The organism is Pedobacter sp. Bi27 (assembly GCF_918698255.1).
Classification (GTDB): domain Bacteria; phylum Bacteroidota; class Bacteroidia; order Sphingobacteriales; family Sphingobacteriaceae; genus Pedobacter.
Window position 1 is genome coordinate 1 of sequence record NZ_CAKKMW010000011.1, and the last position, 57671, is coordinate 57671.

Genomic DNA, 57671 nt, shown 5'->3' on the forward strand with positions numbered 1-57671 from the left:
AAAATCACATGTTTTTTTTAGGAGAAACGATATGTTTCTCCTTGGAAATATTGCTGGAAATTAAACTCATGTATCTTTTTTGATTGTATATAAATATACTAAAAAAAACTATCTCAAAATCCAAAAACCCTTAACTTAATAGCATTGGAGACGCTAAGACCAGATAAAGACATCAAGACCAGAACCAGCATTGATCTGTGTTCATCCTTTTTATCTGTGGTTCATAAAAGCAAAAAAAGTCGTGGCAAAATGCCACGACCTTATTTATGTACTATTGAGTGGAAAAGCCTTACAACCTTCCACCTTTCCTTATCCCAGTTTTTCCAGTTCTGTTTTTACAAAACTTGCCAGTTCTTTTACATATTCTGCACTGAAATCAAATTTAATTCCTGCGGTTTCATATATTTCGTTCATTGGTTTGGTGTAACCTAATGAAAGTGCTGCCAAATATTGCTCCAAAGCCTTTTCTGGATTTTCTTTGTAATTTTTCCAAACAGCAATGGCACCTAACTGGGCAATTGCATACTCAATATAGTAAAACGGAACTTCGAATAAATGCAGTTGTTTTTGCCAGCCATTTCCAAATTGTTGTTCTAAATCTGTCCAATCGGCAAAACCAGCGCCAAAACGGTTAAAAATCTGCTTAAAAGTTTCTTCACGGTCAGCTGCAGTATGGTCCGGGTTGGTGTAAATCCAGTGCTGAAACTGATCAATTACAGCAACCCATGGTAAAGTTTTCAAAACATCGGCCAACTGTTCTTTTTTAGCGCGGTTTAAATCTTCTTCGTTGTCGAAATAAACATCCCAGTTATCCATAGAGATAAGTTCCATACTCATAGATGCGAGTTCAGCAACTTCAGAAGGACAATGTTTAAAATCGTTTAATTCTAAATCTGCGGTTAAAAAAGTATGTACCGCATGGCCTCCTTCGTGAACCATTGTGGTTAAATCGCGTAACGAATTTGCCGAATTCATGAAGATAAACGGGGCTCCGGTTTCAGCCAATGGGTAATTGTAACCACCTGGCGCTTTACCCTTTCTGCTCTCTACATCAAAAAGGTTATTGGCTTTCATGGTTGCCAATTTTGAGCCTAACTTTTCATCAATGGCATTAAAGCAGGCAATACTTTTATCAATCAGTTCTTCGCCGTTGTTAAAAGGTTTCAAAGCTGGTTTGCCACCAATGCTTACTTCTAAATCCCAAGGCTTTAATACTTCTAGTCCTAAAGCATCCCGGCGTTTTTCGGCCTGCTCTTTTAAAATCGGTACGATTTCTTTTTCAATAGCATTGGCAAAATCGTAACAGTCTTGTGGGGTATAATCGAAACGGCCTAAAGCCTGGAACATGTAATCGCGGTAGTTTTCAAAACCTGCATTTAAGGCAACCTGATTACGCAGTTTAATCAGTTCATCAAACAACACGTTTAAATCATCTTTATCAATCAAGCGGCGTTGTTGAATCGTTTTCCATGCATTTTCGCGTACCTCGTGGTTTAAATCTTTGATAAAGATCGAGGCTTGCTCCAAAGTATATTCCTTGCCATTTAGCTCAACACTCATGGCGCCTGTAATGCTTTGATATTTTTGTTGTTTCACCTGCAATTCGGTAAACAGCTCAATATTCTCGTCGCGGTAAAGCTCTAATGCTTTTTTAATCGCACGGCTGTAAACAAAATATTTTTCTTTGTCCAGGTCATTCATAAAAGGACTTTCAACAAATTTTTTGTTCAATTCGTTGGCAAATGGAGAAATTTTCGGTTCTATTTCAGTCGCAAAATATTGAAAGTTTTTAACCAGTTCTTCATTTGCGGTATCGCAACTCATTTTAATATACCTCCAGGCAAAATCTTCTTCTAAAGCGGCTTCAAGCTCCGAGCGGTCTTTTAACCAGTGCTCTAACTCAGCGGTGTTGGTTATTTCGCGGTTTTGCAGTTCGGTAAAAAGTGGTTCTAAATTTTCCCAGGTAATGTTTAGTTCCTGTGGAATATATGTTCTAGGTTTCTTTGTTATCATAATAGTTAATTATTGAATATTTGAATGATTGAAGGGGTGAATGGTTTAAGGCGTAATGCTATATTCTCTCATTCAAAATTCAATCATTCTCTCATTCGGCCTTTACTCATTTTATTTAAGTTATTGAATGTTGGAAGGATTGAATTAGAGAATGGAATTAGTGAATGTTAAACATTCTATCATTCTCTCATTCGGCCTTCACTCATTTTATTTATGTCTCAAATACGCATCTATTAAAAAGCATATTGCAAATACTACCGATGCATAACCATTTAAGGTTTGAAACGCCCTGTTTACTTTGCTGATATCATTTGGTTTTACCAATAAGTGCTGATAAATCAACATCGAACAGAAAAACACAATACCTACATAATAAACCCAGCTAAAGGAAGTAAAAAACACAGGCAAAATAACACAGGTAGCCGAGAGTATATGCAACAGCACCGAAACATTCAAAGCATTTTTAATGCCAAGTGCCGATGGGATGGAATGTAATTTTTCTTCCCGGTCAAATTCTTCATCCTGTAATGCGTATATAATATCAAATCCACTTACCCAGAACAATACGGTTAAGGAGTAAAGCACAGGAACCAAGGCGAAATGTCCGGTTACGGCAATGTAAGCGCCGATAGGAGCAAGCGCCAGGCCTAAGCCCAATACTAAATGGCATAGCGCCGTAAATCTTTTGGTGTAGCTATAAAACAAAACTACAAACAAAGCTACTGGCGACAGATAGAAACAAAGTGGATTGATAAAGTAGGTGGTAATGGCGAAAAGTACACAATTGGCAATTACGAAAATCAGCGCTTCGTTTGCCGAAACTTTACCTGCAGGGATATCGCGCATTTTGGTGCGTGGATTTTTCGCATCAATATTTCTGTCCAGGTAACGGTTAAAAGCCATGGCCGAGTTTCTGGCAAAAACCATACAAAGCAAAACTAAAATCAGTTTATACCAGGAAAATGGGTTTTCTGTTGTGGTTACGCCCAAAAAGAAACCAATCATGGCAAATGGCAGCGCAAAAACAGAGTGGGCGAATAATACGAGTGAAAAGTATTTTTTCATTTATTGGAAAGGGTTAACTGCATAAATCGGTTAACTGGTTAATTTGTTATTTTGGTTAATGGTGTGATGGCTCATGGTTGATAGCAAATTCAACTATCGACTATGGACTATTGACCAATGAACTAATGGCCAATGAACCAATAAGCCGGTTAAAACTTTTTATAATCTGTTGGCACAACAAAATCTTTATTCACCTCATAAATGAAATTCAGCACCTCATCTTTTCCGGTTCCTTTTTCGGCAGAGGAAATAAAGGTGGCAGGGATCTCTTCGAAAAACTCACCTAATTTTTTCTTAAAGGCAGCTACATTTTTCTGGGTGGTTGTCATGCCCTGTTTGTCAGCTTTGGTAAAAATCAACGAAAAAGGTATCTGTTTTTCACCTAACCAATAGCAAAATTCTATATCAATTCCCTGTGGCTCTAAACGGCTGTCTATCAAAACAAAAACGCATTGTAAACTTTCTCTTTTGGTTATATAGGCGCGGATAAATTTCTCCCATTTCTCTCTGCTGGTTTTAGAAACCTTGGCATAGCCATACCCCGGTAAATCGACAATGTACCAGGCTTCGTTAATCAGAAAGTGATTAATTAACTGTGTTTTTCCCGGGCGTTGAGAGGTTTTGGCTAATCCATGTTGATTAACCAACATATTGATTAATGAAGATTTACCCACGTTAGAGCGGCCAATAAATGCATATTCGGGCATAGTTGGTGCCGGTAGGGCCGAAATCTGGGTGTTGCTGCAAACAAATGTTGCCGTTTTGATAATCATAGTGCAAAGGTAACAATTAGTTTTGAGTTGGGCGTTTGGAGTGTGGAGTCAAAAACCTACCGTCGTCAGCAATTCGTAAAGTTTAAGGGAATCGCTAAACTCCCAACTGCAAACTCCCAACTGCAAACTCTTTTATCTATCTTTGCCCCATATCATGAATCAGAATATTACCCCATACCAAGTAGAAGATGCAACTAAAAAGGAGCAGGTTGCAACCATGTTTAATAACATTTCGGGCACTTACGATTTTTTAAACCACTTTCTTTCTTTAGGAATAGATGTATTATGGCGTAAGAAAGCCATTAAAGAACTGGTTTCCATCCACCCGAGAACTTTGCTTGATGTGGCTACAGGAACTGGCGATTTTGCCTTTGAAGCCATTAAAAAGCTTCATCCCGAAAAGGTAATTGGTGTTGATATTTCGGAAGGTATGTTAGAAGTAGCCAAGAAGAAAATTAACGAGCGTAGTTTAAACGAAGTTTTTACCGTTCAGGTAGGCGATTCTGAAGGTCTGCATTTCGAAAATGATACTTTTGATGCGATTACCTGCGCTTATGGTGTGCGTAATTTCGAAAATCTTGAAAAAGGATTAACCGATATGTACAGGGTATTAAAGCCCAACGGAAAAATGGTGATACTGGAATTTTCGAAACCAAAGGTTTTTCCGGTAAAACAATTGTACAGTTTTTATTTTAAACAGGTAACGCCTTTCTTTGGAAAACTATTTTCTAAAGACCACAGAGCTTATACCTATCTGCCAGAATCGGTAGCAGCTTTTCCCGACGGAGAAGATTTTACCAACCTGATGGAAAAAGTTGGCTTTAAAAGTACCAAACAAAGAATTTTAACGTTTGGAATAAGTTCGATATATGTAGGAACCAAATGATCAGAAAATTAAGCCTCATCCTTTCACTTTTTATGATTTCTACAACCGCCTTTGCTCAAAATTGGGGTGGTGGAATAGATGATGAAGATTGGAGTTTTGGTTTTAATTTCCAGTATATCTCAGCCGAATACAAAATTCTTAAAAAGCAAAATTGGCGATCGCCCTTTTATGAGGTGCTAAATTCACTGGATCCTTCTTACGATCCAAATTCGGGCACTCCGGTTACCTCAACATTAAATTCTATTTCTAGCCCTCCATCTCAAGGTTTTGGTTTGGGTTTTGTAATGAACAGAATGATCTCTGATAACTTCGATATCAGGGCAACGCCCTCCCTTATTTTTAGCGACAGGATAGTAACTTACGAGTACGAACCTATGGCGCCGATCAACGTAGGTAATGGGCAAACGAAAAACTTTCAAACCGTGGTTGAAAGAAAAGTTCAGGCAACCATGTTCGAATTTCCATTAGGCCTGAAGGTGAAGTCGAACCGGATGAACAATTTTAGGGTATATTGGTTAGGTGGCGCTAAATATTCGATAGATATAGCTTCGAAAAAGAAAACCTTCGATGAAGGCGAAACGCCGGTAAATAAGTTTTTAAAAAATCAAAGAAATTACCTGTCGTACGAAACAGGGATTGGTTTCGATATTTATTTCGAGTATTTTAAAATGTCGCCCGAAATAAAACTCTCCTATTCGACCAACGATTTGCTTCAGCACGACAATACGGTTTATGCCAATCCAATAGATAAGTTGAAATTACGTCAATTAACATTCAGTTTGATTTTTCAATAGTCCTGCAATCCAAAAAAACTTACCTTTGTTGGTGTAGGTAAATCAAAGATGTTATCTTAAAGCATTACCGAGACTTAAAATTCATAAAAATGTCTAAAATCGCATTAATTACAGGCGCAACTTCTGGTATTGGCGAAGCTTGTGCGCATACATTTGCCCAACAAGGTTACAATCTGGTATTATTGGCCCGCAGAGAAGACCGGTTGGCAAAAATTGCCCATCATTTAGAAGACAAGTATGCCATTACCATCAAACAGGTTTTTGCCGATGTTCGGGATAAAGAAAGTCTTACCGCTGCTTTAGAAGTTTTGCCGGCCGAATGGAAAAAGATTGATGTTTTGATTAACAATGCAGGTTTAAGCCAGGGTTTAGATCCGATTGATAAAGGTGATACCAACGATTGGGACACCATGATTGATACGAATGTAAAGGGTTTGCTTTATGTAACCAAAATCGTTTCCAACTGGATGATACCAAATCAATCCGGCCATATTATTAACATTGGTTCTATCGCCGGCAAAGAAGTTTATCCAAATGGAAACGTATATTGTGCCAGCAAACATGCTGTTGATGCTTTGAGTAAAGGTATGCGCATTGATTTATTGCCCCATGGCATAAAGGTTACCGAAATTAATCCGGGCATGGTAGAAACCGAATTTTCGGTGGTGCGCTTTAAAGGTGATGAAGACCGGGCGAAAAAAGTATATGAAAACCTGGAGCCGTTAATTGCCGACGATATCGCAGATGCCATTTGGTATGTAGTAAGCAGGCCAAAACATGTTAACATTAACGACATGCTGATTATGCCTACTGCACAGGCTACAGCAACAATTATAAATAGAGTATAAAGTTTCAGTTGGCAATTTGCAGTTAACAATTTAGCAATCCTGCAATTAAACAATTAACTTAACAGTTAACCAATTTAAACGATTAACCAATTAAAGAAATGATATCAAACACAATAGATCAGGAAATAAAAAAAGCCATGTTGGCTAAAAACAATGCACAGTTAAGAGGTTTAAGAGCAATAAAGGCAGCTTTACTTTTAGCTAAAACAGAGAAAGGATCTTCAGAAGAAATTACGGAAGAAACTGAACTTAAAATTCTTCAGAAACTGATTAAACAACGCCGCGAATCTGCTGATATTTACAAGCAGCAAAATCGCGAAGATTTGTATCAGGTAGAAGAAGAAGAAATTGAAGTGATTAGTCAGTTTTTGCCAAAACAGTTAGATAGGGCAGAGGTTGCTGCAATTATTGAAGCTGTAATCAAACAATCTGGTGCTACGTCGGTTAAGGATATGGGGAAGGTAATGGGCATAGCAAATAAGGAACTTGCAGGTAAAGCCGATGGTAAATTAATTGCTGAGATTGTTAAAGAAAAACTAGCTTAATTTTAAAGCTAAAAGCATAAAGACTAAAGCTAAAAGCGCATTTATTGCTAGTCGCTAGTCGCTTAACGCTTTACAAAGGGCGTTTTTATACCGTTTTCGATTTTATTTCAGAAAAATGGCATAGAAATGCATAAATTTAATTTTACTCTACTAACTTAGTAGCACAATACCATCTAGAATATATATGACCTACCCGATAATAGAAGAAGACGGATTTAAATACATCGAAGCTGGAACAGGCGAAACATTGGTATTGCTACATGGCCTAATGGGCGAACTAAGCAATTGGGAACTGGTTCTAGAACAGTTTAAAGATCGCTATCGTGTAATTATTCCAATTTTACCAATTTACGATTTGCCTATTTTAACATTGGGCGTTAAAGCATTGTCGAGATATCTTCATCGCTTTTTAAAATATAAAAATTTAAACCAGGTAGTACTTGTTGGTAATTCGCTTGGTGGCCATGTGGGTTTGGTATTTACGGTTGCCCATCAGGAGTTTGTTAAAGCCTTGGTACTAACAGGTAGCTCTGGTTTATACGAAAATGCTTTTGGAGGTTCTTTCCCGCGTAGAGAGAGCTACGATTACATTAAGGAAAAAGTAGAGTTTACTTTTTACGATCCTGCAACCGCAACCAAAGAACTGGTTGATGATGTTTTTAAAACAGTTAACGATAGATCGAGGGTTATTAGGATTTTAACCATGGCAAAATCGGCTATACGCCATAACATGGCTAAAGAACTATCGAAAATTACCATACCGGTTTCTTTAATCTGGGGTAAAAATGATAAGGTTACGCCACCAGAAGTGGCAGAAGAATTTCACGAATTGTTGCCGAATTCGGAATTAAACTGGGTTGATAAATGTGGGCATGCGCCTATGATGGAACATCCGGAAATATTTAATGCATTTTTAGAGAAATTTTTAGATAGGATATTGTTAAAATAAATGTTTGCAGCAGAAATCATATCAGATGCAATTCCATCACTAAGGGTCGATGACACGGTGCAGAAAGCTTTAGATCGTATGAACGATTTTAAACTAAAGCATTTGCCGGTTGTTAACGAGGTAACTTTATTGGGCTTGGTTTCTGAAGATGATTTACTAAATATTGATAATCACGATACACTATTAAGCGATAGTGCGGTAAACATCCTTAATGTTTTCGTGTTGAGTAACGTACATACTTATGATGTAATCAGGTTATTAAGTCAGTTAAAATTGACAGCTGTTCCGGTTTTAGATCAACAGAAAAACTATCTGGGTTTAATTTCGATCAATAACATGGTAAATGCCGTGGCCGAACAGTATGCGGTAAACGAACCTGGAGGAATTATCGTTTTGGAGATCAGTAACCGCGATAATTCTCTGGCACATATTGCACAGATTGTTGAAGCAGACAATGCACAGGTGCTCTCTTCTTACGTAAATTCTTTCGAAAATTCTACACGTTTAGAAGTAACGCTCAAAGTAAATAAAACAGAAATTACTTCATTGGTAGCTTCTTTCGAAAGATATGATTATCTGGTTAAAGAGGTATACAATAACACGCAGATTGATGATGGGTCGCAGGAGCGTTACGATTCTTTCATGAACTATTTAAATGTATAAACCTACTTTATGAGGATTGCAATTTACGGGAGAGATTTTAATGATACGGTTTTGCCCTATGTTCAAGAGGTTTTTAATCATTTAGCCGAGCATCATATTCAGCCGGTTTTATATTCAAAATTTAAAACATCACTTCATGGCAAAATTAAGTTGCCGGCCAATACAGTTATTTTTCATAACCATAGCGAACTAAAAGAACTTGCCGATGTATTGTTGAGCTTAGGAGGCGATGGTACCTTACTGGATACCTTATCGTTAATCCGCAATTCGGGCATACCCGTAATCGGGATCAATTTTGGCCGGTTGGGTTTTCTGGCCAGCATCAACAAAAATGAAATAGGATCAGCGCTAAAAGCCTTGATTAACGGAGAATATACCTTAGATTCCCGTTCTCTTTTAACTTTAGAATCGGATAATGGCCTGTTTGGAGAAGAGAATTTTGCACTGAACGATATTACCATTCACCGCCGCGATAATTCTGCCATGATGATTATCCATGCCTCAATGAACAATGAGTTTATTAATTCTTATTGGGCCGATGGATTGATTATTGCAACCCCGACGGGATCAACCGCTTACTCATTAAGCTGCGGTGGCCCGATAATTTATCCCGATTCTGAAAATTTTGTAATTACGCCTATTGCACCGCATAACTTAAATGTAAGGCCGGTGGTTGTACCTGATGATAATAAACTCTCTTTTGAGGTAGAAGCACGCGAATCAAAATTTCTGGTTTCTTGCGATAGCCGAACTGTCACCGTAGAACGTTCAGTAAAAATTAGCATAAAAAAGGCAGATTTTTGTGTAAATCTTATCCGCCTTAACAATGAAACCTACTTAAACACGTTAAGAAATAAATTATTATGGGGCATTGATACCCGTAACTACTAAGTATGACGCCAACCAAACCGCTCTTAATTCTCCTATTTTTTATCTTTAGCGCACAAGTTCTTCGTGCGCAAGAAGGCACCTGGGAAGTTGGGCTAATGGGTGGAGGAGCAGGTTACATGGGCGATCTCAATCAAAATAATCCATTGCAGATTAGCGGACTCTCTGGCGGTGCTTATGTAAAACGTAATTTTAACCAATATTTGGGCGTTCGCTTAAATTATACTTACGGGCAGGTTAAGGCAGATGATGCCAACTCTAGTAACGAACAGTTCCGTGAAAGAAACCTCCGTTTTAAAACATCAATGCACGAGTTTAGCGGGCTCATCGATTTTAATTTTTTTAACTTCAGTATAGGTGGCGGAACCAGACAATTCACTCCTTACCTTTTTACAGGTGTTGGTTTAGTTGTTTTTAAACCTACTGTAAAAATTGATGGAGAAAGATACCGGTTAGATCGGCTCAGAACCGAAGGTCAGGAAAATGGTTACAACAATGCTGTTTTAACTATCCCATATGGATTAGGGCTAAGGTATAATTATAAAAATACCTGGAGTGTTTTTACTGAATTAGGTTACCGGACACCACTAACCGATTATATTGACGATGTAAGCGGCCGCTATCCGGTTAATCCTGTAATCGTTGGAAATGGCCAAAATCAGGTCAATTTATCCGATCCTTCACGCTACCAAATCGGACAAGCGGGTACCCAAAGAGGCGATTTTCGAAAAAGGGACACTTATCTATTTGTTAGTGTTGGCATATCTTTTACCTTTGTATCCTCAAAATGCTATTCCTTTTAAGCTGATTTTGACATAATTAATGGGATTTAAAGAACAAATAGACTATAGCCGCCTGCCAAAGCACATTGCCGTAATCATGGATGGTAATGGAAGATGGGCAAAAGGCCAGGGTAAAGTGCGGGTTTTCGGACATGAACAAGGTGTACTTTCTGTAAAAGACATTGTAGAAGGTTGTGTTGAAGTAGGTATCGAGTACCTCACTTTGTATGCTTTTTCTACAGAAAACTGGAACAGGCCTAAAGAAGAGGTAGATGCATTGATGCAGATTCTGATTTCTACCATTAACAAAGAAACCGAAACACTTAATAAAAACAATATTAAGCTGAATGCCATTGGTAATATTGCATCTTTACCTCAAGAATGTATAGATGATTTAAAAGAAGCCATGGAAAAGACTGCTCATAACGAAAAATGTACTTTAACATTAGCGTTGAGCTACAGTGCAAAGTGGGAGATTTTGGAGGCTGCCAAAAAAATCGCATCGGCAGTGAAAGACAATGTCATTTCTTTGGATGATATAAACGAAGACCTGTTTTCATCAAAACTAACAACCGTAAATATACCCGATCCTGAACTCATGATCAGGACCAGTGGCGAGCACCGTATCAGCAATTATCTGCTTTGGCAAATGGCTTATACCGAGTTTTATTTTACTGATGTTTTATGGCCGGATTTCAGACGGGAAGATCTTTTCGAGGCCATTGTAGACTATCAAAAACGCGAACGCCGTTTTGGTAAAATTAGCGAACAATTAAACTAATTTTTCTTTTAACACTTTTTAACAAGCGTTTAAACTAACTTAGCACCACTTTTATACGATAAATGAAACCATAATAAGGGAACAACGTAAAGAAATTTTGCTTTATAAAATATCGTTACCTTTTGGCCATTACTGAACAATTAATTTTAATGAAAAGAATATTTCAAGTTTTAATCCTACTAGTTTTAGCCGCTCCGGCCTTCGCTCAAGTACGTCCACAAGGTCAGGCACCGGTAACCCCTTCTTTAAAGGTTGGTGGCTTAGATCTCGATTATTTTAGTCCAAAAGAATATATCATTGGTGGTACCACGGTAACCGGAACCCAATATTTAGATAAAGAAGTATTAATTACCTTATCTAAACTAACCAAAGGCGATAAAATCGTGCTTCCTGGCGAGGCAACTTCTGATGCGATTAAAACGCTTTGGGCGCAGGGATTGTTTGATGATGTTAAACTTAACATCGAAAAATTTGTACAGGATTCGGTTTATTTTGAAATTGAAGTAGTGGAGCGCCCGCGTTTAAGTTCTATCGATTTAAAAGGTATCCGTAAATCTGAAAAAACGGCCATTCAGGAAAAGCTAAACGATAAAACAGGTAAAATCGTAAACGATAACTTATACAATACTACTTCGGCCATCGTTAAAAAGTATTTGTTAGATAAGGGGTTCTTCTTCACACAGATCGATTATAAAACACGTAAAGATCCGAATGCAGAAAACAGCGTGGTATTAGAAGCAAATATCGATAAAGGTCACCGTGTTAAAGTACAGCATATTGATTTTACCGGAAACAAAGATTTTAAATCAGCAAAACTTAGAAAATACCTTAAAACCCCTAAACAATTTGCCTGGTGGCGCTTTTGGGGCTCTGGAAAATTCGCGAAAGAGAAATACGAAGAGAACAAGGTAAAAATGATTGCCAAAATGCACGAGAAAGGTTATCGTGATGCCGAATTATTAAAAGATACCATTTACCAGCACAACAAGAAAAAGGTTAACATCAGGATGGACCTTTACGAAGGAAAAAAATATTACTTCGGTAATATTACCTGGGCAGGTAATGCCATTTATCCGGATAGTATTTTGCAAAAAGTATTAACCATCGAAAAAGGTGATGTTTTTAGCGAAGAAAAATTAAATAAAAAATTAAACGGCGGTGGCGAAAACGGTGGCGACATTAACAGTATGTATACCGATAATGGATATTTAACTTTTAATATCGATCCGGTACAGACCAAAATTTATGGCGATACTGTTGATGTGGAATTACGCATGTACGAAGGACCACAGTATACCAACAACCGCATTACTTTAAAAGGTAATACCATCACAAACGATAAAGTTGTTTTACGTGAGATCCGTACCAAACCCGGACAGAAATTTAACAAAAGTGATTTAATCCGTACCATCCGCGAAATTGGTCAATTGGGTAACTTCGACGAGTCTAAAACTGTACCCACACCTCGTCCTAACCCGGCAGATGGCACTGTAGATATTGAATATGCTGTAGAAGAGAAACCTTCAGATCAGATTGAGCTATCAGGTGGTTTTGGTGGTGGCCGTATCATTGGTACATTAGGTTTAACTTTCAATAACTTTTCATTACGTAACTTATTTAATTTAAAAGCTTACAAACCATTGCCAAAAGGTGATGGGCAGAAATTAAGCTTACGTGGACAAACCAACGGTAAATATTACCAATCATATAGTTTCTCTTTCTCTCAACCTTGGTTTGGTGGCGAGAAACCGGTAAGTTTCGGTGTGAGTGCATTTACTTCATTACAATCTAATGGATTAAGTTCAGATAATGCGCAGTTTCAAAAAATACGTTTAAATGGTGTAACGGTTAGTTTGGGTAGAAGATTAAACTGGCCAGATAACTATTTCCAGTTAAGCCATGCGGTTAGTGTGCAACAGTACATCTTAAATAACTATTCAGGATATTTATTCAATACAGGAACATCTTACAACATCAGTTTATCACAGGAGATTAGCCGCGATTCAAGAGATTCGCCGATCTTCCCTAAATCTGGATCATTCTTACGTTTCACCGTTCAGGCAACCCCTCCATTTTCATTGTTAAATAAAACAAATTATGCAACGGCATCAGATAGGGAGAAATATCGCTTTACGGAATATCATAAATGGAAATTCGATTCACAATGGTATCAACGTGTAGCCGGAAACCTGGTAATCAAAGCGCAGGCCCAGTTTGGTTTCTTGGGGCAATATAACAAAGCAGTTGGCCAATCAGCATTCGAGCGTTTTAAACTCGGTGGTGATGGTATGCAGGGATTCGATTTCTTGCAGGGATCTGAGCTGATCGCGATGCGTGGTTATGCTAACAATGCTGTTATCCCGAATGGATCCGATCCGGCTGTAGCGCAACAATCAGGTAGCCCAATTTATACCAAATATGTATTAGAGGCACGTTATCCTGTTATTGCAAGCCAACAAGCCACAGCCTTCGTTTTGGCCTTTGCAGAAGCTGGTAACACCTGGAACAGATTTGGTGATTTTAATCCTTTTAACGTTAGAAGATCAGTGGGTGTAGGTGCAAGGATCTTCCTTCCTATATTTGGTTTGTTGGGTATCGATTATGGACATGCGTTTGATACCATACCTGGACTATCAGATGGAGGAAAGCAAAATTTTACATTTAGTATCGCACAACAATTAGGTGGATTTTAATTGATAAAGAACAAAAATTTAACTAATTATGCAATAAATCATTGCAATAGGAGTTTAAAGAAAGCTTAGGTTATTAACTATATCATTAACACACACACACAAATGAAGAAGTATCTTTTTATCGCATTCCTGCTTTGCACTTCTTTTGGTGCCTTTGCACAGAAGTTTGCTTATGTAGACACGGAGTATATTTTGAAACATTTACCAGAATATAAATCGGCACTAAGTCAATTAGATGTTGCCTCTAAACAATGGCAGCAACAGGTAGATCAGAATTTTTCTGAAATAGACAGGATGTACAAGGCTTATCAGGCCGATCAGGTTTTGTTAACCGATGATATGCGCAAGCGCCGTGAAAACGAGATTATAGAAAAAGAAAAACAGGCTAAAGAATTCCAACGTTCTAAGTTTGGGCCAGATGGGGATCTTTTTCAAAGCAGGGTAAAATTAATTAAACCCATTCAGGATAAAGTAGCCGAGGCTATTAAACAGATTGCAAAATCTAAATATTTAGACTTCATTTTCGACAAGAGCAGTGAAGCAACAATGATGATTTATGCAAGCAGCAGTTACGATGTTAGTAATGACGTAATTGTAAAATTAGGTTATAAACCAGGGACTGTAAATAATTAGTATATTCGCCCCTGATTTTTGAAGAAAAACAATTAGAAAAAAATAAAAAAGTAAAATAAAACGATGAGAAAGTTAATTAACGTATTCTTTGTAGCAGCAGGGTTATTGTTTACAGCGAATATGGCAAGTGCACAACAAAAATTGGGTCACATTAATTCTGAAGAGGTATTTGCAAATTTACCAGAGGCTAAATCAGCTCAAACTACTTTAGAAACCTTAGGTAAGCAAAAGCAAGCCGATATTGATGCAATGATCAAAGAATATCAAAGTAAAATGGCTGCAGCAGAAGCTAAGCAAAAAACTTTGAGTGAGGCTAACAAAGAAACAGTGGGTAAAGAATTACAGGCTGCGGGTCAAGAATTACAGGATTTAGAAAAACGCATTACTGATGCGCGTACTAAAGCGTCGCAAGATATAGGTACTAAACAAGGTGAATTATTCCAACCTATCCAGGCTAAAGTTGCAACTGCAATTTCTGCTGTTGCTAAAGAAAAAGGTTTAGCTTACGTTTTCGATATCGCAAACGGACAAGGTGGTAACAATTTAGTATTCTGGGATGGTGGTGATGATATTACTGCTTCAGTAAAAACTAAATTAGGAATCACTGCAACTGCTGCAAAACCAGCGGCACCTAAAAAGTAGTTCTGAAGCGGAAGTTCGGAGTTCAAAATCTCCTTACCAATTCAAAATATAAGGCGGAATTAAGTTTAACTTAGTTCCGCTTTTTGTTTTTGAAGGATTTCAAATCACCGATTTATCTAGATTGTCGTCATCTCGACTGGAGCAACGCGGAATGGAGAGATCTATACTTGATAGATTTAGCTTCGCTGAGCCTCCGGGTTCTCGACTACGTTGCACTCCGCTCGAAATGACGATTTTCTTGTTGGAATTTTTTGTTCAAAGGTGCTAAAGATTTGAACTTTACAACATTCTAACCAATACTAAAACATTTCAACTTTACAACAAACATTCTAACTTTACACCTTTCTAACTTTCAAACAGCACAGATGCAAAACGCTTCGCCAATAGGTATTTTCGATTCAGGTTACGGTGGTTTAACAGTTTTCCGTTCTATTGCTGATAAATTGCCCGATTACAATTATATCTATTTGGGCGATAATGCCCGTTCGCCCTATGGCGACCATTCTTTCGAGACCATTTATAAATATACTTTAGAATGCGTAGAATGGCTTTTTGCTAAAGGATGCCATTTGGTTATTCTTGCCTGTAATACGGCGTCAGCTAAAGCGCTTAGAACGATCCAGCAAATAGATCTTCCTGCTAAGTATCCTGATAGAAGAGTGCTAGGTGTGATCAGGCCCACGGCTGAAGTAATTGATGGTTATACGAGCACCAAATCGGTAGGTGTAATGGGAACGAGAGGTACGGTTAATTCTCAATCTTATCTCTTAGAGATCAATAAATTTTTTCCTGAAATTAAGGTTTACCAACAAAGCTGCCCAATGTGGGTGCCACTGATCGAAAATAACGAACACTTACAATCTGGTGCAGACTTTTTTATAAATGAGTATTGCGATCAATTACTTAACCAATCGGCAGCTATTGATTGTGTGTTATTGGCTTGTACACACTACCCTTTATTAATGCCTAAACTGAAGAAGGTATTCCCTGGCCATATAAGCGTTTTAACGCAAGGCGAGATTGTATCCAACAGTTTAGCTGATTATTTAAAGCGACATCCTGAGATCGAAGAAAAACTAGCTAAACAGGGCGAACGACATTTCTATACCAGCGGTGATCCTGCAGCTTTTGATGAACACGCCTCTATTTTTTTTGGGGAACCGTTGAAATCGGATAAGATGTGATGGATATGAATTGTGTTGAATCGCCTGATTGTTTGATTGTTGACGGCCAATCAATAGCTGGAATCGGTTAACTGTCAAATGCAAATTATAACTGTTCACTAAGATGAAATGTTAACGGATCAAATCTATGCTCTTTTAAAACAGGTAGGAATATATTTTAAGACCATTTTTGATCGGGTGCGCTTCGTACTTGCTGGCGGACAGCATCGACCCTGACTCACCCAAGAAAGTCCCAAAGCAGCGCCTGGCTCTACCTTTTAGGTAACCAGAAGGTAAAGAAAAGGTAACTAAGGGGTTAACTTGGGGTTATCTTGGTATAGAGAAAGGGTAAACAACAGGTATAGGAAGGGTAAGCAATTTTGTGGCCTATACTGAATGTCGTTTAATTGCCTCCAAAGGCCCAACTCACACTCCAATCTAAATTACTGTGGCAATTGCGCTACCCTGGTAAGCACCGTAGGAGAAGATAATGCTTCTAAAAAGGCAACAACTGCATCTTTTTCTGCAACACTCAATTTTAACCCTTTTAATAACTTATCGTTTTTAGGTAGTAAAGGATCATTTACCTGTTCCGGTTTCACGCGTTGTACCGGCATGCCCACATTATACATGTTCATTACGCCATCCATATCTGGGAATAAACCATTATGAAACCAGGGAGCCGTTTTCATAACGTTTCTCAGTCCGGGGGTTTTGAACTTGCCTACGTCTTCTGGTTTCTTGGTTACATTGTATAAGCCTAAGTCTTCATATTTGCGGCCATAATAGGTTAGGCCATCGTTATGGAATTCGTTATCGGTAAAAAATGGTCCGTTATGGCAATTAATGCAGCGTGCTTTGGTGCGGAACAAATGTAAGCCCACTAATTGTTGATCAGTCAACGCTTTTTTATCTTTCGCCAGGAAACGGTCGAAAGGAGTTCTTCTGCTTACAATGCTACGCTGAAAAGTAGCCAGACTTTCGAAAATCCTTTTATTGGTAATTTCTTTTGAGCCAAATGCAGCCGTGAAAAAAGGTTGATAACCTTTAATTTTACTGAGCTTTTTTGGTAAAACTTTCATGTCCTGGTGCATCTCGTTATGTGCCGCCACCGGGCTGCCAGCCTGCTCTTCTAAACTGTTTGCCCTGCCATCCCAAAACAGGCGTTTGTAAAACCAAACATTCTCCAGTGATGGTGCATTTCTGATATTGGTTAAATGATCGTGACCAACAGAAACCTGACGCCCATCTGTCCAATGTAAATCTGGTGCATGGCAACTCGAACACGAAATCTGATTCGAACCCGACAGCCGTGGATCAAAAAATAAAATTTTACCCAGCTCTACTACATTTTTTATCGAATCGTTTTTTAAATCAACCGGAGAGGATGGGAGTTCGCCTAATTCCTGAAAAACAGCATCTTTATCAACCGTAGGCTTTGGCCATTGATCAGTAGGTTTCGAATATACTTTGCGCAGGCTATCAATACTCAGTTCATCCTCATCGTTAAAATCGGCCGATTGAAAAGAAAATAGGATTAATCCGTTAAGGGCTAAAGCAAGAAGGGCAAGAATTTTATTCATGGGTTAAAAATAGAGGTTTAAGCTGATATTGGAAGAAAAACGGTCTTTGCCGGGGGTATTAAATGTTGTTCTTTGAAGATCAATATAGTTGCCTACCCTCTGGATATAGTTTCCTGAAACCTTGATTGAGGTTTGTATTCCTTTGTAAGTTGGAAAAAAATAATCAGCCGTTAATCCAATTCCATAATTATTTGAGGTGTTGAACTGATAATCGGGGTACATTACATAATTGTAGAATATATTTTCGGTTTCAATTGGTGCATAAAAATTTGATGAAGTTTTTAGACTATAACTTGCTGATAATGCAGCGCCAAAGCTATGTTCCTTATCCAATTGTTTATTTATTCCCCAGCCTGCATTAAAATTAATTCTGCTATAAGAAATATCAACAGCATAATTTCCATCGCGCTTAATATCTTCAGAATGTTGAATCCCAAAATTTAAATTATTGATTAATCCATTTTTGCCTTTTAGCGTGTAGAATAATTTTAGACCGTAATACTCTTGATCGTTTATGTAATTTACACCCGCAAGTCCATAATCATAGCCGGCACCTGCATCGTAGCTGTAGTTTAGCGAAAAATTAATTTCATTTTTGTCCGTATTTTTATGCCAGATCAAATCTGCAGACGAATGTTTGATTTCATAATTCAAAAACTCGTCAAAGCCAACATTGTCAGTTAAATTACGTTTAAAAAGCTGGACTTCCTTTCCTTTCTTTAATGCCAAGATTAAATTGTCATTTTGTGTGGCAGCGTAATTAACAAATACTTTCACATATTGACGATTTTGATCGTTATCGTATCTTAATAAATTTTTAACTTGAACTATTTGTGCCCCCCCATACCCACTCATTAAATAATTGGTGAAAATTTCGCCCACTGTATTTTCGATGTAGGAACTGTTTTTATATCCAACACCAATTTGTTCACGTCCGTATCCGTATTGATAGCCAACTCCAATTAAAAGGGGCTTCGAAATATGATATCCAATAGCAGGGTTAATATTAAATTGAAAGTCTTTTACATCACCACGGGGATCGTTATTGCTAAAATGATTTCCAATTCTATAATCTAATCCTAAAGAAAGTGGTAAGTTATTGCCGATCATTGTTCTGCTTACCGCAGCATTAATTTTATAAACCGAACGTTCGTAGTGGTTGTTCTTTATCGAGCCAAAATAATATGGAGAACTATTGCTAAATCTTGATTGGTGGGCCCATCGTGTACTGTCTTCAGTACTTCTTTGGTAATTAAATGCTCCATAAAGATGAAACTTTTCTAAGGTTGTTTTACCCTCACTAAACAACGTTAGTGCTTGTAGTTTAGAAGCACCCTGAACCGGTATATAATGACCCTTGTTTAGATCATATTTAATGGTAAGGGTATTGAATTTATTTTGCATCATCTTTCCCATAAACAATGGATTTTCTTTCGAAAATTGATACAGTTGTATTAATGCCGAATCTACCGAATAGCTTTTGCTTATTAATGATTGGGCTTTTGAAGTCTCGTCGTTAGTTTGTGCAAAAAGCAGAGAAGCGGGCATTAATATAATTATTGATATGATGATGAGTTTTTTCATGTAAATCGAAATGATGCGTTTGGTGTATTTTATTTAAAAGCCCTAGGTAAAGCGACATCTAGAAAGTCGAAATCTTCTGTGGAGTTATTGGTGTCCTTTAGTATTACTCTTCCATTTTCTATCTTTTCCGTTTTACGGATAACAGATTGAGATGTATATGCACCTTTAGGAACAAACGCAAATCCGGCGTCAAGGTCGGCTCCTAATTTCTTTGGCAATCTGGATGAAGCCACATTTGGCTGGATTTCCATCGCATCAATTATATATTTTGAAGGTATCTGATAATACTTACGTGCCGTTGATGATGGGGTAGTTTTACTCGGTTCATTATACATTGGCCAGTTTTTAACATCCTGTGTTTTATCTACTTTAAAAATGGCAATGCCTGTTCTACCGGTATTGTCCAAAATCATATCCGTACCTGTATAAGAGAGCACATCAACATTAGGAACAAGTGGGTTATCAATATCCGAATCTAATGGCCTTGGGACAAAAGAACCATAGTAAGCTTCGAAATCTGCCTTGCTCAGATCGACAGTTAACTCAGGGGTGCGGACTGAGATGGTTACGCCATCAGTTCCGGTAAAAGGCGATTTATGATTTAATGCAGTTTGGGCCAAAACAATACTTTGCCCTGGTTTTACAGGATATGTTGTGCCATTTCCAGGGATCATACAAAGCGTTTTCGCATAAATGAAGTCTGTATTGGGATCCCCATTGGCAAATGTCATGTTTAGCGATTTAGTCCAATCATATTGCCCATTGGCTTGTAAATTATAAGTTGTATTAGTTGTACTTTGCCTACCCCAAATTTCAGAAATATATAAGCTATCGGCATACATTGTTTCATTTGTATTGTTATAGATTTCAATAAACTGATCTCGGTAAAGTGCGCCTAAAGTTCTGTCAGAACCTGCGTAATATACCTGTTTCACTAACCAGTTACCAATAGCTCCGGTTTTAAGATTAAGTGTTAGTAGTGCGTTATTATCTTTATTAACCAGCTTATTTTTTTCTGCTGCATTAAATACCACTGGTTTTGTTGTAATGATTCCAGTTATGGATGTATAATCTGCAGCTGATATCGCATAGGTCACATCTACATCATATCTTCCTGCGGGCAGATCATTAAAAGTTCCTAAACCCTTATCGTTTGTTGTAAGCGAGAGGTATCTTCCAGAGGTTAAACTTTTAATTCTAACAGTAATATTTAGAACAGGGAATGTATAACCGCTGTTGGCAAGGTCAAAAGCAACCTTTACATTAAGGTCAGTTGGAAGAACATCGGGCTGGTGTGTTTTTTTGCAGGAAAACAATAACCCAATAACTATAATTAATAATATCTTTTTCATGATGATTAAAGTTTCAAGGATAATTCTATACCAAATGTTGGTGCCCCGTTGGGTGATGTGACTGTGTTGCTGCCTGGTTTTTGGTACCTGGGCTGGTAGTTCAAGAAATTATAGGCATTAAAAGCAAACCTAAACCTCTTCTTAATCTCTTTAGCGAGACTTAAGTGGTAATTCGAATAAATCCGGTATTGATTATCTGATACAAGTTCATTTTCAGGTATAAATAAGTGCCCATAAACTGTGCTATTTGGATCAGGATTTGTGATTTCAATGTATCTTACATCACGTGTAAAATATCCTTTTGGTACACCATCGTTAGCATTAACAAGTGTTTTATTTAAGAAACTAAATTCCGCTGTCAACTGCACAATTAGGCTAATTGCAGGAATGTGTGTTGATGAAGTTACCCTGCCAGAGCTAAAGTATGTGGTTCGTTTTCTAGGAGCATAAACACCTGTAACCGGATAATCAGGTATAGTGTTGTTATCAGAAATCGTATTGCCAATTCGATCTGAAGTTTCTTGATAATTCGAGCGGTATATTCCCCCGCTTATGTTAAACGAAGTAGATATTGCCTCATACTTTGGGGTGCTTAGTATTAAATCGAAACCCTGGTTATCTGTTTTAAGGTCATTATTAAATTCATTATGGTTAATCAGAAACCTCTTTACGCCATTTTGGGTGAGGATAGGTTTTGAGCCCGGTACAAAAACGGCAGTATATTGAGGCAGAGATAAAATATCATATTGGGTAACTGTATTGTATCCCTGTGTATTTAATTTATTGAATAATGAAAAAGATAACTGGTAATCTTTTATTTTATATAATCCGGTAAGTTCGAAAGTCTGTCCTTTTGATGGTTTTAATTTGCTGCCATCAGGATCAAAACGCTGGACATAAAAAATACTTGCACTTTCGTTAGCATTTCCATTATAGGCATTAATCAGTGGAACATCAACAAAGGTCGGCCCAGGATATCTTTGAGCTAAACCAGGCGATTTTACCGAAAGACCATAGGCAAAGCCCAGTCTAAAATCATCGCTGATCTGATAGTTTATGTTTGTTCGTGGAGAAAGAGTTATAAAACCATTTTGACCATCTAAACGCAACCCGCCTCTAAAATTTAAATCGCGGTTGTTGATTTTTAAAGTAAATACATCTTCGGTGTATAAGCTAAAATCTTTTTGTGCATACGCAAGAGAAAAGTCATAATATCGCTCACTTGGACCGCTTGATAAGCTGTTTCCGGTAGTATTGTAACCAGGCCTTGCCCGGCTTGGGTCTGAAAGCCTCCCGAGTCCATTATTGGCTGCATAAGAAAAATTACCGCCAAAGTTTAAGTTATGTCTTATTTCTCCAGTTCTAAATTCTCCATTTAAGTCTAATTGTGCTGAGGCAGTTACTGGCCTTCCATCTACATCACTTACTGCAGTATAAACGCCTTTATCATAAATTCCGTTGGTAAAGCCCGTTTCGGACGCATTATTATATAAAATATATGGGCTATTTACAAGTTGTTCTGTATAAGTGCGTTGGTGTGAATTACTATAACGAAGGTTTAAACTTATATTTTTAATAAAATCACCCCCAATACTATAACTTGTACGGTTGCTTAAGCTCAAATTCCAACTATTGAAATTTAATATTTTGCTTGTGGGATCGTCGTCATCTTTTTTAATGCCATCCAAATTTCTGCCATAATCAAAACTCAAGGTATTCTTTAACCTTTTTTCTTTTCCAAAGCTATTAGTCCACATTGCATTGGTATTGATACGCTTATAAGCTTTAATCTTATCTCTGTTATCTGCGTAAGAATTAACATAGTTTACGCCTACATTAAAACTTCCCAATTTAGGACTGAGTACAAATCCTTTAGAAAAATTATAAGATGTTGCATTATCCCGAACCTGCATACGTACATAGGCCGGCGATTTACCTGCCTGCCTTTCAATTATAACGGCTCCATCAGATAGATCGCCATATTTTACGGAGGGTACTCCTGCAATAACTTCGATACTCTCAATATTATCTGCTGGAATTTGCCTTAAATCGGTACCACCATAAGCAAAATCTCCACTGTAAGAACTTGTAGATGTTGTACCTGTTAACCCAAATGAATTGCTACTAACGCTTGTACTGCCAAGCCCTCTTAAACCGGGATTGTAACCCTGCATATTGGCATTATTAGAAATGTTATTTCCATCTATTATTATAGCAACACCGAATGAGTTATTCAGCGTAAAGGGATCTCTTCCCGATGTAGTAGGCTCAAAAACAGATCGAAGGGTTAAATTCTGAATATTCTGTAACGATGGTGGCTGAATTTTTCTATTCGGAATTTGATTCAGCAAATCGTTAACACTCAATGCAGGCGTCTGTTCAATCAAATCTCTGGTAATAATCAACGAGGAGTTTGTAGAACCCGAGTAATTCCTTTTAGCATTGATCTCGATATTTTCGAGACTTAAATCCAAAACCTTTAAAGTAATGTTGCCCAGATTGGTTACACCCGCTTTGATTGTTATAGGCAATCTTAACTTCTGGTAACCGATGTACGAAAATTCCAACGTTAAAATGTTGTTGGTTTCTGTTCCATTTATCCTGAATAAACCATTCTTATCAGTTATTGCGTACTGGTTGGTTTCTACAATTTTGATGTTAACAAGTTCTAAAGGCTTGTTCTGAGGGTCGACCACTTTTCCGGTAACCACATTTCTTACTTGCGCCAGCGCAGTGAAGCAAATAAAAAAGAATAATAAGGATGTGTATAGCTTCTTCAATTTAGACTAAATCTTAATAATGAGGCAAAAGTGTGAAATTTACACTAACCATGCAAATTATTTAGAAAGATTCTAATTAATAATACAGAATTTTTAATGAGAAATGCATGTTACCATACATTTGGAACATCTGTCAGCTAAAAACTCATCATCTTAAAAGAAAACATTTTTCTTTAGGTTGTAACAAGTTAAAAGGATAACTTTGCGGCTTCAAACCCACACAATGAGTGATCAGATAAAACACGAATGCGGAATCGCTTTTATTCGCCTGTTAAAACCACTTTCTTACTACCAGCAAAAGTACGGTACAGCACTTTACGGCCTTAACAAATTATACCTTTTAATGGAAAAACAGCATAACCGGGGCCAGGATGGCGCAGGTATTGCCACCATTAAACTGGATATGAAACCGGGCAGTAGGTACATTAGCCGATATCGGAGCATGGCATCTAATGCGGTAGCAGATATCTTCGAATATGTACAGAACAAATTTGTCGATATCCAGGAAAACACCCCTGAATTAATGCAGGATACAGAATGGCTCAAAAACAACGTAAGCTTTATCGGCGAGGTGTTAATGGGCCATTTGCGTTATGGTACACATGGTAAAAACAGCATCGAAAATTGCCACCCTTTTTTAAGGCAAAACAACTGGATGACACGTAACCTGGTAATTGCAGGTAATTTCAACATGACGAATGTTGATGAGTTATTGGAGCAATTGTACGAGTTAGGTCAGCATCCAAAAGAAAAAGCAGATACCGTAACGGTATTGGAAAAAATCGGTCACTTTTTAGATGATGAAAACCAGGAGCTTTTCGATCAATACAAAAAAGAAGGACATGATAACGTTGCGATTACACACAAAATATCTGATAATTTAGATATCGCGAATATTCTTCGCCGCTCAGCCAAAACATGGGATGGAGGTTATTCAATCTGTGGTATGGTGGGTAATGGCGATTCGTTCATTATGCGCGATCCGGCAGGTATCCGTCCGGCGTATTACTATTATGATGACGAGATCGTTGTAGCGGCATCTGAAAGGCCTGCTTTACAAACTGCATTTAATATCCAGTTCAAAGATGTTAAAGAGATTGATCCTGGTCATGCTTTAATCATCAAGAAAAACGGCGAGGTAAGCATGGAGCAGTTCCGCGAGCCTACCGAAAGATTATCGTGCTCGTTCGAGCGCATCTATTTCTCAAAAGGAAGTGATGTAGAAATTTACCGCGAGCGCAAGCAGTTAGGTCGTTTATTAAGCGATAAAATTCTTCAGGCCGTTAATTACGATTTAAAAAATACAGTATTCTCATTTATTCCAAATACGGCAGAAGTAGCCTTTTTTGGAATGGTTGATGGTGTTCAGCAATATGTACGCAGGCACCAGAAAGATATACTTTTACATAAAAAAGAAACATTAACAGATCAGCAGCTTGAAGACCTGTTATCTTTAGCACCCCGTGTAGAAAAGCTTGCGGTTAAAGATGTAAAACTGAGAACTTTTATTACACAGGATGCAGACCGGAGCGAAATGGTGGCACACGTTTACGATACTACCTATGGGATTATCAATAACCACCAGGATACTTTAGTAGCGCTTGATGATTCGATTGTACGTGGTACAACCTTAAAACAGAGTATCATTAAAATCGTTGACCGTTTACACCCTAAGAAAATTATTATTGTTTCTTCTGCACCTCAGATCCGTTACCCTGATTGTTATGGTATCGATATGAGTAGAATGGGACAGTTCGTGGCTTTCGATGCGGCCATTCAGTTGTTAACGGAGCGTGGTATGTGGCAGGTGATCGAAGACGTTTACACCAAATGTAAAGCTTCGTTACTTTTACCTAAAGAAGAAATTGTAAATCACGTTAAGGAAATTTATAAACCGTTTACGCCTGAAGAAATTTCGGCTAAAATTGCACAAATTATTACGCCAAAAGGTACTGTTGCTGAGGTTGAAGTAATTTATCAAAGTTTAGAGAACTTGCACGAAGCTTGTCCGAAAAACAAAGGTGACTGGTATTTCTCAGGAAATTATCCTACCCCAGGTGGTAACAAAGTGGTAAATAAAGCTTTCGTTAACTGGAAAGAAGGAAATAACCAAAGGGCTTATTAGACCCCTAAACCTCCTAAAGAGGACTTGAATAACAAATAGCTCATATTTTATATGGGCTATTTTTTTGTTTTTTTACCACCTGAGAACAACGAGTTTGCACAGAGAAAAGAAGAGTTCCGAGCCCCTGTTTAGCACTGAGCACGAAGACACAAATTGTAGCTTCCTATGCAGAGAAGAGTCCTTCGACTCCGCTCAAGGTGACCATCAAAAAAGGTAACAATCTTTTCCTACCTAAACCTGACATTCGCGAAAAGCCCGGAGGCAAATTCTTCATTTGCCGAGGACTTGCAGCATTGGCAGGACTAACAGTAATAGTAGCACTGAGCCTAGTTTTCAAAACTTTTAACCAACCAAGACACAAAGGCACAACTTAATTAACTTCGTGAAGGTTCAATTGTTTCCCAACAGTGTGTCATCCTGATCCGATAGCTATCGGATTTATTTCAGGATCTGTTTTAGTGTTATTACTGATATTGGAGAACAGAAGTTAATGATTTTAGCGGTTCGTGGGGATACGAACTACGGCGGAAGAAGCATTGCACCTGTTTTTCAAAAAATAAAAAACTGTTTAGTAATTTTTGTCGGCCCCTCGACTCGGCTCAGGATGACAAAACGTGAGAAATTCCGTGTGTTCTGTGTTTCCGTGGCTAACGATAAGATGTGTATTGCGTTTTCTTTATAGTCTTTGTGGTGAAAACCTATACGTAGAACTTCAGGTAAGTTTTAACGATCAGCCAAATGGCAAAAAAGATGATGACCACCCCTGCGATTTTATTCAGCTTTTTAAGCGCATCTTCTTTTATTTTATAACGGAGTTTACTCGAGTAGAAACTCTTTGCACCATCTATACTCAATTGGGTAGCCATGGCAATAAAAAAGCAGACTAGCTTTTCGTTCAGCATGTTATTCAATTTAACCGAGATAATCCCGCTTACAATGATCCAGAACATTAAGGTAGAGGGGGTAAGGATGCACATTAAAAATCCTTTTATTACATAACCACGTTTACTTACTTTTTGAAGGGTTGAACTATTATAGTGCACTGTTATTTTAGAAACCAGGTAATATATGCCTACGGCTAACAAGAATAGGCCCCCAATGGTGCCTACATATTTATCAAACTCTGCTTGATAATCCAAAAACTGGCTGCCAAAAAGAACCAGGCCAATTAAGACCACATCACTAATAATTACGCCAACAGCTAAAGAAAACCCAGCTTTGAAACCCCTCTCAATGCTGGTTTTGATCATTGCAAAAAATACCGGCCCTGTTAAAAACGACGAAATAATCCCTGCTCCTATACCTAGTAATATGGCTTCAAACATGCATTGTATTGTTTATAATATGCGAATATGCAACTTTATACCTAAACATTTAACATTTATTTTTGTTGCATAGGTTGCATAAAATTTACTGGTTTTCATTTTTTTTTATTTATGTTTAGAGCCACTAAAACTAGATTTAAAAAATGAGTTCAGAACAAACACAAACCAAGTGGGGGCAGTTTATTCCTTTGGTTACGGTATTCTTTTTCTGGGGCTTTGTAGCCGCCAGTAATGACATTTTAATACCAGTATTTAAAAAAGCTTTTGATTTATCGCAAGCCGAAAGTCAATTGGTTTCATTGGCATTTTATATTGCTTATACAGTGGGTGCTTTAATTTATAACGGTATTTCTGTTATAATAGGACAAGATATTGTAAACAAACTGGGTTATAAAAATTCGCTTGCGCTTGGTCTGGTTATTTCGGCACTTGGAACCTTATTGTTTTATCCTGCAGCAAACATGCATTCATTTCCTTTAATGCTTTCAGGCTTATTTATTGTAGCATTAGGTTTCTCCTTACAGCAAACTGTTGCAAATCCATTAGCTATTGCATTAGGGCCAATTAAAACAGGTTCGCAACGTTTAACGCTTGCCGGTGGTATTAATAACTTTGGTACAACCATTGGACCACTTATTGTAAGTTTCGCTATTTTTGGTTCTGCGGCAAATGCAACTACAAATATTAGTATAGAAAGCGTTAAAATTCCATATCTAATTTTGGGTGTTGCTTTTATTGCCGTTGCTGTTTTCTTAAAAATGTCGTCTTTGCCTGATAGACCTGCTTTGGTTGAAGCTGTGGTTGAGGATACTAAATCGATTAAGGGATCAGCTTTGCAATATCCGCAATTGGTTTTGGGTATGATTGCCATATTTGTTTATGTGGGTGTTGAGGTATCTACCGCAAGTAATCTACCAGCTTATATGGAGAAAGATTTAGGCTTTGCCATTAAAGATATTGCCCCTTATATCTCTTTATATTGGGCAAGTATGATGATCGGTCGTTGGACAGGTGCTGTTGAAGCTTTTACTGATAATATCGGCACACAAAAAGTATTACGTTTTATTGCGCCATATTTAGCTTTTGGTATTTTCTTAGCTGTAAATGCTATAGCAAAACATGATCTTGCTCCATTTTATGTATACGGTTTGATTATCTTAGTATTAATTGCTGCTGATATGGCGAGTAAAGGTAACCCGGCCCGTATGTTGCTAATCTTTTCGGCAATAGGTATTACTGCGTTATTAATCGGAATGTTTACTAAGGGGATGGTAAGTGTTTATGCCATTACCAGTGTAGGTTTATTCTGTAGCACTTTATGGCCTTGTATTTTTACCTTGGCAGTAAGCGGTTTAGGCAAACACACCAGTCAGGGAAGTAGCTTCTTAATTATGATGATTATGGGCGGTGGTATTATTAGCTGGGCACAAGGTGCGGTATCAGAATTTACAGGTATTCAATACAGTTATATTGTAGGGATTATCTGTTTTGCTTACTTGGCATTCTATGCCTGGAAAGTGGCTGGAATATTAAGATCACAAGGAATAAACTTTGATCAAAAAATTTCTGGCGGACATTAATTTTTAATAAAGTAATTTTGCAGCCACAGAGATTTAGTTCTTTGTGGCTTTTTTGATTTTTATAATGGCAGATAAACCAAGTTTCGATTCGATATTTATGAACCTTGCCACCGATTTGGCAGCCCGTTCGCATTGCGTGCGTGCCCATGTAGGTGCAGTGTTAACAAAAGATACCCGTATTATTTCTATCGGCTACAATGGCCCGCCAGCTGGTACGCACAATTGCGATGAGGAATGGCCAGAGCATGGCTGTGCGCGTGATAGTAAGGGCAGTTGTTCTTTAGCCTTACACGCTGAGGAGAATGCAATCCTGTATGCTTCTAAAAACGGTTCGAAAATTGAAGGTTGTACTTTGTATACCACCTTATCGCCTTGTATTGCTTGCGCAAGGTTGATTTTATCTTCAGGAATTAAATTGGTTTATTATTCTAAATCGTATGCGGCTTACAAAGGTTTGCCTAGCGACGAAGGAGTAGACTTTTTGCGGAAATTTGGAGTTGAGGTGGTTTTGATGGAATCGTAAAGGTTCATTGGTTCATTTGTCAGTAGTTTATTGGTAACGGCAAGTAGTTTACTGGTTAATTGTTAATCAGTTAATCGACTTTGGACTTCTAACTACCGACTTTTAGTTATGCTGGTTAATCGGTTAACTGTTTGAAGCGGTTAATTGACTCCAAACTGACTTCGGACTCCTGACTGCCGACTCCGGACTTTTTTAAGCTAAAAATCTCAAATCTCCGGCTTCAAATCTCATATCTAATTGGTACCTTTGCGGATGCAAGAAAAAATCATTATCGTCGATTTTGGTTCGCAATTTACACAACTCATCGCTCGTAGGGTTCGCGAACTAAATATTTACTGTGAAATATATCCATACAACAATCTTCCTGAGGTTACGCCTGATGTAAAAGGGGTTATTTTTTCGGGTAGTCCATTCTCTGTTCGTCAGGAAGATGCACCTCAGATCGATTTATCGAAATACCATTTAAAATTTCCTTTATTGGCTGTTTGTTATGGTGCACAATATATTGCCCAACATTCTGGCGGTGCAGTTCAGCCATCTTCAACACGGGAATATGGTCGTGCTAACCTGAATTTTGTAAACCAGGAGAATAAATTATTTAAAGGCATTAACATCGGTTCACAAGTTTGGATGAGTCATGGCGATACCATTACCGATATTCCAGAAAATTTTGAACTGATTGCCAGTACCGATAGCGTAAAAGTGGCAGCTTACCATATTAAAGATTCAGATACTTATGCCATCCAGTTTCACCCTGAGGTAACGCACAGTATTGATGGGAAAATCCTGTTAGAAAACTTCTTGGTTGATATTTGCGGATGCAGCCAGGACTGGACTTCTGCTGCTTTTGTTGAAACCACAATTGCTGATATTAAAGCTACTGTAGGTAACGATAAAGTTGTTTTGGCACTTTCAGGTGGCGTTGACAGTAGTGTTGCTGCGGTACTTTTACATAAAGCCATCGGTACAAACCTACACTGTATATTTGTTGATAATGGTTTATTGCGTAAAAACGAATATGAAAGTGTTTTAGAGCAGTATAAAGATTTTGGCTTAAATATTAAAGGCGTTGATGCTAAAGACAAATTCTTGGGCCAGTTGGCCGGAGTTGAAGATCCGGAAACAAAACGTAAAATTATTGGCCGTGTATTTATCGAAGTTTTCGACGAAGAATCTCACCTGATCCAAGATGTAAAGTGGTTGGCCCAAGGTACAATCTATCCTGATATTATTGAATCGGTTTCGGTTAAAGGGCCGTCGGCAACCATAAAATCGCACCATAATGTAGGTGGTTTGCCAGATTTTATGAAACTTAAAGTAGTTGAGCCACTTAAAACTTTGTTTAAAGATGAAGTAAGAAGAGTAGGCACCACTTTAGGATTAGAATCGTTTATTTTAGGCCGTCACCCGTTTCCAGGCCCGGGCTTAGGTATCCGCATTATCGGAGAAGTTACTCCAGAAAAAGTGGCCATTTTACAAGATGCCGATAAAATTTATATCGACAATTTAAAAGAAGCAGGCCTTTACGATAAAGTATGGCAGGCAGGCGCAATCTTCTTACCGGTAAGATCTGTTGGGGTGATGGGCGATGAGCGTACTTACGAAAATGTAATTGCATTAAGAGCAGTTGAATCGCTTGATGGGATGACTGCAGATTGGTGCCATTTACCTTATCCGGTATTGGCTAAAATCTCAAACGAGATTATCAATAAAGTTAAAGGGATCAATAGAGTGGTATACGATATCAGCTCTAAACCACCTGCAACTATCGAGTGGGAATAATTCAGTTATGAGTTTTCAGTTTGGAGTTTTCAGTCCAAACTGCATAAAATAAATGTTATGCTAGCAAGGTGGAATAAACTTTGCTAGCATATTTTGTTAAAAACAACAGGTATGATTTATAAAAAGGTTTACTGGTTACCAGTTTTGTTTATGTTGATTTTGGGTGCTTGTTCGCCAAAAGTGAGAACACCTAAACCAGAGACGAGTAAACCCGTTGAAAAAGAAAAACCAGCAGATAAAAAGCCTATCAAAAAGTTTTCGCAGGCAAGTGTTTCCTTGCTTGTTCCCTTTAAACTGGATGAGCTGAATTTAAAAACAGCAACAAAAGCCGATATCGAAAAATATGCTATGCCTATCGATTTTTATCAGGGCTTTAAATTGGGATTGGATTCTGCCGCGGCGCAGGGTTTAAATTTTAAACTCAATGTTTTCGATACGCAGGATGATAACACACATATATCGGTTTTGTACAAAAATGAGCGTTTTAAACAAAGCAATTTAATTATTGGTCCTGTTTTTCCTGATGGGTTAAAGTTTATCTCCAATTATGCCAAAGAAAACAATGCAATCATCGTATCTCCTTTGGCTGCTTCCGAACCTGCAGAATTTAATAATCCAAATCTGGTGTCCATTGTAAATAATATTGGTTTACATGGAAAAAAGATAGCCACATACATTGCTAAAAATTATAATCCTGCCAATACGATAGTGGTACTGATTAACCCTAAGAAAACAGAAGACGAACAGTTTGCAGCACCAATAAGGAACTATTTTCAAACCAGTACCAAGTTTGTGGTACAAGAGTATGCTTCGGCCTATGCTTTTGAAACAAAAATGATCAAAGGTAAAGAGTATGCCGTGGTGCTTACCTCATCTGACAGGGCTTTTGTATTACCGACAGTAGAAAAACTGTATAAATTAAAGCATCTAGCCACAGGTGGTTATAATATTAATCTATTTGGTCATCCTAATTGGGTAAAACAGAATTATCCTACTGATAAATTACAAGATCTAAATACGATTATCAGCTCGTCTTATAAAATAGATTACAAAAATAGCGCAGTTGTTGCCTTTATTAAAAAATATCGCTACAGGTATGGATTTGAGCCTGGAGAATATGCCTTTAAAGGTTTCGATGTTGGCTATTATTTCGGTAAACTGTTAACTACATATGGAGAGGATTATAGAGATTACCTGGTAAAAGATAAATATAAAGGCCTCCATAATAACTTTTCATTTATCCATGATGAAAAATTAGGCTATATTAACACCAGTTTAATGTTACTGAAGTTTAAAAACTTTGCATTAAACCTAGTTGAGTAATTCTATAATTTTTCTTCCATTTTAATTATTGCATGAGAGCAGATCACCAGTTAAGAGCCTTTGAACAGATTTTGAGTAATTATGATGGAAGTTTGCCATTGCATCGTTTTCTACCAACCTATTTTAAGCAGCATAAGCAAATGGGTTCATCCGATAGGAGATGGGCCGCACGACATATATATAGCTTTTTTAGATTAGGTAAGGCTTTATCGGGACTTCCACAGGAAGAGCGTTTAAGTATTGCCGATTTCTTGTGCCATGATACACTTAGCCTTATTGTAGAGAAAAATCTGCCGGAATTAAAGGAAAGTATTATACTGCCGCTGGGAGAAAAAATATCCATCATTAAAACCAGGTATCCGGATTTTGATTTGCAGGAGGTATATCCGTTCCACGCAAATCTATCTGATGGATTAGACCGGGAAGCGTTTTGTACCTCATTCTTCAAACAGCCAGATCTGTTTATCAGGGTAGTAGGAGAAGAATCTGCCGCTATTATTGCAAAATTAGAAGATGAAAACATTGCGGTTAAAGCGATTTCTGATACTGCGCTGGCTTTGCCTAATGGAACCAAGTTAGAAGCCATTTTAAAAGAAGGTAGTTATCAGGTTCAGGATTTATCTTCTCAGCATACGGGCAATTATTTTAAACCGAACAAATGGGATAAATGGTGGGATTGCTGCGCGGCATCTGGTGGGAAAACGCTGCTGCTGCATAGTTTGGAGCCTGTGATCGAGCTGTTGGTTTCTGATCTGAGAGAAAGTGTACTTTTAAATTTAGATGAACGTTTCCGCTTAGCCGGGATCAAAAAGTACCATAAAAAGGAACTGGATCTTTTACAGAACAACGATCAGGTTTTACACCACTATCAATTTGACGGGATCATTTTGGATGCGCCCTGCACTGGTTCTGGAACATGGGGCAGAACACCCGAAATGCTTACATTTTTCGAGGAACGGAAAATTAATCAATTTGCCAGCATCCAGAAGGGGATTGTCCAAAATATTGTAAAGTATTTAAAGCCGGGTAAGCCCTTAATTTACATTACCTGCTCTGCCTTTGCCGAAGAAAATGAAGCCATTGTTCGGTATATGATTGATCAGTTGCCATTAGAACTTGAAAAAATGGAATTGATAAAAGGTTATGAAAACAATGCCGATACGATGTTTGTGGCGAGGTTGATTAAGAAGAGCCAGGATTAACAGGATTGTAGGATTTTAAGATCAGGGTGCTTTTTTAGCTCTTAACCGTCATTCCCGCGCAGGCGGGAATCCTAATGCTTTAAGATTTCCAATCAAGTTGGAAATGACGGATCTATTTAAAAAAATAGAAATCGATTCAATACATACTAAGTATGTTCAAACCAGGATTTGAAATTCTTTTTAAAGTATTTTACCGCTTCGATTAAAACGGCTATTGCTCCAATAATTAAGGTATATTCTTCAAAGCTGTTCATGATGTAAGCTTTATGTTTAGATGAATATACGCAATTATTGTTACAGCTTGATTGGTGGATTGTCATTTAATAGCGTGTCGTCATTGCTAGGCACGAAGCAATCCTACAGCTATAGGAGGTAACGATCGCTTTAAGATTGCTTCGTCGTTCCTCCTCACAATGACTACCTGGCGTTATAAAATGAAGCTACGCCTTCAAATCCTTAAAGCCCAGTATTATTCCTGAACAATTTAATCGCTATAGCCAATAAAATTACCCCAAAGGCTTTACGTAAGATGTTCAAGCCCGATTTTCCGAAAAGTTTTTCCAGTCTGTTGGTATTTTTCAATACAAAGTATACAAACAACATATTGAGTATAATGCCCACCAATATATTCTGGGTATGGTATTCTGTTTTTAGCGAAAGTAGGGTAGTCATTGTTCCTGCTCCGGCAATTAAAGGAAAAGCCAACGGAACGATGGAGACTGTTTCTGGTGCTTCTTCTTTAAAAATCGTTAATCCCAATACCATTTCCATGGCGATAAAAAAGATCACGAAAGAACCCGCAATGGCAAAAGATTCTACATCTAATCCGATTACTTTTAATAACGATTCGCCAACAAATAAAAAGAGGATCATTAAGCCTGTAGCAACTAAAGATGCTTTTTCTGATTCGATATGGCCAGCTTTTCTACGTAATTCGATTACAACGGGAATGGCGCCCAAAATATCGATAATAGCGAAGAGCACCATCGTTGTGGATAGGATCTGGCTTAAGTTGAACGTCATAAAATCGAATTTCATAGCGGCGCAATTTTAAGCAAAGGTAGCGGAATTTGTCTCAATTCCTCAATTGTACTTTATTTATTAGAAATAGAACTGTGTTCTTAACGTAAGCACATTGTCTTTTCTGTCTGCTGTATAGCCTTGAATTTGGGTTGATTCGTTTTTAATGATATCATAATAAAGCACCGCTTTAAAATGTGGATTAAAATGATGTAAAAAACCAAATCCAAAAGTATCAAAACGAACATCCGCCGGAGAAAGCCCCTGGGCGCTTGAAATATCAAGTCCTTTTACCTTTGAATTTGGATCATACCAATCGTATTTTAAAATAAGCTGATTGTCGGTGCTATTCAAAGTTTGTACAAAGGTAAAGTAAGCACCGTTGAAGGTTCGGGTATAATAAGGCAAGGCTACCGATTTACTATCAACAGGATAAGATCCAGGAGTGGTTGAGGTAGTTGAGGTACCTGTTTGTAGGCCTGATACCACTTCTGCCCTTAACTCAGATTTCCAGCTCTTGGTTTTTGTAGCCAGCTGAATATCGGCACCGTAATATCTCCTTGGAGCAACCTTATTGATGGTATTGGCCGATGAATCCTTCACCATTCGCCATTGCTCATTGATTCTATCCATCTTATAACTTACTGGCAAACGATGGTTTAAGCCACCTTGTAGTGTACTTATACCGCCCGCAATGGTAAATTTATTAAATGCATAGGTTTTGTGGCTTAACCTGAAGATAAAATCCTTACTGTTGTCAAATTCTCCGGCACCAGCTAAGCCTTGTCCGTTATAAATACCAAAATCGAATACAAAGTTTTTCAACCGGGCATCTTTCCATCGTGGGTTTAGGGTAAACGTAACCCCCAGATCTCGTTCTGTTTTCATTAGAATCTGCGACATCCGGCCACGCTCCGGCGCTTCCCTTACTGAAGAAGATAACTGCAGTTCGTTCCCAAACGGACGGCCTGAAAGCCCTAAAGTAACCGCCAGTATTTTCCATTTATTTTCGTAATAACGTCCCCAAAAATCACGGATGGCAACACCTTGTTCAGTACCGTCAAACTGAAGTACAAAATAGGTAGAAGGACTGCCATCATCTGTTAGCATCATATAATCTGCCCTTAAACGACCTCTTCTTAACCTAAACCGGTTATTGGTAAACTCGCCGAAGTTTCCGCCTTGATACTCTGCCTGTGCACCATTTGCCTGCGCAACCTGGAATTGAGGCTGCAGGTATCCGCTAAAAGATAATGAGCCGTATTTCTTAGAGATAATGAGCAAATGGTTAACCGTGGTAGAGTCCATTACATCGTTAATTGTTCTCTGCGCATATCCTGCAGCGGAAATGAGTAGCAAAACAATCGTTAAGAAGAAATAAGTGATCTTAAATTTGGCAAAATAGCGGTACATGTTATCGATTTTTTGCAAAGGTAGTTTTATTAACAATTATTTAACATAAAAAAGCCCCGACTTTTCGGTCGAGGCTTTAATTTTTTTATGATTTAGCTATTATAACTCGGGTTTTGGTGGATCTACTGCGCCAACCACTTTTCCTTTGTTTCTTAATACTGAATTTCCTTTGCCATAAAAGAAATAAATCGCTATACCCAGCGCCATCCAAATGGCTAACCTGATCCATGCTTCAAAAGGTAATGATGACATTAAATAAACGCAAACGATCACACCCATAATTGGAACGAAAGGCACCAATGGTGTTTTGAATGGACGAGGCCTGTCAGGATCTGTTTTGCGCAGTAACATCACACCGATACATACTAGCGAGAAAGCGAACAACGTACCGATAGAAACCATATGGCCTAGATCGGTTACAGGAACAAAACCTGCAAATACGCTTACAAAAAGCATAAAGAAGATATTAGTTTTGAAAGGCGTTCTAAACTTAGAGTGGATAGTGCTGAAAAACTTAGGTAATAATCCATCTTTTGACATGGTATAAAATACCCTCGACTGGCCCATTAACATTACTAATATTACCGAGGTGTAACCAGCTAAAATGGCAATAATTAAACCCATTTGTAACCAACCGTATCCTGTAACTTTAAAAGCGGTAGCTGCAGGAGAGGCATCACCTTTAAAAATAGTATAAGGTACCAAGCCAGTCATTACATGCGCAAATAAAACATATAATATCGTACAAACTACTAAAGAGCCCAATATACCAATTGGCATACCTTTTTGTGGGTTTTTAGCTTCCTGAGCTGCAGTAGAAACAGCATCGAAACCGATAAATGCAAAGAATACCAATGCTGCACCAGCTGCGATTCCCGAAATACCAAATTCTCCCTTAACACCAGTGTTTGCAGGAATATAAGGTGTATGATTAGCTGGGTTGATAAATTTCCATCCCAATGCAATGAAAATGATTACTACAGCTACTTTTACAATTACTAAAACGTTGTTAAGGCTTGCAGATTCTTTTGTACCGCGGATTAACATCAATGAAAGTAGAGAAACAATTACCACAGCAGGTAGATTGATTCCACCACCATCTACTTCTGCAAATGATTTGGTTAAGTAGAGCGGCATTTCGAGGCCAAACTCGTGCAATAGTTTATTGAAATATCCAGACCATGAAACGCCAACGGTTGCGGCCCCTAAAGCATATTCCAGAACAAGATCCCAGCCAATAACCCATGCCATGAACTCACCCATGGTAGCATAAGAATAGGTGTAGGCACTTCCTGCAACAGGAATCATAGATGCAAATTCTGCATAACATAATCCTGCAAAAGCACAGCCTACAGCTGCCAATACAAATGATAAGGTTACAGCAGGTCCAGCGTGGTCGGCTGCAGCAATACCGGTTAAAGAGAATAAGCCTGCACCAATAATAGCTCCAATGCCCAATGCAACAAGGCTTGTACTACTCAGTGTCCGTTTCAGCGTGCCTTCACCACTTTCAGCAGATTCTGCTATAAGCACATCAATAGGCTTTTTTAGATTCATAAGTTGTTTAGTCTTTTATGTTTGTTGATTTTATGATAATAAGCGGTAAACCTAAATAAAAATTACCAAAAAGAAAAAGGGATTCTGTTAAAATCCCCCTTTCAGTTGTATTATATCTGTGATTTTAGAACTAACGCCTTAAAGTGTCGGTAGTATTTGTTAAAGTATCCGTAATTGTGTTACCTAAACTATCGGTTTTTTGCTCAATTCTGATTTCTTTTCGAACTTCTTGCTTATGTTCGCTGGCAATTGCCTTAACTGCGATGTATGGCGCAATAACGAGTGAAACAATAGACATTAATTTGATTAAAATGTTCATTGAAGGACCCGAAGTATCTTTAAAAGGATCACCTACAGTATCTCCGGTTACCGAAGCCTTATGTGGTTCTGATTTTTTGTAGTGCATTTCTCCATTGATCATTACACCTTGTTCGAAAGATTTTTTGGCGTTATCCCATGCGCCGCCTGCATTGCTTTGAAAAATCCCCATCAATACACCGGTAACGGTTACACCGGCCAATAATCCACCTAAAACTTCAGGACCAAAAGTAAAACCAATAATTATCGGCGTGATTAAGGCGATAGCACCAGGCATCATCATTTCACGGATAGATGCTTTGGTTGAAATGGCTACACATTTTTCGTACTCTGGTTTGGCTTTGTACTCCATAATGCCAGGAATTTCCCTAAACTGGCGACGAACTTCCTGAACCATATCCATTGCCGCTTTACCCACCGCCTGGATGCAAAGGGCCGAGAAAATGAAAGGAATCATCCCGCCAACAAATAATCCTGCTAATACTGGCGCTTTATATATATCTATCGCCGTAATACCTGCAATGCCTACAAAAGCTGCAAATAATGCTAAAGAGGTTAAGGCTGCAGATGCAATGGCAAATCCTTTACCGGTAGCTGCAGTGGTATTTCCAACAGCGTCTAAATTATCGGTACGTTCGCGTACTTCTGGAGGTAACTGACTCATTTCTGCAATACCGCCCGCATTATCAGCAATTGGTCCGAAAGCATCAATGGCCAATTGCATAGCCGTAGTGGCCATCATACCCGCTGCTGCAATGGCTACACCATATAAACCAGCGAAGTGGTACGATAACATAATCCCGCCTGCTAAAACCAAAATTGGAATAACAGTCGATTTCATTCCAACCGCTAAACCTGCAATAATATTGGTGGCATGTCCGGTTGATGATTGTTGGATAATAGAATTTACAGGGCCTTTGCCCATCGCGGTAAAATATTCGGTAACGATACTCATAATCGTACCCACTACTAAACCAACAATAATGGCGTAAAACACATTAATACTGGAGAACTCATAACCACGTAAGTTTAATGTTTCGGGCAACATCCATTTTACGATAAAGAATGAAGCTACTGCTGTAATCAAAATTGATGACCAGTTGCCTAGATTTAAAGCCGTCTGAACATTTGATTTATCATCTTTAATGGTTACAAACCAGGTGCCTACAATTGAAAATAAAATACCCAATCCGCAGATTACCATTGGCAAAAGGATGGGAGACATGCCGCCAAATTTATCTGTTACGGTAATTTCTTGTCCTAAAACCATGGTTGCCAATATGGTTGCTACATAAGAGCCGAATAAATCGGCACCCATGCCTGCAACATCACCCACGTTATCACCTACATTATCGGCAATGGTTGCAGGGTTACGCACATCATCTTCCGGAATTCCAGCCTCAACTTTACCCACTAAATCGGCACCAACATCGGCAGCCTTAGTATATATACCGCCACCAACACGGGCAAATAAAGCAATAGATTCCGCTCCTAAAGAGAAACCGGTTAAAACCTCAATGGCGGTTCTCATTTCTACACTATTGGCACTGGTTACATGAAATACCTGTAAAAAAACAATAAATAAACCGCCTAAACCTAAAACAGCAAGACCAGCTACGCCTAAGCCCATTACGGTACCGCCAGTAAAAGAAACTTTTAATGCTTGTTTTAAACTTGTTCTGGCAGCCTGTGTGGTTCTAACATTTGCTTTTGTGGCCGATTTCATTCCGATATAACCCGCAGTTGCAGAAAATACCGCTCCTATAATAAAAGAAATAGAGATGATCCAACTCGAATGCATAGGTACTCCTTTAATTTCGGTAATTGTACCCGAGTAGGCCAGGAGCGCGGCTGTAAAAACAGCGAAAATGCTCAATACTCTCCATTCGGCTTTTAAAAAGGCCATTGCACCATCGGCGATATAGCCCGCAAGTTCCTGCATGTTTTTATCACCTGCATCTTGCTTGTTCACCCAGGCGCTTTTAATCATCATAACTATAATCCCGACAAGGCCCAGCGCCGGAATACAGTAAATTAAATTGTTTTGTAAAAAATCCATAGTTAATAATTGGTTTTATATTTGGTTAGTTGTTTATGTTGTTGTGTAATTGGTTAACTGTTTAAATTGGTCAATTGTTTAATCTATTTCAAACGTTCAGCGCCAAATGCTTCTCTCCGAACTGCGTACTTATATCTAGCAAGATAATAAAATATTTTTCTTGTGATTAAATTTTTCATTGTCAAGTAGAATAAAATTTCGCTCAATTAAAATAATACAAGCGAAGTACTCCTATTTTCTTTTTTTTAAATAAATTAGCCACAAACTAAACCAAACTAAAAATGAATATTGAAAAAGAAGATGGACCTTCTAAAAGAAAATTAAGCCTTTTTGATGCCACCATGCTGGTAATGGGTTCGATGATCGGAAGCGGTATCTTTATTGTTAGTGCCGACATCATGCGGAATCTCGGTTCTGGTTATTGGTTGATTGTGGTTTGGTTGATCACTGGGGTAATGACAGTTGCCGCCGCAATTTCTTATGGAGAACTTTCTTCCATGTTTCCCAAAGCTGGTGGGCAATACACTTACCTGAAAGAGATTTTTGGTAAAATGATGGGATTTCTGTATGGTTGGGGCTTATTTACCGTAATTCAAACAGGCACTATTGCAGCTGTTGCTGTTGCTTTTGGTAAATTTACGGCCTATCTAATACCAGCTTTAAACGATGCTGCTCCAATTTTTCAAAGTGGCGGCTATAAAATTACCTGGATACAGATTTTAGCCATCGGTGTGATTCTGCTTTTAACCTATATTAATACAAAAGGTGTTGAAGGCGGTAAAATTTTGCAGAACATTTTTACTGGTTCTAAAATTGTCGCTTTAATCGGCTTAATTATCTTGGGCTTTCTTTTGGTGAAAAACAGTTTCTGGGCCGGAAATATGAGCTTTGGCTGGGATGCTTTCAATAATCTTAAAACAGATCCAAGCGGCAATTTTCTGAAATCGGGATGGGAATCCATTTCCGGAATGGCAATAATGGGGGGGATTGCAGCGGCCATGGTTGGTTCGGTATTTTCGAGTGTGGCCTGGGAGAATGTAACTTTTGTTTCGGGAGAAATCGAAAACCCTAAAAAAAATGTTGTACGTTCTATGGTTTTAGGTACTTCAGCAGTGATGATTCTTTATTTATTGGTCAATTTTATCTATCTCAATACCCTAAACAGAGAAAGTATTGCATTTGCCCTCAATGATCGGGTTGCTGTTGCAGCCTCAGAACAGATTTTCGGTAGTGGAATCGGTACAATTGTAATTGCATTGTTGGTAATGATTTCTACTTTCGGTTGTGTTAATGGAATCGTATTGGCAGGTGCCCGGGTTTTTCAAACCATGGCAAAAGATGGAATGTTTTTTAAAGCGGCATTAAAAAACAATAAAAATGGAGTTCCTGAAAGATCACTTTGGATGCAGGGCATTTGGGCATCTGCTCTATGTTTAAGTGGGCAATATGGTAATCTTTTAGATATGATATCATTTGTTATTGTGCTCTTTTATATGATTACTGTTTTTGGCGTTATTTATTTAAGGATAAAACAGCCAGGCCTTGAAAGGCCTTACAAAACCTGGTTATATCCAGTTACACCAATTATTTACTTATTGATAGGAGCGGCATTTTGTATTTTGCTGCTTATTTATAAACAGCAGTATACCTGGCCGGGGCTTGTGATTGTTTTGCTGGGGGTGCCTGTTTACTTTTTTATTAATAAAAAAGAGCAGCAAGATTAGGCGATTCAGGTATCTCTGAGATCGTCCTGCTGAATTTATTTCAGCATCTTAATGGCAGAATAGATCCTGAAACAAGTTCAGGATGACGGTTCGAGAAGAGAATTAACAACGGAACCTCGCAGATTTAAAAAACTGCGAGGTTTTTGCTTCTTGAAAAGCAGGGTTCTGTTTCAATCGGTTCATGAAGACCCGTTATTTGCTTTACTTCTCCCGATAAAAAAAATCGGGATCGTGTTCGCTGCTACCGGGGTTGTGTAGTAAACTCAGTTTTCTAAACCCGACACGGCGGATACCGGCCCTGTGCCTAAGGCCTGCAGGCGTATGAGCATGTGGCGGGACTAACATTGCGAAGAACCACAGGTTTTGCTTTTCAAAAAAAAGAACTAAATTTTTAAATCCTGATGAGTAGCAGCGTGTTTTTCCTAAACCCTAAACCCTAAACCTTATATATATGCTAAATCTTACCGCTCCAAATCCCATTTTCACATTTTGAAAAGCAGGGTTCTGTTTCAATCGGTTCCGAAAGTCCCGTTATCCGCTTTACTTCTCCCGATAGAAAAAATCGGGATCGTGTTCGCTGCTACCGGGTTTAGGTAAGTTAAACCTGTGCTTAAACTCAGTTTTCTAAACCCGACACGGCGGATACCGGCCCTGCGCCCAAGGCCTGCAGGCGTATGAGCATGTGGCGGGACTGGCACTGCGAAGAACCACAGGCTTTGCTTTTCTAAAAAAAAGAACTAAATTTTTAAATCCTGATGAGTAGCAGCGTGTTTTTCCTAAACCCTAAACCCTAAACCCTAATTGTACGCCAAATCTCACATCTCTTGTCTAATATCTCAAATCTTACCTCCCTAATCACTCGTCTCGAACAAAAAGCGTATTTTTGCAAATAATGGGAACACTAGTAGATTCAGGGATAAAGGGTTATAAAAATTACGGCACGCATTTGCGCGAAAAGTATAAAGGGCAGCGTGTATTTAAAGTAATTGTAGATGGTGGTTTTACCTGCCCCAACCGCGATGGGAGCAAAGGTTACGGTGGTTGTACGTATTGTAATGTTGATTCTTTTACGCCGGAGCCTTCGCGTAAAAATCCAAATATTAAAGATCAGCTTGCCGAAGGCATGTTAAGGGCTAAAACTTCTTATAAAGCTGATAAGTATATTGTTTATTTTCAGCCTAATACCAATACCTATGCGCCAGTACATTATTTAAAGATGATGTATGATGAAGCGCTATCGATTAATACCGAAGATATTGTTGGTTTTGCTGTAGGTACACGTCCTGATTGTATCGATGCAGAAAAGGTAGCTTTGTTAGAAAGTTATACCGACCGCTTCGATGTGGATTTAGAAATGGGCATGGAATCGATTTATGATGAAACGCTCGATCAGATCAACAGGGGCTGCAATCATGGCGAATTTGTTGCTGCGGTAGAACTTTTAAAAGATAGTAAGCTCGATCTGTGCGTGCATACCATTTTTGGTTTCCCATGGGAAACCCGTGAGCAGATGCACGGTTACATTCATGAAATTAACCGTTTCCCACAAATCAAGTTTGTAAAGTTCCATCACCTCCATGTTGTAGAAGGATCTATAATGGGCGCTAAGTATAAAAAGGAGCCCTTTAAATTGTTTTCTCTCGAAGAATATACCGACTTACTTTGTGAATTAATCCCTTTATTACGACCGGATATTGTTATTCAGCGGCTTTTTGGTATTTCGGATTGGGATTTATTGATTGCGCCTAACTGGGGGCTTAACAAATCGGCAATTCAAACCTATATGGATAAAGAAATCGAAAAAAGAGGAGTGATTCAAGGATCTGCTTATTTTTCATAAAAAGTTAAATTTTTTAACGATTTTTTTAAAAACCCATGAAATTTCATGGGTTTTTTCTGTTATTTATGTTTTTTTGAGTCGATTTTTTATAAATTTTAGGTAAAATCATATAAATGATGGTTAATATGTGATTTTGTTTTTATTAAAAACTTGTATTAAAATCACCTGTATTTTTTGGTATTTTTATTTTTAAGGTTAATTTTTGTTTTGTTTTATAAAAATCACTCATTTTTATTAAAATATTTTAATTTAATGGTGTAAAAACTGCAATATGTCGTATTTTTAGAAAAATAAATCAAGCATATTTCAATTATTTAAACAATACAAACAAATTAAACTAAAAACTATGAGTAAATTCTCCTTTAAACAGTACGCGCCTTTTGCGATATTGATGATTGTCGCAATTTTCGCTCTATTTATTCCACTTCTTCCTAATTTTGACGAAGGCAAGTATAGTGGGCCTGACATTGCATTCATATTAATCGCTTCTGCGCTTGTATTTTTAATGACTCCAGGCCTTGCATTCTTTTATGGTGGAATGGTTCATCGTAAAAATGTACTATCTACCATGATTAAAAGTGTGGTAGCCGCAGGAGTAATTACAGTTTTATGGACGGTAGTAGGTTTTAGTTTAGCCTTCGGAGATACCATTGGTGGCTTTATTGGAAATCCATCAACGTTTTTGTTCTTTAAAGGTGTAAATTCTGGAGCGCCACACCTTCAGGGGGGAGCAGACTTAACTATTCCGCTATCTTTATTTGCTGTGTTTCAATTAATGTTTGCCATTATTACCCCGGGTTTAGTGGTAGGTGCCGTAGCAGAACGTATCCGTTTTACCTCATACATCTTATTTATTGTTTTATTCGCAATATTCGTTTATTCTCCGTTAGCCCACTGGACATGGCATCCACAAGGTTTCTTGTTTAAAATGGGTGTATTGGATTTTGCTGGAGGTACCGTAGTTCACATTTCTGCTGGTATGGCTGCATTAGCTGGTGCATTGGTTTTAAAACGTAGAAAATCTCACTTAGAGCATAAAGAAGTTCCACCTGCGAATATCCCTTACGTACTAATTGGTACAGGTTTATTATGGTTCGGTTGGTTCGGTTTTAATGCAGGTTCTGCATTGAGCGCAGGTAGTTTAGCTGTTTCTGCATTCTTAACTACAAATACCGCTGCAGGTGCTGCAGGTTTATCGTGGATGTTCTTTGATGTTGCAAGAGGTAAAAAACCTTCGGTTTTAGGTTTTTGTATCGGTGCAGTAGTTGGTTTGGTAGCCATTACACCAGGTGCAGGTTTTGTAAGTATCTCAGCAAGTATATTTATTGGTGCTATTGCCGCAGTTATCTCAAACCTTGTGGTTTCTTGGAAACAAAAAACCAGTTTAGATGATACGTTAGATGTTTTCCCTTGTCATGGTGTGGGTGGTATTGTTGGTATGTTGTTAACAGGTGTTTTTGCTACTAAAACAGTAAATGCTGCTGGTGCCGATGGTTTGTTTTATGGCAACCCGGCGTTCTTTGTAACACAATTAAAAGGTGCTGTAATTGTAATCATATTCAGTTTCGTTGTATCATTCATCATTTTCAAACTGGTAAATCTTATTAACCCAATCAGGGTGTCAGATGAAGAAGAAGAAATGGGGCTTGATGCATCTCAACATGACGAGAAATACTCTCAAGGTACCTTGCTAGTTGAAGAAAGAGCGATCTATATCGAAAGAAACAGTCCATTAACAGAACCAATTTCTTAAGAATTTTATAATATCTAAACCCAAATAAGCTCAAACATGAAGAAACTTTTAACCGCTATTTTTGCAATGGCCAGCACTACGTGTGCCCTGGCTCAAGAGACCGCTACATCACCACTTGAAATTTCAGGGTCGGTAGATACGTATTTTAAATATGATTTTGCTAAAAATCCATTAAACGGAAAAACATCTTTTGTAACTGATCACAACTCGGTATCGTTAGGTATGATCGATATCGCCTTGAAGAAAAAAACAGGTAAAGCGTCATTTGTTGGGGAGCTTTCTTTTGGCCCTAGAGGACAATCGCAATCTATTCCTGATGCTGCAGCCGGAGGTTCGTCTTTTAATATTCAAAACTTATATGTTAACTACGATTTTACTGATCAGTTTAGTATGACAGCAGGTTACATGGGTACATTCATTGGGTATGAGGTAATCTCACCGGTTGGAAACTTTAACTATTCTACTTCATACCTGTTTACCAATGGCCCCTTCCAAAATGCTGGAATTAAAGCCACTTATAAATTCAGCGATAAAGTAAGTTTAATGGCTGGTTTATTTAACGATTGGAACGTTTATTCCGCTTCGAGAGGTGTTTCGGCTATCGGTGGCCAGTTAATGGTTGCTCCTGTTGAAGGTTGGACTGCTTACATCAATGCTTTATCTGGTGCTGGTTTTGGCGGGTACGGAACCATTATCGATTTAACCACTTCATATCAAATTACAGAGAAATTTAAATTGGGTTTAAATGCAGCCAATTATGATATCAAAGACAGTTCGGTACCGGGAAGTTACGCAGGTGCAGCGTTATACCCTCAATTTGCTGTATTGGATGCAGTAACTTTAGGTTTAAGAGGTGAGTACTTTAAATTTAAAGCCGCGGGTGCAGTTCCGGCTACTGCTTTTACTGCAGTAACACTTACCGCAAATATTAAATCTGGTGGTTTAACATTTATCCCAGAAGTAAGATTAGACCATAACAGTGATAAACCTTTCTTTAAAGAAGGTGGCGCTGCGGCACCAAATGGTGGCCAGTTCTCTTTGGCAGCAGTTTACGCTTTTTAAGGAAATAAAATTGTTAATATTAAGCCGTCCCGATGTAAATAGGGACGGCTTTTTCATACCTTTAAATCATTACATTTGCCTGTTAACCGATTTCAAATGAAACATCTTCTTTTTATTATTCTTGTTCTTTTTTCAATTCAATTATCTGCGCAGCAAAAACAGTTTTCGAAAGATGATAATGGTAAATTCATTTATTATCAGGTGGTAGATTCGCAAATGATAAGTAAAGATACCTTGTTGCAAAGGGCTAAATCTTTTGTTAATGTGGCTTATAAAAAATCGATGAGGCAAGAAAGTGCTACCGATTCTTCTGTTTTGGCTAAAGGAACTTTGATAATTGATAAAACAATCTTGGTAGCTGGCCATCCAAGCGGGGAAGTAAGTTATAATTTCGTTTTTGAGGCGCGTAATGGCAAATATAGGTTTTGGTTAACCGATATGCTGTTTATCCCATACCAGAGAGACCGCTATGGGAATTTTGTAGCGACTACTAAAATTGGCGTACCATTAGAGCGTACACCTGGCAAATTGAGTGCGGGCGCATGGAAAGACATTTTAAATAGCGCTTATAATAAGATAGAAAAATTCGGCGATGATTTTAAGAAATATTTAGCAACCAATAGGGTTGAAAAAGCCAAAAAGAAAGCTGAAACCATTTCAACGAAAAAGTGGTAATTAGCGCATGGAAAATAATTCCTCAACCTTTTGGTAACGGAACTTAAAAATTTCGTTGATTTTGTTGTTCACTACCATGGTATTTACAATAATACCGATTGGTCCCCAGCCAATGGCATAGTGTAAAGTATCGTGCATTAATACACCGCCATCTATTTTTTCGAAATGGTGCTGGTGGTGCCAGAAAGCAAATGGACCAAACCGTTGCTCGTCGATAAAATACTCCTTATCCATAACATGTGTTATCTCCGTTACCCAGTTTAACTTAATGCCAAACAATGGGGCAACCTTATAGGTGATAATCAGGCCAGGGTACATTTTAGTATTGACGATGTTTGGTGAGGTTACATCAAAGGTCATATTCTTTGGGGTGATTTCGGCCAGGTTTATTGGCGAAGAAAAAAAGTCCCAGGCGATATCCAGATCAACAGGGAGTTTTTGGGTAAATTCTAATCTATACGTTTTCAAGTTTTTGTTTTAAAGCACAACAACAAAGATGGGGTTTTGTTGGAGATATTTAGGTTTAACCGCAAAGTTCGCAGAATGAAGGCGCAGAGATCGCAGAGTTGGGTGTGCTAATCCATTTTACATCTTTTTTACCACAAAGTTCACGAAGAGAAGGCACGGCGATCATAGCTTTGGGGCGCAACGAATTCTGTCATCCCGAATGAAACACAATGGAAGGGATCCATTAAGAATATTGATCATCAACATGACTTACAGATTTGGCTTCGCTGAGCACTTCGTGGTTCTCGGCTGTGCTACCATTGATGTTATTTTACAAGGTATTATTAATCAACCTCTTAACAGATTTTGTATTTCCGCCCAACTAGGCCGCAGCACTTTATCCCCGTTCTGCTTAAACCGGCCTAGCAAATTTTTCGGGCCGTACTCCTCAAGCCAACCCACTAGCTTCGAAAGAAAAATTTTCAGCCGGCATTTTTTGTTTCTTTTTGATGCCAAAAAGAAAGAGCCCTTCGGCGGCGGTGAGCCGAGGCGAGACCGTGGTGTATGGCAAAGAAATTAATTATACGTCACTCATGTTGATTTTAAACAATTAATTAACCCTCGAAATGACGGTAACCGGCTTCGGACCTCTCGCTCCAGACTTTCCGACAGACTACCTAATGCACCATTTTATCGGCACAGGTAGAACTGGCAAATGCTTCCGGTTTAGCCTTAAAAATAAAGCCCATGCTTAAAATATATCCCATGGCATCGTTAAGTGCTTTGTTCGATTTAAACGACGGACTGGTGTTGATATCGGCATGTACTTCTAAAGCCACGTCGTAAATATCAAGTAAATCACAAATAGAATAGGCAGTTTCGATTGATTTTTGCACTTCCATTAACATTCTTTCTTTAATGCTTACCTGTTGTGTGCTTTTTTCCTGATGGATGTACATAAAACCGCCATGATGTTCTCTTAACAGCACAATTACGGTTGCAAAATCGGTTACTGCGCCTTTTACCTGCGAATCGGTACCGATGCAAACTTTAAGCTTAAAGCCGTTTTGGCTTTCTCTGATAATCGCGTTTTCTACTTCTTCGAGGATTGAAGATTGAATAATTTCACCACTAAATTTTTTCCACGTCATACATTTGTATTTTTTGAGGTTAATTCCAAAGGAATCCCTTTGGGACGAATGGTAATCAGGTTTTTATAAAAATAAGTGCTAAAAATTAAATATGTGTTAAGGTTAGGTTGTTTATTTGCTAACAAAAAGTTAGTTATCAACAAGTTAGTGATAATAGTTTAGATGAACTTATTATTTGTTGAAACAAATTATTATTCGGTCCGTTAATATTTGTACATTCATTAAAAATTCTTAATTATGAGAGCAGAATTAATTCAAGAGCTCCAGTTATTGCAAAATAGCAGAGCGAATAAATTTGCAGATGAACTGACAGACAAGATCTTATCTTCGGTTGATGCCGTTAACGAAAAAGTGCTATCATCAATGTCTAAACGTGGTAACATGTTAATGTTGCTCGAGAAAAGATTAAATTTTTCTACGCTGCGGAAACTGAGGGAAAGATTTTTCAAACCGTAACTAAGGCTGTAGTTCTGGGCGTAAAGAGAAATGATTACCTTTATAGCGGAATGATAGAAAATGCCTTAAAAAAATTAAATATTACTGCACTTAATGAGATGCAGGAGTCTTCTGTAAAAGCAGCCAAGACTGGTAAAGATGTAATATTGATTGCGCCAACGGGTTCGGGGAAAACGCTAGCCTTTTTATTGCCATTACTTTCTAATCTAAAAACCGGAGTAAAAGGGGTGCAGGCCTTGGTTTTAGTTCCTTCGAGAGAGCTCGCCTTACAGATAGAGCAGGTTTTTAAACAAATGGGTACTTCATTCAAAGTAAACTGCTGTTACGGTGGTCATGCCGTACGGATAGAAAAGAATAATCTTGCACATCCACCTGCCGTCCTGATCGGAACACCTGGTAGGATAGCTTACCATCTAGAGCATCAAAACTTTGACGAATCTTTTATCGAAACCTTAGTTTTAGATGAATTTGATAAAGCACTGGAGTTTGGCTTTGAGCAAGACATGTCTTATATCATTGGCTCACTGCTTTCGTTAAAACAGCGTATACTTACTTCTGCTACCAAAATGGAAGAAGTTCCGGCTTTTGTAAAGTTAAATGTGCCGGTTGAAGTCGATTTTTCAAAAAATATCGAAGCAAAACCAGATCTAAAGCTCAAAAAAATAACAGCACCTGCTGCCGATAAGTTAGATTACCTCTTCAGATTACTGAGTAAAATAGGCAGTAAAAATACATTGGTTTTCTGTAACCACAGGGAAACGGTAGATCGGATAAGTGATTTACTTTTCGAAAATGGTCTAGGTCATGATGTTTTTCATGGTGGGATGGAGCAGTTCGATCGTGAAAAGGCATTACTTAAATTTAGAAATGGTAGCCATCGGATTTTAATCACAACAGATCTGGCTGCCCGTGGTCTGGATATTCCTGAGGTGGAACATATTGTACATTATCAATTGCCTTATACCGAAGATGCCTATATCCATCGCAATGGCAGAACGGCAAGGATGCATGCAAAAGGAACGGCCTATGCCATTTTAACTTCAGAAGAACACTATAAGTATTTACCGGAAGATATTGAAGAGGAAGTTTTATCCGAAAAGTATAAATTACCAGAAGCCAGCGATTGGGTAACTTTATACATTGCACATGGCAAGAAGGATAAAATTAACAAAATTGATATTGTAGGTTTATTTTTGCAGAAAGGTAATTTAACAAAAGAAGACCTTGGCCTGATCGAAGTTAAAGATACCACCAGTTATGTGGCGGTTAAAAGAAGCAAAGTAGATCAATTATTGAAAGCATTAAGCGGCGAAAAAATTAAAGGAAAAAAACTTAAATTAGAAGTAGCGAGTTAGTTCATTGGTTCATTGGTTCATTGGTTCATTGGTTCATTGGTTCATTGGTTCATTGGTTCATTGGTTCATTGGTTCATTGGTTCATTGGTTCATTGGAAAAACAGGGATTAAAGTTCTAGATTTATTTTTATAGTCATTCAATAATTTATTTATTTAACCGTTTATTCAATAGCTCAATCGTTCAATATACTCATTCATAAATTTTCTAATTTAATCGCGCTATAATCCGCTAACTCAATCACTCACTAATTCAGACATTCTCTAATTTCAAACATTAAAAATGAGCAACAACGATATATTAAAAAAACTAAGAGTAGCCCTATCATTAAAAACAGAGGATATTATAACCATTTGCGACCTGGTTGGATTTAAAGTAACCAAGGCAGAACTGGGCGATATTTTCAGAAATGAAGACCATGAGAATTTTAAACCTTGCGGCGATCAGATTCTGCGTAATTTTTTAAATGGTCTTGTGATTTACAAAAGAGGTCCGAGGGATGAAAAAAAGCAATAATTTATGCTTTTTAATATTTTTTATACTGATCACACTTTCCTTTAACGCTCTCGCTCAGTCTCAGTTTAAAATAAGTGGTAGTGTAATCGATTCTTTGAAGAAACCTGTTGAGGGCGTAAGCATCCGATTGATTACCGATAAAGATACGCTCCGCTCAAATTCAGATGTGAAGGGAAACTTCGCATTCGCAAAAGTAACCCGAAATAAATTCTACCTTACCATTACGGCATTGGGCTACAAGCCGTTTGCTTCTATCTACGAAATCGAATCTTCGAAAAAAAACTCTGTTTTAGAACCCATTATGCTCAAGATGGAAACGATCCGTCTCGAAGATGTGGAGGTTAAAGTAAAGGTAGACCCCATTAAGATCAAGAAAGATACGATTGAGTATAACGCTGCTGCCTATACCGTAAGAGAAAATGATAAAGTGGAAGATCTGTTAAAACAGCTTCAAGGCATTGAGGTTGACGAAAAAGGCGCTGTTACCGCCATGGGCAAAAAGATGACCAAGCTGCGGGTAAATGGCGAAGATTTTTTTACCAGTAACGTAGAAGATTACATCAGGCAGTTGCCCGCCGATATTATTGCTAAACTACAGGTAATTGAGGATTATGGTGATGAAGCCAATTTTACAGGCATTAAAGTGGGTACGCCACAAAAAATGTTGAACCTGGTTACTAAGCCTGGCATGGACAAAGGTGTTTTTGGCGGCGTGAATATGAGTTCTGCCACCAATAATGCACATAATTTAGGCGGTAATGGTAGTATCTGGAAAAAAACGAAGCAAATTGGTTTTGGAAGCCGTTATGGTATCACGAATAATGAGTTTACCAAAATGAACAATGGAGGTTTAAATGGTAATATCAGAGACAAAATTTCGAAGGAATTTAGCTTTAATGGCGGCTATCATTTTAGTAATGGAATTAATAAATCTATTCAGAGTAATTACCTCGAAACGTTTAACCCGCAGGGAACAATATTCGATTTAAGAGAAAGTGCCAATAATTCCAGATCGCTAAACAATAACATCAATCTTGGCTTAAACGGAGCCACGAAAAAGAATTATTTTAATATTTCCCTGACTGGGGCTTTGGCCAATACCCGTAACGATGCGTTTTCTACTTCAAATAAAACAGGTTTTATCAAACAGGATCTACTGTCTAATTCAGGTTCACAGAACAGTAATCCCAATGTTAATGGAAGTATCAATTGGTCTAGGCGGTTGGCTAATAATAAGCGGTCGTTATCTATGGGATTTAATTTCGGCACAAGCGAAGGAAACTCAAACAGTACAATTAATGATATTATCAGGTACTACAACGAAACCACCAACGTCCTGGTTAAAGATTCTTTACTGAACAGATTGGTTGATAATAATACTTCGAACTCCAATTTTGGGGGCAATTTCCAATTTTCCAATTCATTAAAAAAGCCAAACGACAGTACAGGGTATAGTTTTATTAACCTGTCTTACCGTTTTTCAGTTAGCAGGAGCCGCAATTTACAAACCACAACGGTTACCAATCCGCTGGGAAACAGTTTTGTGGTCGATTCGCTGGGGCAGGATTATGTGTCTAATTTTATCAATCAGAATTTTGGTATCGGTTTTAATACCAACGCAAAGCGGATCAGTTATAATTTGGGGCTCAATTTTTCGCCCAGTATTATTATCGGTAAATACCAGAACACAGGGCAGGAGCTAAAAAACTATCAGTTAAACTTTTCGCCATCGGCCAATTTAAGTTATCAGATTAAAGACAACGGGAATTTAAGTTTTGGCTATAATGGTTACACCAGTTCGCCAGATTTTAATAAACTACAACCCGTTAGAAACAATAACGATGTACAGAATCTGATTATCGGTAATCCAGATCTGAAAGCAACTTCGAGTCACACTGCTGATTTTAGTTATAATCAATTTGACCTCAAATCGGGATTGAGTATTATGGCAGGTTTATCAGGAACCTTTGCTTTTAACAGTGTAGTAAGCAATACGGTTTTTCTGAGAGATACGCTAAACAGCTTAAAACAACAAACCACCTACGAGAATGTAAATGATGTTTATAATATAGGTGGTAATTATTCCTTCAATAAGAGGTTGTTAACCAACAAACTGTCGCTTTCCGTTAATGGAAATATTGCTTATAGCCGCAATGTTTTTTATACCGAGAATGTATTAAACCGGAGTGGTGGAATTAACGTTTCGAATGCTTTTAGGTTTAACCTGAATGAAAAAAAATATTCCTTCAATAGCAGTGTATCGTATAGTTTTAGTTCAAACACTTATTCTGTAATGAACCAGAACATTAAGAATATTCAGGTTCTGGCTTTAAATGGCAGTGCCAGTTGGATTCCAAATAAACGGTTTAGGGTAAATGCATCGGCCTCTAAAAGCTTAAATTTTGGCTATAGCCTATATGCTGGCAACCCATTGTTAGTGAATATGGGATTAAATACTTCTTTCTTAAAGGATAATAAACTCCTTTTTTCTATTCAGGCGAACGATCTGTTTAATCAAGGCTCACTTTTTAGCACCAGTATTAGCAACAATTCCATATCCGAAAACAGGACGCGCTTTATCAGCCGTTTTGTGCAGGCAACACTGGGTTATAACCTGAGTCAGTTTGGCAATAAAAGAAACAGAACGAATGTAAATTTAAGCGGAGTAGAATTTAATTAATCGGGAATTAATTAGTTTAGCGTTTTGTTTCAAATCGAATATCCTATGAAAAGTAAAATCCTAATCCTTTTTTTATTGGTCTTTGCAAGCAGTTCATTTGCACAGCTGAAAACAGATTTATTAAGTAATAAACCAGAAAAAGAGAATTTCGCCGATGATTGGGCTGCGTTGAGCAAGTACCAGAAAGAAAACGGACTTTTACCGCCACCTACCAGAAAAGAAAAAAGAGTTGTTTTTTTAGGGAGTTCGATATTCGAATTCTGGAAGCAAAAAGACCCTGAATTTTTTAAGGATAAACCTTACTTGGATAGGGGGATAAGTGGACAGATTTCGCCACAACTGCTCATCCGTTTCCGGCAGGATGTAATTAACCTTAAACCAAAGGTAGTGATCATTTTGGCGGGGAGCAACGATATAGCCGGCAATACAGGCCATGTTACCAACGATAAAATTATGGATAACATTAAATCGATGGCAGAACTGGCGAGGCTGCATCACATTAAAGTGATACTCTGTAAATACCTGCCTGTTTACGAATATCCATGGAATAAGGGCATTAAAGCTGCCGATTCCATTGTGAACTTAAATGAAAAGATTGTGGCCTACGCCAGAGAAAGAAATTATACCATTTTAGATTATTGGACACCACTGGTAGATGAACGAAAAGGACAGCGTGCCGAACTAACGGTTGACGGTGTTCACCCTAACCTTGCAGGTTATAAAATAATGGAAGAAGTAACAGATGCAGCAATCAAAAGAGCCTTAAAAAACTGGCATTAACTGATAAAGCCCTTCCGAGTACGCTACCATTGCAGGCTCCGACCGAAAAATCGTCATCTCGACCGGAGCAACGCGGAATGTTCCAAAGGAACTCCTTCGGAGGAGAGATCTTTGAACTGTGTTACTGAAAAGGTTTAAAAATTTCTTGATCCGATATACAGTCCTTTTCTGCGGAATCTGCGGGAAATAAAAACGGGCGATAGTTTTCCCGCAGATTTTAAAAGATAAAAACGCAGATTAAATTGGACTTCGACTCCGCTCGAAAGGAGGTTTATCTTTCTATAAGTTGCAAGAAAAATTTGTCATCCTGAGCCTGTCGAAGGATCTACATCGATTTATTGTAAGCGTTTCGACAGGCTCAACGTGACAGGTTTAAAGAATAACATTATGACATTTCAAATTGCACTTCTCAAAACAAAAAAAGTCCCGATTTTCATCGGGACTTTGTATTAATTTAATTTTTTATATCTGATGCGTTTTGGGGTAACATCACCTAAACGTTTCTTGCGGTTTTCTTCATAATCCGAATAGTTCCCTTCGAAGAAATAAACTTCTGAATTACCTTCAAAAGCCAGGATGTGTGTACAGATCCTATCCAAGAACCATCTATCGTGACTGATTACTACGGCACAACCACCAAAGTTTTCTAAGGCTTCTTCCAGTGCACGTAAAGTGTTTACGTCAATATCGTTGGTTGGCTCATCCAGTAGCAATACATTGGCTCCCTTTTTCAAGGTAATGGCTAAGTGTACACGGTTACGCTCACCTCCTGATAGGATGCCTACTTTTTTCTGTTGATCGCCACCATTAAAGTTGAACTTTGAAACGTAGGCACGTCCGTTAACGGCTTTAGTACCCAATTGGATATTGTCCAATCCATCGGTAATGTTTTCGTAAACGGTTTTATCGGCATCTAAATCGTTGTGCATCTGATCTACATAACCCAACTCAACGGTTTCGCCTACACGGAAAGTACCAGCATCTGCTTCTTCCTGACCAGTAATTAAACGGAACAAAGTAGTTTTACCTGCACCATTGGGGCCAATAATACCCACAATACCTGCCGGCGGAAGAGAGAAGTTTAAGTTATCGAACAATACCTTATCTCCATAAGCTTTGGTAACATTCGTTGCTTCAATTACCACATTACCCAAACGAGGTCCGGCAGGGATGAAAAGTTCCAATTTATCTTCTCTTTCTCTGCCATCTTCCGAAGCTAATTTATCGTAGTTGGCTAAACGTGCTTTTGATTTTGCATGACGTGCTTTTGGTGCCATACGTACCCATTCTAACTCGCGTTCTAATGTTTTCTGACGTTTGCTTTCTGTTTTCTCTTCCTGTGATAAACGTTTTGCTTTTTGATCTAACCAGCTGCTATAGTTTCCTTTCCATGGAATACCCTCACCACGGTCTAATTCTAAAATCCATCCGGCTACGTTATCTAAGAAATACCTATCGTGGGTAACTGCAATAACGGTTCCTTCGTAATTTTGTAAGAATTGTTCTAACCAATCGATACTTTCTGCATCCAAGTGGTTGGTAGGCTCATCCAATAATAATACATCAGGGTGTTGAAGCAATAAACGGCACATGGCCACACGACGACGCTCACCGCCTGATAATACACCTATTTTAGTGTCAGGATCTGGACAACGCAAGGCATCCATAGCCCTTTCTAATTTCGAATCAATTTCCCAGGCACCTAATGCATCAATTTTATCCTGAAGCTCGCCTTGTCTGGCCATCAGTTTATCCATGGCGTCAGGATCAGAGTAATTTTCCTCTAAGCCGAAAGCTTCGTTTACTTCTTCATACTCTTTTAAAATAGCAGTTACTTCGGCAACGCCTTCTTCAACCACTTCGCGCACGGTTTTTTCAGGATCTAAGATCGGCTCCTGCGCTAAATAACCCACTGAATAACCTGGTGAGAAAACCACTTCACCTTGGTAAGATTTATCTAAACCGGCAATGATTTTTAAAAGAGATGACTTACCAGAGCCGTTTAAGCCAATAACGCCGATTTTGGCACCGTAAAAGAAAGAAAGGTAAATATTTTTTAAAACCTGTTTTTGTGGAGGGTAAATTTTGTTTACACCTGCCATTGAAAAGATTATTTTCTCGTCTGACATTATAATGTGTTGTTTTTAAAGTAGTTTAATGCTAAGATTGATATTAAAGGAAGGTTAACAGTTTTTCTTACAGACTGTTTTGCCCAACCAAATAATGGCAACGCCAAAATTGCTCACAAAGATAAGAACAACAAGCCCATTACAAAGTGCTTTATGATTATACTTTAATAAACTTTAGCCACGGATTAACACGGAATGGTTTTCTACATCATGCTAACTAATAAACCAATGACGAATGAACAAATAAACCTTTTAGCCAACGGAAGCACAGATTAACGCAGAATGGTTCTGCATCATGCGAACTATTAAACCAATGTCTAATGAACTTTTTAGCCAACGGAAGCACAGATTAACACAGAATGGTTTTCTACATCATGCTAACTAATGAACCAATGACAAATGAACTAATCAACCAATAATCCTAATTTCGTTTTAATGTAATTATCATAATTCGCTCATAAAATATATCGTGCTGTGTACGCAATACAAAAAGTTTTACATTTAGCTAGCGGATAATTCTTAGTAGATACCGTAAACATTAGTTAAAGCAAAAGCCTTTCAGGATTGAAAGGCTTTTGTTTTTTGATAATAGGAAATTTGTATTTTATTATGGGTTTTGAGATAAATTAGGATTTTTATCTCTTTCGGTTTGTGGGATAAAATAAATTACCCGCGCATCAGTAGGGTTAATGGTTTGATTAACTGAGCCATTAATGGTAGAGTGTGTACCTGGGTAATCTCTTACCACCGGGCGGTTATTTCTAAACAGGTCGTAAGCCCGTTGACCTTCAAAAGCCAGCTCTAACCATCTTTCTTCCAGTACAATATCTAAAATGCTGTGTGTTGGCGTAACATCTGTCAAAGTATAAACTGGAATTCCTGCACGGGTTCTGATTACATTCACATCATCTAAAGCCAGTTGAGTATGGTTCAGCTTGGCATTGGCCTCCGCTCTGTTTAGGTACATTTCTGCTAAACGGAGGTAAACAGGTGATGTTAAATTAATTACGCCTTCCTGTAGATTATTTTTATTTACATAATAAATAGGTGCAGCAGGGGTTAGTTTTGTGTTTAACTGCTGTACGCCATTTACGATTAAAGGTGAAATAAAGCTTTTTCTTTTATCCTGAGGATATTTATTAAGGAAATTATAATACTTTACCGAAGCATATATTTCTCCCCATCCGCTTTCTCCCTGACCTAAGGCATTACCATTGGCATCGCCGCTATAGTATAACGAGCCAATTGCTGAATAATCGTAGTTCTCGGTTTTGGTGTGTTTGATGGCAAAGATATTTTCGGTATTTTTTTCCGGATCGCCTCTAAAATAGGTTTGATAGGCGGCATCCTGCATCAATTGATATTTGTTCGAACTGATAACCAAATTGGCATATTCTATCGACTTGGCATTGTTATCCATGTAAAGGTAAACTCTTGAGAGGAGTGCATAAGCAGCCAATT

The 57671-nt window shown here is 38.1% G+C and carries 45 protein-coding genes (1 of these 45 running past the window's edge); 29 read left to right on the forward strand and 16 right to left on the reverse strand.

Annotated elements, in window-relative coordinates; genetic code table 11:
* Positions 1–309 precede the first annotated feature (309 nt).
* The 3 genes from LQ227_RS24210 to yihA form a co-directional block, all read right to left on the reverse strand.
* Positions 310–2013, reverse strand: a complete 1704-nt coding sequence (locus tag LQ227_RS24210) for a M3 family oligoendopeptidase (RefSeq protein WP_230151615.1) — start codon at positions 2011–2013, stop codon at positions 310–312.
* Between the two features lie 207 nt (positions 2014–2220).
* Positions 2221–3078, reverse strand: a complete 858-nt coding sequence (locus LQ227_RS24215) for a UbiA-like polyprenyltransferase (protein WP_029274080.1) — start codon at positions 3076–3078, stop codon at positions 2221–2223.
* A gap of 149 nt (positions 3079–3227) precedes the next feature.
* Positions 3228–3851 (reverse strand): ribosome biogenesis GTP-binding protein YihA/YsxC, encoded by a 624-nt coding sequence (yihA, locus tag LQ227_RS24220; RefSeq protein WP_029274081.1) that lies wholly within the window; start codon positions 3849–3851, stop codon positions 3228–3230.
* A gap of 154 nt (positions 3852–4005) precedes the next feature.
* Here yihA and ubiE point away from each other — a divergent pair, with 154 nt between their 5' ends.
* From ubiE to murI, 13 genes are all read left to right on the forward strand, one after another.
* A complete protein-coding gene (gene ubiE, locus LQ227_RS24225; protein ID WP_215131244.1) occupies positions 4006–4737 on the forward strand; it encodes a bifunctional demethylmenaquinone methyltransferase/2-methoxy-6-polyprenyl-1,4-benzoquinol methylase UbiE in 732 nt (243 codons plus the stop codon).
* Positions 4734–5531 carry an outer membrane beta-barrel protein gene (locus LQ227_RS24230; protein WP_230151618.1) on the forward strand — a complete coding sequence of 266 codons (798 nt, stop codon included), beginning with the start codon at positions 4734–4736 and terminating at the stop codon, positions 5529–5531. Before ubiE ends, LQ227_RS24230 begins: the two co-directional genes overlap by 4 nt.
* 89 nt (positions 5532–5620) lie before the next feature.
* The gene (locus LQ227_RS24235; RefSeq protein WP_230146506.1) at positions 5621–6379 is read left to right on the forward strand and encodes an SDR family oxidoreductase; all 759 of its coding nucleotides are present in this window, start codon (positions 5621–5623) and stop codon (positions 6377–6379) included.
* Between the two features lie 98 nt (positions 6380–6477).
* A complete protein-coding gene (locus tag LQ227_RS24240; RefSeq protein ID WP_230151622.1) occupies positions 6478–6924 on the forward strand; it encodes a GatB/YqeY domain-containing protein in 447 nt (148 codons plus the stop codon).
* Between the two features lie 184 nt (positions 6925–7108).
* On the forward strand, positions 7109–7873 hold the full coding sequence (locus LQ227_RS24245; protein ID WP_230151625.1) for an alpha/beta fold hydrolase: 765 nt from the start codon (positions 7109–7111) through the stop codon (positions 7871–7873).
* Positions 7874–8536, forward strand: a complete 663-nt coding sequence (locus LQ227_RS24250) for a CBS domain-containing protein (protein ID WP_230151634.1) — start codon at positions 7874–7876, stop codon at positions 8534–8536.
* A gap of 9 nt (positions 8537–8545) precedes the next feature.
* On the forward strand, positions 8546–9427 hold the full coding sequence (locus LQ227_RS24255) for an NAD kinase (RefSeq protein ID WP_057932773.1): 882 nt from the start codon (positions 8546–8548) through the stop codon (positions 9425–9427).
* A 2-nt stretch (positions 9428–9429) separates the two neighbouring features.
* Positions 9430–10227, forward strand: a complete 798-nt coding sequence (locus LQ227_RS24260) for a DUF6089 family protein (RefSeq protein WP_230151637.1) — start codon at positions 9430–9432, stop codon at positions 10225–10227.
* 19 nt (positions 10228–10246) lie between these two features.
* Complete coding sequence (locus LQ227_RS24265; RefSeq protein WP_230146502.1) at positions 10247–10987, forward strand: isoprenyl transferase; 741 nt, start codon at positions 10247–10249, stop codon at positions 10985–10987.
* Between the two features lie 149 nt (positions 10988–11136).
* Positions 11137–13680: an outer membrane protein assembly factor BamA gene (bamA, locus tag LQ227_RS24270; RefSeq protein WP_215131232.1), complete on the forward strand. Its 2544-nt coding sequence runs from the start codon at positions 11137–11139 to the stop codon at positions 13678–13680.
* Positions 13681–13782: 102 nt separating this feature from the next.
* Positions 13783–14313 (forward strand): OmpH family outer membrane protein, encoded by a 531-nt coding sequence (locus LQ227_RS24275; protein WP_121283542.1) that lies wholly within the window; start codon positions 13783–13785, stop codon positions 14311–14313.
* 63 nt (positions 14314–14376) lie between these two features.
* The gene (locus LQ227_RS24280) at positions 14377–14955 is read left to right on the forward strand and encodes an OmpH family outer membrane protein (RefSeq protein ID WP_230146501.1); all 579 of its coding nucleotides are present in this window, start codon (positions 14377–14379) and stop codon (positions 14953–14955) included.
* A 365-nt stretch (positions 14956–15320) separates the two neighbouring features.
* A complete protein-coding gene (murI, locus tag LQ227_RS24285) occupies positions 15321–16139 on the forward strand; it encodes a glutamate racemase (protein WP_230146500.1) in 819 nt (272 codons plus the stop codon).
* A 422-nt stretch (positions 16140–16561) separates the two neighbouring features.
* Here murI and LQ227_RS24290 read toward each other — a convergent pair whose 3' ends face one another.
* The 4 genes from LQ227_RS24290 to LQ227_RS24305 are packed head-to-tail and all read right to left on the reverse strand — an operon-like array spanning position 16562 to position 23417.
* The gene (locus tag LQ227_RS24290; protein WP_230146499.1) at positions 16562–17701 is read right to left on the reverse strand and encodes a cytochrome-c peroxidase; all 1140 of its coding nucleotides are present in this window, start codon (positions 17699–17701) and stop codon (positions 16562–16564) included.
* A 3-nt stretch (positions 17702–17704) separates the two neighbouring features.
* Positions 17705–19285: a DUF6850 family outer membrane beta-barrel protein gene (locus tag LQ227_RS24295; protein WP_230146714.1), complete on the reverse strand. Its 1581-nt coding sequence runs from the start codon at positions 19283–19285 to the stop codon at positions 17705–17707.
* 29 nt (positions 19286–19314) lie between these two features.
* Positions 19315–20637 carry a DUF4876 domain-containing protein gene (locus LQ227_RS24300; protein ID WP_230146497.1) on the reverse strand — a complete coding sequence of 441 codons (1323 nt, stop codon included), beginning with the start codon at positions 20635–20637 and terminating at the stop codon, positions 19315–19317.
* 5 nt (positions 20638–20642) lie between these two features.
* Positions 20643–23417 (reverse strand): carboxypeptidase-like regulatory domain-containing protein, encoded by a 2775-nt coding sequence (locus LQ227_RS24305; protein ID WP_230151639.1) that lies wholly within the window; start codon positions 23415–23417, stop codon positions 20643–20645.
* 223 nt (positions 23418–23640) lie between these two features.
* On the opposite strand from LQ227_RS24305, the gene LQ227_RS24310 reads away from it, so the two are divergent.
* Complete coding sequence (locus LQ227_RS24310) at positions 23641–25542, forward strand: class II glutamine amidotransferase (protein WP_057932784.1); 1902 nt, start codon at positions 23641–23643, stop codon at positions 25540–25542.
* A 698-nt stretch (positions 25543–26240) separates the two neighbouring features.
* Here LQ227_RS24310 and LQ227_RS24315 read toward each other — a convergent pair.
* Positions 26241–26867 (reverse strand): LysE family translocator, encoded by a 627-nt coding sequence (locus tag LQ227_RS24315; RefSeq protein WP_230146495.1) that lies wholly within the window; start codon positions 26865–26867, stop codon positions 26241–26243.
* Between the two features lie 143 nt (positions 26868–27010).
* On the opposite strand from LQ227_RS24315, the gene LQ227_RS24320 reads away from it, so the two are divergent.
* From LQ227_RS24320 to LQ227_RS24340, 5 genes are all read left to right on the forward strand, one after another.
* Positions 27011–28447 carry an MFS transporter gene (locus LQ227_RS24320; RefSeq protein ID WP_230151641.1) on the forward strand — a complete coding sequence of 479 codons (1437 nt, stop codon included), beginning with the start codon at positions 27011–27013 and terminating at the stop codon, positions 28445–28447.
* Positions 28448–28511: 64 nt separating this feature from the next.
* Entirely contained in the window at positions 28512–28970 is a 459-nt protein-coding gene (locus LQ227_RS24325; protein WP_029274099.1) for a dCMP deaminase family protein, read from the forward strand.
* Positions 28971–29222: 252 nt separating this feature from the next.
* On the forward strand, positions 29223–30752 hold the full coding sequence (gene guaA / locus LQ227_RS24330) for a glutamine-hydrolyzing GMP synthase (RefSeq protein ID WP_230151643.1): 1530 nt from the start codon (positions 29223–29225) through the stop codon (positions 30750–30752).
* A 111-nt stretch (positions 30753–30863) separates the two neighbouring features.
* Positions 30864–32075 carry an ABC transporter substrate-binding protein gene (locus LQ227_RS24335; protein WP_230151645.1) on the forward strand — a complete coding sequence of 404 codons (1212 nt, stop codon included), beginning with the start codon at positions 30864–30866 and terminating at the stop codon, positions 32073–32075.
* A 32-nt stretch (positions 32076–32107) separates the two neighbouring features.
* Positions 32108–33277, forward strand: coding sequence for an RsmB/NOP family class I SAM-dependent RNA methyltransferase (locus LQ227_RS24340; protein ID WP_230151647.1), 1170 nt, complete (start codon positions 32108–32110; stop codon positions 33275–33277).
* Positions 33278–33733: 456 nt separating this feature from the next.
* Here LQ227_RS24340 and LQ227_RS24345 read toward each other — a convergent pair whose 3' ends face one another.
* The 4 genes from LQ227_RS24345 to LQ227_RS24360 all read right to left on the reverse strand — a co-directional run bounded on the left by LQ227_RS24345 (position 33734) and on the right by LQ227_RS24360 (position 39644).
* Positions 33734–34300 (reverse strand): MarC family protein, encoded by a 567-nt coding sequence (locus LQ227_RS24345; protein ID WP_029274105.1) that lies wholly within the window; start codon positions 34298–34300, stop codon positions 33734–33736.
* 78 nt (positions 34301–34378) lie between these two features.
* Positions 34379–35710 (reverse strand): porin, encoded by a 1332-nt coding sequence (locus tag LQ227_RS24350; protein WP_230146490.1) that lies wholly within the window; start codon positions 35708–35710, stop codon positions 34379–34381.
* 99 nt (positions 35711–35809) lie between these two features.
* On the reverse strand, positions 35810–37267 hold the full coding sequence (locus LQ227_RS24355; protein ID WP_230146489.1) for an amino acid permease: 1458 nt from the start codon (positions 37265–37267) through the stop codon (positions 35810–35812).
* 130 nt (positions 37268–37397) lie between these two features.
* Complete coding sequence (locus LQ227_RS24360; RefSeq protein ID WP_230146488.1) at positions 37398–39644, reverse strand: sodium-translocating pyrophosphatase; 2247 nt, start codon at positions 39642–39644, stop codon at positions 37398–37400.
* A 281-nt stretch (positions 39645–39925) separates the two neighbouring features.
* On the opposite strand from LQ227_RS24360, the gene LQ227_RS24365 reads away from it, so the two are divergent.
* From LQ227_RS24365 to LQ227_RS24385, 5 genes are all read left to right on the forward strand, one after another.
* Complete coding sequence (locus LQ227_RS24365) at positions 39926–41368, forward strand: APC family permease (protein ID WP_230146487.1); 1443 nt, start codon at positions 39926–39928, stop codon at positions 41366–41368.
* Between the two features lie 892 nt (positions 41369–42260).
* The gene (locus LQ227_RS24370) at positions 42261–43208 is read left to right on the forward strand and encodes a TIGR01212 family radical SAM protein (RefSeq protein WP_230146486.1); all 948 of its coding nucleotides are present in this window, start codon (positions 42261–42263) and stop codon (positions 43206–43208) included.
* A 346-nt stretch (positions 43209–43554) separates the two neighbouring features.
* Positions 43555–44961, forward strand: a complete 1407-nt coding sequence (locus LQ227_RS24375) for an ammonium transporter (RefSeq protein ID WP_230146550.1) — start codon at positions 43555–43557, stop codon at positions 44959–44961.
* A gap of 36 nt (positions 44962–44997) precedes the next feature.
* Entirely contained in the window at positions 44998–46023 is a 1026-nt protein-coding gene (locus tag LQ227_RS24380; RefSeq protein ID WP_230146549.1) for a porin, read from the forward strand.
* 96 nt (positions 46024–46119) lie between these two features.
* Positions 46120–46698 (forward strand): DUF4468 domain-containing protein, encoded by a 579-nt coding sequence (locus LQ227_RS24385; protein WP_230146548.1) that lies wholly within the window; start codon positions 46120–46122, stop codon positions 46696–46698.
* On the opposite strand, the gene LQ227_RS24390 is transcribed toward LQ227_RS24385, so the two are convergent.
* Both LQ227_RS24390 and LQ227_RS24395 read right to left on the reverse strand, forming a co-directional pair.
* Positions 46699–47166 carry an SRPBCC family protein gene (locus tag LQ227_RS24390; RefSeq protein WP_230146547.1) on the reverse strand — a complete coding sequence of 156 codons (468 nt, stop codon included), beginning with the start codon at positions 47164–47166 and terminating at the stop codon, positions 46699–46701.
* Between the two features lie 656 nt (positions 47167–47822).
* On the reverse strand, positions 47823–48296 hold the full coding sequence (locus LQ227_RS24395; protein ID WP_057932807.1) for a ribonuclease H-like YkuK family protein: 474 nt from the start codon (positions 48294–48296) through the stop codon (positions 47823–47825).
* A gap of 237 nt (positions 48297–48533) precedes the next feature.
* On the opposite strand from LQ227_RS24395, the gene LQ227_RS24400 reads away from it, so the two are divergent.
* The 5 genes from LQ227_RS24400 to LQ227_RS24420 all read left to right on the forward strand — a co-directional run bounded on the left by LQ227_RS24400 (position 48534) and on the right by LQ227_RS24420 (position 54081).
* Entirely contained in the window at positions 48534–48752 is a 219-nt protein-coding gene (locus tag LQ227_RS24400; protein WP_230146546.1) for a hypothetical protein, read from the forward strand.
* A gap of 50 nt (positions 48753–48802) precedes the next feature.
* Entirely contained in the window at positions 48803–50107 is a 1305-nt protein-coding gene (locus tag LQ227_RS24405) for a DEAD/DEAH box helicase (RefSeq protein WP_230146545.1), read from the forward strand.
* Positions 50108–50387: 280 nt separating this feature from the next.
* The gene (locus tag LQ227_RS24410) at positions 50388–50621 is read left to right on the forward strand and encodes a DUF1456 family protein (RefSeq protein WP_029274124.1); all 234 of its coding nucleotides are present in this window, start codon (positions 50388–50390) and stop codon (positions 50619–50621) included.
* Positions 50605–53301 carry an outer membrane beta-barrel protein gene (locus LQ227_RS24415; RefSeq protein WP_230151649.1) on the forward strand — a complete coding sequence of 899 codons (2697 nt, stop codon included), beginning with the start codon at positions 50605–50607 and terminating at the stop codon, positions 53299–53301. Before LQ227_RS24410 ends, LQ227_RS24415 begins: the two co-directional genes overlap by 17 nt.
* 45 nt (positions 53302–53346) lie before the next feature.
* Complete coding sequence (locus LQ227_RS24420) at positions 53347–54081, forward strand: SGNH/GDSL hydrolase family protein (RefSeq protein ID WP_230146543.1); 735 nt, start codon at positions 53347–53349, stop codon at positions 54079–54081.
* Between the two features lie 449 nt (positions 54082–54530).
* Here the strand turns inward: LQ227_RS24420 and ettA are convergent, their stop codons facing one another.
* Positions 54531–56210 carry an energy-dependent translational throttle protein EttA gene (ettA, locus tag LQ227_RS24425; RefSeq protein WP_057932811.1) on the reverse strand — a complete coding sequence of 560 codons (1680 nt, stop codon included), beginning with the start codon at positions 56208–56210 and terminating at the stop codon, positions 54531–54533.
* Between the two features lie 607 nt (positions 56211–56817).
* Positions 56818–57671, reverse strand: partial view of a RagB/SusD family nutrient uptake outer membrane protein gene (locus LQ227_RS24430; protein WP_230151651.1) — the 3' portion only. 646 nt of this gene lie beyond the right edge of the window; the window shows 854 of its 1500 coding nt (coding positions 647–1500); its start codon lies beyond the right edge, outside the window; its stop codon occupies positions 56818–56820.

Excerpts from the sequence above, each read along its gene's own strand:
- LQ227_RS24210 (WP_230151615.1), bottom strand. The coding sequence starts at position 2,013 with ATGATAACAAAGAAACCTAGAACATATATTCCACAGGAACTAAACATT.
- LQ227_RS24215 (WP_029274080.1), bottom strand. The coding sequence starts at position 3,078 with ATGAAAAAATACTTTTCACTCGTATTATTCGCCCACTCTGTTTTTGCG.
- yihA (WP_029274081.1), bottom strand. The coding sequence starts at position 3,851 with ATGATTATCAAAACGGCAACATTTGTTTGCAGCAACACCCAGATTTCG.
- ubiE (WP_215131244.1), top strand. The coding sequence starts at position 4,006 with ATGAATCAGAATATTACCCCATACCAAGTAGAAGATGCAACTAAAAAG.
- LQ227_RS24230 (WP_230151618.1), top strand. The coding sequence starts at position 4,734 with ATGATCAGAAAATTAAGCCTCATCCTTTCACTTTTTATGATTTCTACA.
- LQ227_RS24235 (WP_230146506.1), top strand. The coding sequence starts at position 5,621 with ATGTCTAAAATCGCATTAATTACAGGCGCAACTTCTGGTATTGGCGAA.
- LQ227_RS24240 (WP_230151622.1), top strand. The coding sequence starts at position 6,478 with ATGATATCAAACACAATAGATCAGGAAATAAAAAAAGCCATGTTGGCT.
- LQ227_RS24245 (WP_230151625.1), top strand. The coding sequence starts at position 7,109 with ATGACCTACCCGATAATAGAAGAAGACGGATTTAAATACATCGAAGCT.
- LQ227_RS24250 (WP_230151634.1), top strand. The coding sequence starts at position 7,874 with ATGTTTGCAGCAGAAATCATATCAGATGCAATTCCATCACTAAGGGTC.
- LQ227_RS24255 (WP_057932773.1), top strand. The coding sequence starts at position 8,546 with ATGAGGATTGCAATTTACGGGAGAGATTTTAATGATACGGTTTTGCCC.
- LQ227_RS24260 (WP_230151637.1), top strand. The coding sequence starts at position 9,430 with ATGACGCCAACCAAACCGCTCTTAATTCTCCTATTTTTTATCTTTAGC.
- LQ227_RS24265 (WP_230146502.1), top strand. The coding sequence starts at position 10,247 with ATGGGATTTAAAGAACAAATAGACTATAGCCGCCTGCCAAAGCACATT.
- bamA (WP_215131232.1), top strand. The coding sequence starts at position 11,137 with ATGAAAAGAATATTTCAAGTTTTAATCCTACTAGTTTTAGCCGCTCCG.
- LQ227_RS24275 (WP_121283542.1), top strand. The coding sequence starts at position 13,783 with ATGAAGAAGTATCTTTTTATCGCATTCCTGCTTTGCACTTCTTTTGGT.
- LQ227_RS24280 (WP_230146501.1), top strand. The coding sequence starts at position 14,377 with ATGAGAAAGTTAATTAACGTATTCTTTGTAGCAGCAGGGTTATTGTTT.
- murI (WP_230146500.1), top strand. The coding sequence starts at position 15,321 with ATGCAAAACGCTTCGCCAATAGGTATTTTCGATTCAGGTTACGGTGGT.
- LQ227_RS24290 (WP_230146499.1), bottom strand. The coding sequence starts at position 17,701 with ATGAATAAAATTCTTGCCCTTCTTGCTTTAGCCCTTAACGGATTAATC.
- LQ227_RS24295 (WP_230146714.1), bottom strand. The coding sequence starts at position 19,285 with ATGAAAAAACTCATCATCATATCAATAATTATATTAATGCCCGCTTCT.
- LQ227_RS24300 (WP_230146497.1), bottom strand. The coding sequence starts at position 20,637 with ATGAAAAAGATATTATTAATTATAGTTATTGGGTTATTGTTTTCCTGC.
- LQ227_RS24310 (WP_057932784.1), top strand. The coding sequence starts at position 23,641 with ATGAGTGATCAGATAAAACACGAATGCGGAATCGCTTTTATTCGCCTG.
- LQ227_RS24315 (WP_230146495.1), bottom strand. The coding sequence starts at position 26,867 with ATGTTTGAAGCCATATTACTAGGTATAGGAGCAGGGATTATTTCGTCG.
- LQ227_RS24320 (WP_230151641.1), top strand. The coding sequence starts at position 27,011 with ATGAGTTCAGAACAAACACAAACCAAGTGGGGGCAGTTTATTCCTTTG.
- LQ227_RS24325 (WP_029274099.1), top strand. The coding sequence starts at position 28,512 with ATGGCAGATAAACCAAGTTTCGATTCGATATTTATGAACCTTGCCACC.
- guaA (WP_230151643.1), top strand. The coding sequence starts at position 29,223 with ATGCAAGAAAAAATCATTATCGTCGATTTTGGTTCGCAATTTACACAA.
- LQ227_RS24335 (WP_230151645.1), top strand. The coding sequence starts at position 30,864 with ATGATTTATAAAAAGGTTTACTGGTTACCAGTTTTGTTTATGTTGATT.
- LQ227_RS24340 (WP_230151647.1), top strand. The coding sequence starts at position 32,108 with ATGAGAGCAGATCACCAGTTAAGAGCCTTTGAACAGATTTTGAGTAAT.
- LQ227_RS24345 (WP_029274105.1), bottom strand. The coding sequence starts at position 34,300 with ATGACGTTCAACTTAAGCCAGATCCTATCCACAACGATGGTGCTCTTC.
- LQ227_RS24350 (WP_230146490.1), bottom strand. The coding sequence starts at position 35,710 with ATGTACCGCTATTTTGCCAAATTTAAGATCACTTATTTCTTCTTAACG.
- LQ227_RS24355 (WP_230146489.1), bottom strand. The coding sequence starts at position 37,267 with ATGAATCTAAAAAAGCCTATTGATGTGCTTATAGCAGAATCTGCTGAA.
- LQ227_RS24360 (WP_230146488.1), bottom strand. The coding sequence starts at position 39,644 with ATGGATTTTTTACAAAACAATTTAATTTACTGTATTCCGGCGCTGGGC.
- LQ227_RS24365 (WP_230146487.1), top strand. The coding sequence starts at position 39,926 with ATGAATATTGAAAAAGAAGATGGACCTTCTAAAAGAAAATTAAGCCTT.
- LQ227_RS24370 (WP_230146486.1), top strand. The coding sequence starts at position 42,261 with ATGGGAACACTAGTAGATTCAGGGATAAAGGGTTATAAAAATTACGGC.
- LQ227_RS24375 (WP_230146550.1), top strand. The coding sequence starts at position 43,555 with ATGAGTAAATTCTCCTTTAAACAGTACGCGCCTTTTGCGATATTGATG.
- LQ227_RS24380 (WP_230146549.1), top strand. The coding sequence starts at position 44,998 with ATGAAGAAACTTTTAACCGCTATTTTTGCAATGGCCAGCACTACGTGT.
- LQ227_RS24385 (WP_230146548.1), top strand. The coding sequence starts at position 46,120 with ATGAAACATCTTCTTTTTATTATTCTTGTTCTTTTTTCAATTCAATTA.
- LQ227_RS24395 (WP_057932807.1), bottom strand. The coding sequence starts at position 48,296 with ATGACGTGGAAAAAATTTAGTGGTGAAATTATTCAATCTTCAATCCTC.
- LQ227_RS24400 (WP_230146546.1), top strand. The coding sequence starts at position 48,534 with ATGAGAGCAGAATTAATTCAAGAGCTCCAGTTATTGCAAAATAGCAGA.
- LQ227_RS24405 (WP_230146545.1), top strand. The coding sequence starts at position 48,803 with ATGATAGAAAATGCCTTAAAAAAATTAAATATTACTGCACTTAATGAG.
- LQ227_RS24410 (WP_029274124.1), top strand. The coding sequence starts at position 50,388 with ATGAGCAACAACGATATATTAAAAAAACTAAGAGTAGCCCTATCATTA.
- LQ227_RS24415 (WP_230151649.1), top strand. The coding sequence starts at position 50,605 with ATGAAAAAAAGCAATAATTTATGCTTTTTAATATTTTTTATACTGATC.
- LQ227_RS24420 (WP_230146543.1), top strand. The coding sequence starts at position 53,347 with ATGAAAAGTAAAATCCTAATCCTTTTTTTATTGGTCTTTGCAAGCAGT.
- ettA (WP_057932811.1), bottom strand. The coding sequence starts at position 56,210 with ATGTCAGACGAGAAAATAATCTTTTCAATGGCAGGTGTAAACAAAATT.